The 56,431-nt window shown below is 65.8% G+C and carries 49 protein-coding genes (1 of these 49 cut by a window edge); 14 read left to right on the plus strand and 35 right to left on the minus strand.

Features of this window, described 5'->3' with window-relative positions:
- The first annotated feature begins 262 nt into the window (after positions 1-262).
- Positions 263-1,597 (plus strand): deoxyguanosinetriphosphate triphosphohydrolase, encoded by a 1,335-nt coding sequence (locus RS027_RS07670; RefSeq protein ID WP_311955696.1) that lies wholly within the window; start codon positions 263-265, stop codon positions 1,595-1,597.
- A gap of 1 nt (position 1,598) precedes the next feature.
- Here the strand turns inward: RS027_RS07670 and RS027_RS07675 are convergent, their stop codons facing one another.
- The 9 genes from RS027_RS07675 to tkt all read right to left on the minus strand — a co-directional run bounded on the left by RS027_RS07675 (position 1,599) and on the right by tkt (position 10,482).
- Complete coding sequence (locus RS027_RS07675; RefSeq protein ID WP_311945611.1) at positions 1,599-2,501, minus strand: nuclease-related domain-containing protein; 903 nt, start codon at positions 2,499-2,501, stop codon at positions 1,599-1,601.
- 48 nt (positions 2,502-2,549) lie between these two features.
- Positions 2,550-2,924 (minus strand): translation initiation factor Sui1, encoded by a 375-nt coding sequence (locus RS027_RS07680; protein ID WP_311955698.1) that lies wholly within the window; start codon positions 2,922-2,924, stop codon positions 2,550-2,552.
- The gene (locus tag RS027_RS07685; RefSeq protein WP_311955700.1) at positions 2,924-3,652 is read right to left on the minus strand and encodes an HAD family hydrolase; all 729 of its coding nucleotides are present in this window, start codon (positions 3,650-3,652) and stop codon (positions 2,924-2,926) included. The genes RS027_RS07680 and RS027_RS07685 overlap by 1 nt, the downstream gene beginning before the upstream one ends.
- A gap of 186 nt (positions 3,653-3,838) precedes the next feature.
- Positions 3,839-4,903 (minus strand): class II fructose-bisphosphate aldolase, encoded by a 1,065-nt coding sequence (fba, locus tag RS027_RS07690; protein ID WP_311955702.1) that lies wholly within the window; start codon positions 4,901-4,903, stop codon positions 3,839-3,841.
- A gap of 128 nt (positions 4,904-5,031) precedes the next feature.
- A complete protein-coding gene (locus RS027_RS07695) occupies positions 5,032-6,195 on the minus strand; it encodes a phosphoglycerate kinase (protein WP_311955704.1) in 1,164 nt (387 codons plus the stop codon).
- A 21-nt stretch (positions 6,196-6,216) separates the two neighbouring features.
- Positions 6,217-7,311, minus strand: coding sequence for a type I glyceraldehyde-3-phosphate dehydrogenase (locus RS027_RS07700; protein WP_311955706.1), 1,095 nt, complete (start codon positions 7,309-7,311; stop codon positions 6,217-6,219).
- A 72-nt stretch (positions 7,312-7,383) separates the two neighbouring features.
- Positions 7,384-8,097: an LrgB family protein gene (locus tag RS027_RS07705; protein WP_311955708.1), complete on the minus strand. Its 714-nt coding sequence runs from the start codon at positions 8,095-8,097 to the stop codon at positions 7,384-7,386.
- Positions 8,087-8,440 (minus strand): CidA/LrgA family protein, encoded by a 354-nt coding sequence (locus tag RS027_RS07710; RefSeq protein WP_311945621.1) that lies wholly within the window; start codon positions 8,438-8,440, stop codon positions 8,087-8,089. Before RS027_RS07710 ends, RS027_RS07705 begins: the two co-directional genes overlap by 11 nt.
- Positions 8,428-10,482 (minus strand): transketolase, encoded by a 2,055-nt coding sequence (tkt, locus tag RS027_RS07715; RefSeq protein WP_311955710.1) that lies wholly within the window; start codon positions 10,480-10,482, stop codon positions 8,428-8,430. The genes RS027_RS07710 and tkt overlap by 13 nt, the downstream gene beginning before the upstream one ends.
- Positions 10,483-10,639: 157 nt before the next feature.
- On the opposite strand from tkt, the gene metK reads away from it, so the two are divergent.
- From metK to ligB, 5 genes are all read left to right on the plus strand, one after another.
- Positions 10,640-11,863 (plus strand): methionine adenosyltransferase, encoded by a 1,224-nt coding sequence (gene metK, locus RS027_RS07720; RefSeq protein WP_311955712.1) that lies wholly within the window; start codon positions 10,640-10,642, stop codon positions 11,861-11,863.
- 187 nt (positions 11,864-12,050) lie between these two features.
- Positions 12,051-13,358 (plus strand): TAXI family TRAP transporter solute-binding subunit, encoded by a 1,308-nt coding sequence (locus RS027_RS07725; protein ID WP_311955714.1) that lies wholly within the window; start codon positions 12,051-12,053, stop codon positions 13,356-13,358.
- Positions 13,359-13,391: 33 nt separating this feature from the next.
- Complete coding sequence (locus tag RS027_RS07730; protein ID WP_311955715.1) at positions 13,392-13,952, plus strand: DUF1850 domain-containing protein; 561 nt, start codon at positions 13,392-13,394, stop codon at positions 13,950-13,952.
- A 39-nt stretch (positions 13,953-13,991) separates the two neighbouring features.
- Entirely contained in the window at positions 13,992-16,172 is a 2,181-nt protein-coding gene (locus RS027_RS07735) for a TRAP transporter permease (protein WP_311955716.1), read from the plus strand.
- On the plus strand, positions 16,172-17,890 hold the full coding sequence (gene ligB / locus RS027_RS07740; protein ID WP_311955718.1) for an NAD-dependent DNA ligase LigB: 1,719 nt from the start codon (positions 16,172-16,174) through the stop codon (positions 17,888-17,890). Before RS027_RS07735 ends, ligB begins: the two co-directional genes overlap by 1 nt.
- Positions 17,891-17,895: 5 nt before the next feature.
- Here the strand turns inward: ligB and RS027_RS07745 are convergent, their stop codons facing one another.
- From RS027_RS07745 to tmpA, 10 genes are all read right to left on the minus strand, one after another.
- Entirely contained in the window at positions 17,896-18,627 is a 732-nt protein-coding gene (locus RS027_RS07745) for an ABC transporter permease (RefSeq protein WP_311955719.1), read from the minus strand.
- A gap of 1 nt (position 18,628) precedes the next feature.
- Positions 18,629-19,342 carry an ABC transporter permease gene (locus RS027_RS07750; RefSeq protein WP_311955721.1) on the minus strand — a complete coding sequence of 238 codons (714 nt, stop codon included), beginning with the start codon at positions 19,340-19,342 and terminating at the stop codon, positions 18,629-18,631.
- Positions 19,343-19,419: 77 nt separating this feature from the next.
- Positions 19,420-20,187 (minus strand): transporter substrate-binding domain-containing protein, encoded by a 768-nt coding sequence (locus RS027_RS07755; protein ID WP_311955723.1) that lies wholly within the window; start codon positions 20,185-20,187, stop codon positions 19,420-19,422.
- Between the two features lie 43 nt (positions 20,188-20,230).
- Entirely contained in the window at positions 20,231-21,031 is an 801-nt protein-coding gene (locus RS027_RS07760) for an ATP-binding cassette domain-containing protein (protein ID WP_311955724.1), read from the minus strand.
- A gap of 7 nt (positions 21,032-21,038) precedes the next feature.
- Complete coding sequence (locus RS027_RS07765; RefSeq protein ID WP_311955726.1) at positions 21,039-22,238, minus strand: pyridoxal phosphate-dependent aminotransferase; 1,200 nt, start codon at positions 22,236-22,238, stop codon at positions 21,039-21,041.
- 8 nt (positions 22,239-22,246) lie between these two features.
- Entirely contained in the window at positions 22,247-22,990 is a 744-nt protein-coding gene (locus RS027_RS07770; RefSeq protein ID WP_311955728.1) for a class II aldolase/adducin family protein, read from the minus strand.
- Entirely contained in the window at positions 22,987-23,934 is a 948-nt protein-coding gene (locus tag RS027_RS07775) for a glycine betaine ABC transporter substrate-binding protein (RefSeq protein WP_311955730.1), read from the minus strand. Before RS027_RS07775 ends, RS027_RS07770 begins: the two co-directional genes overlap by 4 nt.
- A gap of 53 nt (positions 23,935-23,987) precedes the next feature.
- On the minus strand, positions 23,988-25,583 hold the full coding sequence (locus tag RS027_RS07780; RefSeq protein ID WP_311955733.1) for a 5-guanidino-2-oxopentanoate decarboxylase: 1,596 nt from the start codon (positions 25,581-25,583) through the stop codon (positions 23,988-23,990).
- Positions 25,580-26,185, minus strand: a complete 606-nt coding sequence (locus tag RS027_RS07785; RefSeq protein WP_311955734.1) for an HD domain-containing protein — start codon at positions 26,183-26,185, stop codon at positions 25,580-25,582. Before RS027_RS07785 ends, RS027_RS07780 begins: the two co-directional genes overlap by 4 nt.
- A complete protein-coding gene (gene tmpA, locus RS027_RS07790; protein WP_311955738.1) occupies positions 26,182-27,297 on the minus strand; it encodes a 2-trimethylaminoethylphosphonate dioxygenase in 1,116 nt (371 codons plus the stop codon). Before tmpA ends, RS027_RS07785 begins: the two co-directional genes overlap by 4 nt.
- A gap of 103 nt (positions 27,298-27,400) precedes the next feature.
- Between tmpA and RS027_RS07795 the strand changes: the two genes are divergently transcribed.
- The gene (locus tag RS027_RS07795) at positions 27,401-28,405 is read left to right on the plus strand and encodes a GlxA family transcriptional regulator (protein ID WP_311955741.1); all 1,005 of its coding nucleotides are present in this window, start codon (positions 27,401-27,403) and stop codon (positions 28,403-28,405) included.
- Positions 28,406-28,466: 61 nt separating this feature from the next.
- Here the strand turns inward: RS027_RS07795 and RS027_RS07800 are convergent, their stop codons facing one another.
- The 3 genes from RS027_RS07800 to RS027_RS07810 all read right to left on the minus strand — a co-directional run bounded on the left by RS027_RS07800 (position 28,467) and on the right by RS027_RS07810 (position 32,179).
- Entirely contained in the window at positions 28,467-31,319 is a 2,853-nt protein-coding gene (locus RS027_RS07800; protein ID WP_311955743.1) for an ankyrin repeat domain-containing protein, read from the minus strand.
- Positions 31,320-31,504: 185 nt separating this feature from the next.
- A complete protein-coding gene (locus RS027_RS07805; protein ID WP_311883527.1) occupies positions 31,505-31,819 on the minus strand; it encodes a DMT family transporter in 315 nt (104 codons plus the stop codon).
- Positions 31,820-32,179: a DMT family transporter gene (locus RS027_RS07810; RefSeq protein ID WP_311883525.1), complete on the minus strand. Its 360-nt coding sequence runs from the start codon at positions 32,177-32,179 to the stop codon at positions 31,820-31,822.
- 154 nt (positions 32,180-32,333) lie between these two features.
- Between RS027_RS07810 and RS027_RS07815 the strand changes: the two genes are divergently transcribed.
- The 3 genes from RS027_RS07815 to RS027_RS07825 all read left to right on the plus strand — a co-directional run bounded on the left by RS027_RS07815 (position 32,334) and on the right by RS027_RS07825 (position 36,213).
- Positions 32,334-34,748 carry a Lon protease family protein gene (locus RS027_RS07815; protein ID WP_311955746.1) on the plus strand — a complete coding sequence of 805 codons (2,415 nt, stop codon included), beginning with the start codon at positions 32,334-32,336 and terminating at the stop codon, positions 34,746-34,748.
- Positions 34,735-34,899 carry a putative universal stress family protein gene (locus tag RS027_RS07820; RefSeq protein WP_311883521.1) on the plus strand — a complete coding sequence of 55 codons (165 nt, stop codon included), beginning with the start codon at positions 34,735-34,737 and terminating at the stop codon, positions 34,897-34,899. The genes RS027_RS07815 and RS027_RS07820 overlap by 14 nt, the downstream gene beginning before the upstream one ends.
- A gap of 102 nt (positions 34,900-35,001) precedes the next feature.
- Positions 35,002-36,213, plus strand: a complete 1,212-nt coding sequence (locus RS027_RS07825; RefSeq protein WP_311955749.1) for a dihydrolipoyl dehydrogenase — start codon at positions 35,002-35,004, stop codon at positions 36,211-36,213.
- Positions 36,214-36,245: 32 nt separating this feature from the next.
- On the opposite strand, the gene RS027_RS07830 is transcribed toward RS027_RS07825, so the two are convergent.
- The 3 genes from RS027_RS07830 to RS027_RS07840 all read right to left on the minus strand — a co-directional run bounded on the left by RS027_RS07830 (position 36,246) and on the right by RS027_RS07840 (position 39,881).
- Complete coding sequence (locus RS027_RS07830; RefSeq protein WP_311955752.1) at positions 36,246-37,568, minus strand: MFS transporter; 1,323 nt, start codon at positions 37,566-37,568, stop codon at positions 36,246-36,248.
- 25 nt (positions 37,569-37,593) lie between these two features.
- The gene (locus RS027_RS07835) at positions 37,594-38,820 is read right to left on the minus strand and encodes a TauD/TfdA family dioxygenase (RefSeq protein WP_311955754.1); all 1,227 of its coding nucleotides are present in this window, start codon (positions 38,818-38,820) and stop codon (positions 37,594-37,596) included.
- A gap of 107 nt (positions 38,821-38,927) precedes the next feature.
- Positions 38,928-39,881, minus strand: a complete 954-nt coding sequence (locus RS027_RS07840) for a GlxA family transcriptional regulator (protein ID WP_311955757.1) — start codon at positions 39,879-39,881, stop codon at positions 38,928-38,930.
- Between the two features lie 132 nt (positions 39,882-40,013).
- On the opposite strand from RS027_RS07840, the gene RS027_RS07845 reads away from it, so the two are divergent.
- Positions 40,014-40,973, plus strand: a complete 960-nt coding sequence (locus RS027_RS07845) for a GlxA family transcriptional regulator (protein ID WP_311955759.1) — start codon at positions 40,014-40,016, stop codon at positions 40,971-40,973.
- Positions 40,974-41,003: 30 nt separating this feature from the next.
- Here the strand turns inward: RS027_RS07845 and RS027_RS07850 are convergent, their stop codons facing one another.
- The 4 genes from RS027_RS07850 to RS027_RS07865 all read right to left on the minus strand — a co-directional run bounded on the left by RS027_RS07850 (position 41,004) and on the right by RS027_RS07865 (position 45,113).
- Complete coding sequence (locus RS027_RS07850; RefSeq protein ID WP_376717588.1) at positions 41,004-42,659, minus strand: BCCT family transporter; 1,656 nt, start codon at positions 42,657-42,659, stop codon at positions 41,004-41,006.
- A 122-nt stretch (positions 42,660-42,781) separates the two neighbouring features.
- The gene (locus tag RS027_RS07855; RefSeq protein WP_311955761.1) at positions 42,782-43,240 is read right to left on the minus strand and encodes a thioesterase family protein; all 459 of its coding nucleotides are present in this window, start codon (positions 43,238-43,240) and stop codon (positions 42,782-42,784) included.
- Positions 43,240-44,196 carry an L-carnitine dehydrogenase gene (locus RS027_RS07860; RefSeq protein ID WP_311955763.1) on the minus strand — a complete coding sequence of 319 codons (957 nt, stop codon included), beginning with the start codon at positions 44,194-44,196 and terminating at the stop codon, positions 43,240-43,242. The genes RS027_RS07855 and RS027_RS07860 overlap by 1 nt, the downstream gene beginning before the upstream one ends.
- Positions 44,193-45,113, minus strand: coding sequence for a beta-keto acid cleavage family enzyme (locus tag RS027_RS07865; RefSeq protein WP_311955764.1), 921 nt, complete (start codon positions 45,111-45,113; stop codon positions 44,193-44,195). Before RS027_RS07865 ends, RS027_RS07860 begins: the two co-directional genes overlap by 4 nt.
- A gap of 200 nt (positions 45,114-45,313) precedes the next feature.
- On the opposite strand from RS027_RS07865, the gene RS027_RS07870 reads away from it, so the two are divergent.
- Positions 45,314-46,684, plus strand: a complete 1,371-nt coding sequence (locus RS027_RS07870) for an NAD-dependent succinate-semialdehyde dehydrogenase (RefSeq protein ID WP_311955766.1) — start codon at positions 45,314-45,316, stop codon at positions 46,682-46,684.
- A 10-nt stretch (positions 46,685-46,694) separates the two neighbouring features.
- Here the strand turns inward: RS027_RS07870 and RS027_RS07875 are convergent, their stop codons facing one another.
- Positions 46,695-47,633, minus strand: coding sequence for an AEC family transporter (locus tag RS027_RS07875; RefSeq protein ID WP_311955768.1), 939 nt, complete (start codon positions 47,631-47,633; stop codon positions 46,695-46,697).
- A 152-nt stretch (positions 47,634-47,785) separates the two neighbouring features.
- Here RS027_RS07875 and metF point away from each other — a divergent pair, with 152 nt between their 5' ends.
- On the plus strand, positions 47,786-48,628 hold the full coding sequence (metF, locus tag RS027_RS07880) for a methylenetetrahydrofolate reductase [NAD(P)H] (RefSeq protein ID WP_311955771.1): 843 nt from the start codon (positions 47,786-47,788) through the stop codon (positions 48,626-48,628).
- Between the two features lie 71 nt (positions 48,629-48,699).
- Here metF and RS027_RS07885 read toward each other — a convergent pair whose 3' ends face one another.
- The 5 genes from RS027_RS07885 to prlC all read right to left on the minus strand — a co-directional run bounded on the left by RS027_RS07885 (position 48,700) and on the right by prlC (position 56,072).
- Complete coding sequence (locus RS027_RS07885; protein ID WP_311955773.1) at positions 48,700-50,016, minus strand: IS4 family transposase; 1,317 nt, start codon at positions 50,014-50,016, stop codon at positions 48,700-48,702.
- A gap of 138 nt (positions 50,017-50,154) precedes the next feature.
- Positions 50,155-52,338, minus strand: a complete 2,184-nt coding sequence (locus RS027_RS07890) for a TRAP transporter permease (protein ID WP_311955775.1) — start codon at positions 52,336-52,338, stop codon at positions 50,155-50,157.
- Positions 52,339-52,430: 92 nt separating this feature from the next.
- Complete coding sequence (locus RS027_RS07895) at positions 52,431-53,411, minus strand: TAXI family TRAP transporter solute-binding subunit (RefSeq protein ID WP_311955777.1); 981 nt, start codon at positions 53,409-53,411, stop codon at positions 52,431-52,433.
- 298 nt (positions 53,412-53,709) lie between these two features.
- Positions 53,710-53,964: a YheV family putative zinc ribbon protein gene (locus tag RS027_RS07900; RefSeq protein ID WP_311955779.1), complete on the minus strand. Its 255-nt coding sequence runs from the start codon at positions 53,962-53,964 to the stop codon at positions 53,710-53,712.
- Between the two features lie 59 nt (positions 53,965-54,023).
- Positions 54,024-56,072: an oligopeptidase A gene (prlC, locus tag RS027_RS07905; protein ID WP_311955781.1), complete on the minus strand. Its 2,049-nt coding sequence runs from the start codon at positions 56,070-56,072 to the stop codon at positions 54,024-54,026.
- 266 nt (positions 56,073-56,338) lie between these two features.
- Here prlC and RS027_RS07910 point away from each other — a divergent pair, with 266 nt between their 5' ends.
- Positions 56,339-56,431, plus strand: partial view of a sodium-dependent transporter gene (locus tag RS027_RS07910; protein ID WP_311955783.1) — the beginning only. The gene runs 1,248 nt beyond the window's last position; 93 of the gene's 1,341 nt are visible here — the first part of the coding sequence; its start codon is at positions 56,339-56,341; the stop codon falls past the right edge of the window.

Genomic DNA, 56,431 nt, shown 5'->3' on the forward strand with positions numbered 1-56,431 from the left:
AACCGCTCAGCGCCGATGGTAGTGTGGGGCCTCCCCATGCGAGAGTAGGACATCGTCAGGCACCAATACGCAAAGAACCCGGCCAAGCGCCGGGTTTTTTGTGTGCGGCTGTGTCATGGCGAGGCGTTTTGACGTCGTGGCGATCTCAGGCTCGCGGTGATGCATAGGGCATACGGCGGCACGCCAAGGCGCCCGAGGTGTAATATGGGGAGCTTAGGGGCTTACCCCTGACTAACACGCGACGTTTACGGAGACGGGCTCAATGACGATGATGTGCTGGGAGAGGCTGCTGTCCCCCCGGCGTTTGCACGACAAGCGGCTTGATATTTCACACGAGATCGGGCGCACGCCGTTTCACAAGGACCACGATCGGATTGTCTTCTCCGGCTCTTTCCGCCGCCTGGGACGCAAGACTCAGGTGCATCCGCTCACCGAAAACGACCATATCCACACCCGGTTGACCCATTCGCTTGAAGTCGGCTGCGTTGGCCGTTCGCTGGGCATGATCGTGGGGGAGCTGCTGCATGATCGCCTGCCTGACGCCATCACCCCGGCGGACCTGGGGGTGATTGTACAAACCGCCTGCCTGGGCCATGACATCGGCAATCCGCCTTTTGGTCACGCCGGCGAGTACGCCATACGCGACTGGTTCAAGCGGGCGGCCAAGGCCGGCTTGCTCGAGGGCCTGACCCCCGCCGAGCGCGACGACCTCCTTACCTACGAAGGCAACGCCCAGGGCTTTCGGGTGATTACCCAGATTGAATACAACCAGTTTAACGGCGGCATGCGCATGACCGCCGCGACGCTGGGAACGCTGCTGAAATACCCCTGGGCGGTTACCCATAAAAGCACCGGCGGCAAGTTCGGCGCCTATCAGTCAGAGCTTTCCCTGCTGCGCGAGGTAGCGGAAAGCCTGGGACTGCTCGCCCACGGGCAGGATCGCTGGTGTCGGCATCCGCTGGCGTGGCTGGTGGAGGCCGCCGACGATATCTGCTATGCCCTGCTGGATCTGGAAGACGGCCTGGAAATGGGTATTCTGCGCTACGAAGAAGTGGCGGATATTTTGCAGCGCATTGCCGGTGAGACGCCGCCCGAATATGCCGAAATGCAGCAGCGCGGCGCCTCCCAGCGTCGCCGCATTGCCCTGTTGCGGGGGGCGGCCATGGAGCGCGCGGTCAACGAGGTTGGCGAGGTATTCGTGCGCCACGAGCCGTCGCTGCTGAAAGGCGCTCTGGACCGCGATCTGCTGTCCCTGTGCCATGCGGACCTGAGCGGTGGGGTGGGCGCGGCCAAGGCGCTTGCCCGGGAGCGCATTTTCCAGAACGAACGCAAGGCCAAGCTGGAGATCGGCGCCTATACGACGCTGGGTATCTTGCTGGAGGCGTTCATCGGGGCAGCCCATGAGCTGCATCACGACGGCGAGCTGTCCTTTAAGCACCAGCGTGTTCTGGCCCTGATCGGGGAAAATACGCCGCAACAGGAGTGGCCGCTGTATGCCAGCTACCGTCGTATGCTGGACTTTATCGGCGGCATGACCGACCACTATGCGGTGGATTTGGCCCAGGAAATGGGCGGCAGGCTCAAGGGTGACGGCTGAGTCAGGCGGAGGGCTGACGCAGGTGCCTGTCCGACTGCTGTGAGCGCTCGAGCAGCAGGTAGATCACTTTGTCGTGGACGGCCCTGTCAAGCTCGCCAAGCGTCATATCGGCAAGCCCGGTGGCCAGCCTTTCGCCGCTGACGACCGTGATGTCGCTGGCGGCCTCCCGGGTGTCGATCTCCCAGCCCGGGAGTACCAGAATGCCGCGCACGGGCACCGCTATACCGCACTGGCGCTCCAGCCAGTCGCTCAGCCAGCTGACGGCCTGACGAGTCTTGTACAGCGGCCGACGCTCCTGCCAGTGAGGAAAGCGCAGCCGCTCTTGCTCCACATACACCCAGTTCAGCGCGCGGCTGTCGACCCCCAGAGCCCGGGCGCGGGTTTCCACGACAAAAACCCCGCTGGGCGTGACGACCACGTGGTCAATGGTAAAGCGCCCGGCGGGCACGTCGTGAAACACCGCGTAGGGGTGCGCTTCGGGGTGAACCAGCCGCTCCAGCTCCTGGCCGACGGCAAGCTCGCAGGCAAGGCCCAGCTTGAGGCGGCGAATGCGCTGGTAGTCGCGTACCAGCAATAGGGAAAAAATCAGCACCAGCGCCGTGCTCAGCAGGCCGTAGAGCGCCCACTCGACCCAGAACTGCCGCTGGGTAAAGAGCATGCGACCCATGCCGTAGACCAGCGGCGCCAGGCTAACCAGCGGGCCCAGCGAGCCGTTGAGAAAGAGCGTGGAAAAGGCCTGGTCCAGCCGCGTGCGCAGCGCCTGGCCCGGCCCGCGCAGGAGGTCAGCATCAAACGGCGAGCGCACGCTGGCGTCGTGCAGGCTGCGCAGGGCCAGCACCACGGCGCCGAGGGCAGCCATGGGAAAGAGAAAGATGAGCGGTAACAGGTATTCCAGCCAGACCATGAGGGACCTTTGCCGTGGTGTTATAGGGCGCTGCGGCTTGCCCGTGGCTTAGCCGCCGGCGTGTTTGACCGTATAGTCCAGCTCGACCAGCGCCTGGTAAAGCGTATCGCGGTGATCGCCCTGTATTTCGATGACGCCGTTTTTCACCGCACCGCCGGTACCGCAGCGCTTTTTCAGCCGCTTGGCCAGCTGTTTCAGCTCGTCGGCGGGCAGCTTGATCCCGCTCAGAGTCGTGACCCCCTTGCCTTTGCGCCCGCTGGTTTCGCGGCGGATACGCACCGTGCCGTCCAGCGCCGCGAGGCGCTGCTCGTCGGCCACTGCTTCGCAGCGGCATTGGTCCAGGGCTTCGCGGCAGTGAGGGCAGGTGTCGCCCTGTTCGGTAGAGTAAACCAGCCCGCCGAGCTGGTCGCGCAGCGATGCCATTAGCGTCCTCCTGTGGCTGCCTTGGGTAGTGGCGTTGCGGGCGTGTCATCAGCCGCCGGGGCAGGGTGGCGCGCCCGGGTCAGCTGCTCCACCACGTCGGGGAGCTCTTTCATGTGGCGTATCATAATGGCATTTGCCGGCGTCGTCTCGATCCGTGGAAAGCGATTGAGGTGAATCACCGTCATGCCGGCGGCAAGCGCGGCCTGAACGCCGACCAGGGCATCGTCAATGGCGATGCAGTCGCCGGGGGCAAACCCCATGGCGCGTGCGGCATGAAGGTGCAGGCAGGGCTCGGGTTTCCAGCAGTTGACGCTATAGCCGCTGAACAGGGCGGTCTGAAAGTAGCCGTCAAGCCGGGTGGTGGCAAGGGCCGTGCGAATTTTTGCCGCCGCGCCGTTGGACACCACCGCTCGGGGGTAGGCGATGAGCTGCTCGAGCGCTTCCCGAGTACCGGCAATGGGCACAAGCTCGGTGGCAAGGCGTTGGGCCAGCTTGACCCGCATGGCTTTGTCTATGCGCTTGAGCTTACGGGCAGGTACGTGACCGTGCTGCTTCTGCAGCTGTTTGATGATATGGCGAAAGCGTACGCCGCGGTACTTGGTCAGATAATCGGCGGTGGTAAATGGCAATCCTGCCGCGTTGAGACCGGCGGCCATTTCTTCTGCCAGCAGCGGTTCGCTATCGACCAGGGTACCGTCGCAATCAAACAGTAAAAGAGGCAGAAACATGGTGAATCCTTGCAGCGGATGACGCCTCAGTGTGGCACAAAGCCCCTGACCCGGCTACTGGCTCATGGCTCGCTCGGGCGCGATGAGGTCGCGGCGCTGCACCATGAAAAAGGCGGCCCGGTGGCCGCCTCTTGTGCGCATGCTGCTTGCCCAGCCGGGTTTGTCGGCGGGCTGCGTTGGCTAGGGTTACTTGACCTTGGGCGCCATCTCGCCGCGTTCGTAGCGCTGGTACATGTCTTCCAGGCTGATCGGCTTGATTTTGCTGGCGTTGCCCGCGGCGCCAAAGGATTCGTAGCGGTTAATGCACACGTCGCGCATGGCGCCGATGGTTTCCTTGAGGAACTTGCGCGGATCGAATTCGGCCGGATTCTGCGCCAGGAAACGACGCACCGCGCCGGTGGACGCCAGGCGCAGGTCGGTGTCGACGTTGACCTTGCGCACGCCGTGCTTGATGCCTTCGACGATTTCCGCGACCGGCACGCCATAGGTTTCGGGGATGTCGCCGCCGTACTGGTTGATCACGTCGAGCCACTCCTGGGGCACCGAGGAGGAGCCGTGCATCACCAGGTGGGTATCGGGGATCCGCGCGTGGATCTCCTTGATGCGCTGGATGGAGAGCGTATCGCCGGTGGGCGGCTGGGTGAACTTGTAGGCGCCGTGGCTGGTGCCGATGGCAATGGCCAGGGCATCAACGTGGGTGGCCTTGACGAATTCGGCCGCTTCTTCGGGGTCGGTGAGAAGCTGCTCGCGGTCGAGCTTGCCCTCGGCGCCAATGCCGTCTTCCTCGCCGGCCATGCCGGTTTCCAGGCTGCCCAGGCAGCCAAGCTCGCCTTCCACGGAAACGCCGCAGGCGTGGGCCATTTCCACGGTGCGCCGGGTGACGTCGACGTTGTAGTCGTAGTCCATCGGCGTCTTGCCGTCTTCCCCCAGGGAGCCGTCCATCATTACCGAGGAAAAGCCCAGCTGGATGGAGCGCTGGCACACCGCAGGGCTAGTGCCGTGGTCCTGGTGCATGGCCACCGGAATATGCGGAAACTCTTCCACCGCCGCCAGGATCAGGTGGCGCAGAAAGGGCGCGCCGGCGTATTTGCGCGCGCCGGCGGACGCCTGGATGATCACCGGCGAGTCGGTCTGGTCGGCGGCTTCCATGATGGCGCGCATTTGCTCGAGGTTGTTGACGTTGAATGCGGGGATGCCGTAGCCGTGTTCGGCGGCGTGGTCCAGCATCTGGCGCATGCTGATTAGTGCCATGAAGTCACCTTAGTATCGGTAGCGGGGATGAAATGTACACCGGGCTTCGCCTGGAAGCGTAGAAAGCGGGTGTCGTATACACTGATTGAGATCATGTCTCCACAAGGCGCCTGTTACAAGCGCCGGGCCTATCTCGCCGCCGCTTCCAGCGCGCTGACGGCAGGCAGCGTTTTGCCTTCGACGTATTCCAGAAAGGCGCCGCCGCCGGTGGAGATATACGACACCTGATCGGCGATGGCGTACTTATCGATGGCGGCCAAGGTATCACCGCCGCCGGCAATCGAGAAAGCGCTGCTTTCGGCAATGGCCCGTGCCAGGCGCCGGGTGCCTTCGCCGAACTGGTCGATTTCGAACACGCCTACGGGCCCGTTCCACAGCACGGTACCGGCTTCCTTGAGCAGGCCGGCAAGGCTCTCGGCGCTGTCCGGGCCGATGTCGAGGATCAGCTCGTCGTCGGCGACTTGATCCACCGGCTTGACCGTGGCTGCGGCGGACTCGGACACTTCGGTAGCCACCACGACGTCGGTGGGCAGGGGAATATCGACCTTGTCCATCAGGGCTTTGGCCTGATCGACGAGGTCTGCCTCGTGGAGCGACTTGCCGACGTTATGGCCGGCGGCGGCGATAAAGGTGTTGGCGATGCCGCCGCCGACGATCAGCTGGTCGCACTTGTCGGCAAGGGCAGTGAGGACCTCGAGCTTGGTCGAGACCTTGGCGCCGCCGACGATCGCCGCCATGGGGCGCGCCGGCGCGGCAAGCGCGGTTTCCAGCGCGGCAAGCTCGGCGGCGAGCAGCGGGCCGGCGCAGGCCGCCTTGGCAAATCGCGCGACGCCGTGGGTCGAGGCCTGAGCGCGATGCGCGGTGCCGAAGGCGTCCATGACGAAGACGTCGCACAGCGCGGCGTAGCGGCGGGCAAGTGCTTCGTCGTCCTTTTTCTCGCCGGCGTTGAAGCGCACGTTTTCCAGCAGGGCCACTTCGCCGTTGGCAAGCTCGGGGGCGCTGTCCAGGTAGTCGGTGACCAGCGTAATCGGACGCTCAAGCAGCTCGCCCAGGCGCCTGGCCACCGGCGCCAGGGAGAATTCGTCCGCCGGCTCGCCCTCGACGGGGCGCCCCAAGTGGCTCATCAACAGCACCTGGGCGCCGGCCTCAACGGCTGCGCGGATGGTCGGCAGCGCCGCGCGCAGGCGGGCGTCGCTTGTTACCCGGCCCTGCTTGATAGGCACGTTCAGGTCTTCACGGATCAGTACGCGCCGGCCGCGAAGGGAAAGGTCGTTCATGGTCTGCACGTTCATGGCAAAACGTCCTCGTCGTCTCTAGTCAGTCGTTGGGGCATGGAAGGTCAAGTCGTCGTGACGCAGCCGCGCTAGCCGCTGGGTGATATCCAGCATGCGGTTGGCAAAGCCCCACTCGTTGTCGAACCAGCATAAAAGCTTGACCAGCCGCGCCCCGGCGACCCGGGTCTGGGTAGCGTCGATGACCCCCGAGCGCGGGTCGTGGTTGAAGTCGCTGGAGGCGGTGGGCTCTTCGGTATAGCCCAGCACGCCGTCGAGCCGGCTGGTCACGGCCGTTTGCAGCAGCGCGTTGACCGCGGCGGCATCGGTATCGCGGCGCATCGTCAGCGCCAGGTCCATGGCCGACACGTTGATGGTGGGCACCCGCACGTGCAGGCACTCAAAACGCCCGGCAAGGCTCGGCATCAGCCGGCTGATGCCCCGGGCCAGGCCGGTATCCACGGGGACAATGGACTGCATCGCCGAGCGCGTCAGGCGCAGGTCGGTCTGATGGTAGGCGTCGATCACCGGCTGATCGTTCATCGCCGAGTGAATGGTGGTGGTCACGCCGTGCTCCACGCCCAGCGCTTCGTCAAGCACCGTCAAAAGCGGCACCAGGCAGTTGGTGGTGCAGGAGGCGGCGGAGATCACCGGCTGGTCAAGCGTCAGCGAGTCCTGGTTGATTCCCCATACCACGGTTGCGTCGACGTCGCTTTCCGCCGGCTGGGAAAACAGCAGCTGTTTGGCCCCGGCGTCGATGTGCTGCATAGCGGTGGCGCGATCCTTGAAGCTGCCCGAACACTCCACCACCAGGTCCACGTCGAGCTTGCGCCAGGGAAGCCGGGTAGGGTCCGGCTCGCTAAGCAGGCGGATGCGCCGGCCGTTGACGATCAGGTCGCCGTTGTCGCTTTCCACCGTCCCCGGAAAGCGCCCGTGGGTGGTATCAAAGCGCGTCAGGTAGCTGATGGTAGCGGCGTCCGAGAGCTCGTTGATGGCGACGATATCGATGGGTATCGGGTCGATATGGGTCGGGTCGGTGCTGGCCGTCTCGCGCTCTACCAGCGCGCGCAGCACGCACTGGCCGATGCGGCCGTAGCCGTTGATGGCAATGCGGTACCGGTAAGCCTCGTCCGCCATGGTGTGATGTCCTCCGCAATGCTGAAGTGAGATGCGCGGCCGCCGGCAGCCGGGCTCAGGGGGCTATTGGCGTCAGCTTAACAGCTGCCAGGCCAGCGGCAGCAAAAGCGCGGTGAAGATCCCCGTCAGGCTCATCCCAAGCGAGGCAAAGGCGCCGGCGGTGGAGCCGATTTCAAAGGCGCGTACCGTGCCCAGCGCGTGGCCGTTGACGCCCAGGGCAAAGCCGATCAGGCGCTCGTCGGTAATGCCCATCAGCCTGGCAACCAGGCTGACAAAGGCAATGGCGGCCACGCCGGTGATCAGCAGCGCCCCCAGCAGCAGCGAGACGTTGCCGCCGATCTGCTCGGCAATGCCCATGGCGATGGGGGCGGTAACCGACTTGGCGGCAAGCGAGGCGATGATCTCGCCAGGCGCGCCCATGAGCCAGGCGATGCCCAGCGCGTAGACAATGGCCATGACGGCGGACACCGGCAGGCACACGGCCAACGGGCGCCACAGCTGGCGAATGCGGGGCAGCAGTTGGTATAGCGGCATGCCCAGCGCCACGGTCGCCGGGCCCAGCAGCACGGTAAGCCAGCGGGCGCCGTCCTGGTAGGCCGTGTAATCCATCCCGGTGAGCACCAGCGCTCCGGTCAGCAGAACGGTGGCGAGCAGAATGGCCGGTAGCCAGGGCGGCCGGCCAAGGCGCTTGAGCAGCGCCATGGCGACCAGGTAGGCAGCCAGCGTAAGCGCCACGGCGAACAGCGGCGTGGCGGTCAGTCGCTGCAGCAGTGCCTCACTCAGCATGGTCATCCTGCATCAGGCGCTTCAATAGCCAAAGCGTAGTAAACACGCTGAGCAGGGTGCCCACGACCAGGCTTAGCATGATCGCGGTCCACTGCCCGGCCAGCTCGTCGATCATGAAAAACACGCCGGTCACGCCGGGCATGATCAGCATCGCCAGCATGGCGATCAGCGGCTGGGCGGCGGCGGCCACGCTGTCCGGCACGCCGCCGTTTATCGCCAGGGCGCCGCACAGCAACAGCATGCCGATTACGCCGGAGGAAATGGGGATGCCGGTGTAGTAGACGATCAGCTCACCGGCAAGCCAGCACAGCAGCAGCCACAAAAAACCGTTCAGCGCAGGCATGAGGTCACCGACAAAGGCATTGACTCCAGCAGCTCTCGGGCCTGCTCGACCACGTGATCGACGGTAAAGCCGAAGTGCTTGAACAGATCCTCCGCCGGGGCGGATTCGCCGTAGGTGGTCATGCCGATCACCCGGCCCTCAAGGCCTACGTACTTGTACCAGTAGTCGGCGTGGGCGGCTTCCACGGCAATGCGCCGGGTAACCGCTGCCGGCAGCACGCTGTCGCGGTATTCGGCGCTCTGGTCATCGAAGCGCTGGGTGGACGGCATGGAGACCACGCGCACGGCGGTGCCGCCGGCTTCAAGCTCGGCGGCGGCGTCCATGGCCAGGCCGACCTCGGAGCCGGTGGCGATCAGAATCAGCTCCGGTGCGGCCTCGCTGCCTTTAAGCGAACTGTCTTTGAGGACACTATCCTTAAGAACGTAGCCGCCGCGCTGAATGTTGGCCAGCTGGGCCCGGGTGCGCGGCTGGTGGACGAGGTTCTGGCGCGAGAACACCAGCGCGGTGGGGCCGGAAGTGTGCTTGATCGCGGCGTCCCAGGCAGCGGCGGTTTCCACCGCGTCGCAGGGGCGCCAGGCACAAAGATTGGGAATGGTGCGCAAGCCGGTCAGCTGTTCGACGGGCTGGTGGGTGGGGCCGTCTTCGCCAAGGCCGATGGAGTCGTGGGTGAAGACGTAGATGGCCTGCTGGTTCATGATCGCCGACATGCGGATGGCGTTGCGCATGTAGTCCATAAAGGTCAAGAACGTCGCGCCGTAGGGCACAAAGCCGCCGTGCAGGGCGATGCCGTTCATGATCGCGGCCATGCCGAATTCGCGCACGCCGTAGTGCAGGTAGCTGCCGCCGGGCGCGTCGGGCGTGATGGTCCTGGCGCCGTCCCAGAATGTCAGGTTCGACGGCGCCAGATCGGCGCTGCCGCCGAGCAGTTCGGGCAGCTGGGGACCAAGCTCGTTGAGCACGGCAAGCGATGCCTTGCGCGACGCGGTGGTCTTGGCCTCCTGCTGGGCCTTTTCCACCAGCGCCAGGCTGGTGAGCGTGCGCGGCAGCTCGCCCTTCAGGCGGCGCTTAAGCTCGGCGGCGTCCTCGGGGAAGGCGTCGGCGTAGCGCGCAAAGCGTGCGTCCCACTCGGCCTGGCGCGCCTTGCCCGCCTCCCGAGCGTCCCAGCCGACGTAGATGTCTTCGGGAACGTGGAAGGGGGCGTGATGCCAGCCCAGCTGCTCCCGGGCGGCGGCGACTTCGTCGTCGCCGAGCGCGGCCCCGTGGGAGGACGCCTTGCCCTGCTTGTTGGGCGCGCCAAAGCCGATCACGGTCTTGCACACGATCAGGCTGGGCTTATCGTCCTGGGTCAGGGCAAGCTCAATGGCTGCCTTGATCTCGTCGGGCTTGTGGCCGTCGACGTTGGCCACTACGTGCCAGCCGTAGGCGTCAAAGCGCTTGGCGGTATCCTCGGTAAACCAGCCGTCGACCTCGCCGTCGATGGAAATGCCGTTATCGTCGTAAAACGCCACCAGCTTGCCCAGCTTCTGGGTGCCGGCAAGGGAGGCCACCTCGTGGGAGATGCCTTCCATCAGACAGCCGTCGCCGAGAAAGCACCAGGTGCGGTGATCGACGATCGCGTGGCCCGGGCGGTTGAACTGGCCGGCCAGCGTTTTCTCGGCAAGCGCCATGCCCACGGCGTTGGCCAGCCCCTGGCCCAGCGGGCCGGTGGTGGTTTCGATCCCCGGGGCGTAGCCGTGCTCCGGGTGGCCGGCGGTAGCGGCGTGGAGCTGGCGGAAGTTTTGCAGCTGCTCGAGGCCGAGGTCGTAGCCCGTAAGGTGCAAAAGCGAGTACAGCAGCATCGAGCCGTGGCCGTTGGAGAGCACAAAGCGATCGCGGTCGGCCCACTGGGGGGCCTCAGGGCTGTGCTTGAGGTAGTCATTCCACAGCACTTCGGCGATGTCAGCCATGCCCATGGGCGCGCCGGGGTGGCCGGAATTGGCCTTTTGTACGGCGTCCATGGAAAGCGCGCGAACGGCATTGGCCAGCTCAAATCGGGACGGCATGGGGTGCTCCTCGCCTGCAAACGGAAATCAAAGCCGTTATTATCGCTGACTTCGCCCATGGCGGCAAATCCTAGGAAGCCGTGCGGGCAGGGTGTAAACTCCAGCCCTTTGGCAACAATTTTCACTCCTGCCACCAGAACAGAGGGTCGAGAGCGCGATGAGCGAATATTCCCTGTTTACTTCCGAGTCGGTTTCCGAAGGTCACCCCGACAAGATCGCCGACCAGATTTCCGATGCGGTGCTGGATGCCATTATTGCCCGCGATAAACAGGCGCGCACAGCGTGTGAAACCCTGGTCAAGACCGGCGTGGCGATCATTGCCGGGGAAGTGACCACGTCTGCCTGGATTGATCTTGACGCGCTGGTGCGCGAGGTGATCAACGGCATCGGCTATACCTCCTCGGAAGTCGGTTTTGACGGCGATACCTGCGGCATCATCAACCTCATTGGCAAGCAAAGCGTGGACATTGCCCAGGGCGTGGACCGCGTCAAGCCCGAAGACCAGGGCGCCGGCGACCAGGGGCTGATGTTTGGTTACGCCACCAACGAAACCGACGATTACATGCCCGCGCCGGTGTACTACGCGCATCGGCTGGTGCAAAAGCAGTCCGAGCTTCGCCGCGAGGGGCTTTTGCCCTGGCTGCGCCCGGATGCCAAGAGCCAGCTGACGTTCCGCTACGACGCGCACGGCAAGCCCTGCGGCGTCGATGCCGTGGTGCTTTCGACCCAGCACGACCCCGATATCGATCAGGAAGAGCTGCGCAAGATCGTCAGGCGCGAAATCATCGAAGCGGTGATCCCCGCCGAATGGCTGGACGAGGCTACCCAGTATCACATCAACCCCACCGGCAAGTTTGTCATCGGCGGGCCGGTAGGCGACTGCGGGCTCACCGGGCGCAAGATCATCGTCGATACTTACGGCGGCATGGCGCGCCACGGGGGCGGCGCGTTTTCGGGCAAGGACCCGTCCAAGGTCGACCGCAGCGCCGCCTACGCCGGGCGCTACGTGGCCAAGAACATCGTTGCCGCGGGGCTTGCCGACAAGTGCGAAATCCAAATTTCCTACGCCATCGGCGTGGCCGAGCCGACGTCGGTGTCGGTCGATACCTTCGGCACCGGCAAGGTGAGCGAGGCCGCTATTGTGCGCCTGGTGCGCGAGCACTTCGATCTGCGCCCCTACGCCATTACCCGGATGCTCGACCTTGAGCACCCCATGTATCAGCTCACCGCCGCCTACGGCCACTTCGGCCGGAAACCGTTCGAGCACAGCTACCGCTGGACCGACGACCGGGGCCAGGAGCACGTGGAAACCTTCACCGCTTTCCCCTGGGAGAAAACCGACCGCGTTGATGCCCTGCGTCAGGCCGCCGGTATGGCGTAGCCTCGCCTCGCCGAATAATCGTGCGGTGTGACATTTCAATGTGTCAGCACCGTGCCAGGTAGCCCATCGTTTAAAGGCCCCGGTATACCGGGGCCTTTTTATGTTGCAGAGTGTCACGGTAACGTTAAAACGGCTGCCTTACCGGGCAGCGACGTGGGCAAATCGCCATAACAAGAGGAGAGGTACGATGACCAAGCGTATTTGGGTACAGGCGGCGGCGCTGGGACTATCCGGCGCCTTGCTGGCAGGCTGCGGTGACGATGCCGAAGAGACGGCCCAGGAGAGCGACACGAGCACGCAGCAGCCGGCCGGCGACGCCGGGACCAAGAAAGCCGAGGTGGAAACGCCGGAAGACGCTAGCGACCAGGCGGACGATGCCCAGGGCGGCGATGACCAGACCGATACCGACGATACCGACCAGGCCAAGGATACCGACCAGGCCAAGGATACCGACCAGGCCGACGATGCCGATCAAACCAGCGATGCGGCCGCCAACGGCGAGCCGGTGAGCCTGATCTTCGGCACCGGCGGCACCGGCGGCACCTACTACCCCATCGGCGGCGCGCTCAAGGGCGTGTTTGAGCAAAGCGACCTGGTGGAAAACGTTCAGGTGGTCTCCACCGGCGCCTCCGTGCAGAACATCAACAATATCAGCGACGGCCTGAACCATATCGCGATTGTGATGAGCGACGTGGCCTTTGATGCGGTCAACGGTGACAACCAGTTCGACGGCGAGCCGGCGGATATCAGCGCGCTGGCGGGGCTCTACCCCAACGTGGTGCAGATCGTTGCCACCGAGGACAGCGATATCGAGAGCATCGCCGACCTCGAAGGCAAGCGCGTTGGCGTAGGCAAGGTGGGCTCGGGCGTTGAGCAGAGCGCAACCAAGGTCATCGAGTCCGCGGGCATGAGCTACGACGACCTGGCCCAGATTAGCCATACCGGCTACGCCGACAGCGTGACCGGCATGAGCAACGGTAACCTGGACGCCGCCTTCTTCACCTCGGGCGTGCCCAACTCGAGCATTACCGGACTTCAGCAGAACACCGATATCACCTTCGTCCCGGTCGACGGCGAGGTGGCCGATAAGCTGCTGGAGCAGTACCCCTACTACGAGTCCTACACCGTGCCGGCCGGCGCCCCGGAGCGCTACGACCTCGATGAGGAAGTGGACACCGTGGCGATCCGCAACATGCTGATCGTGGGTAGCGACATGCGCGACGACGTCGCCGAAGAGCTGACCCAGCGCTTCTACGACTACCTCAACTCCGACAAGGTCTCGGTGAGCGCGCTCAAGCAGATTGATACCGATACCATGAATGAGGACCTGGTCGTACCGGTGCATCCCGGCGCCGAATCGGTGTACGAGTCCGTGTCCGGCGGCGCGACGGACGACGAGGATAGCCAGCCGGCAGATGCCGATAACAACAGCGACGATGCACAGCCCGACGACGCCGAGGCGGAAAAAGAGAGTGCCGACAGCCAGTCGTCCTGATGTAGCCTCTGACATCCGTTTTGGATGGCATCCATGGCGCCGCGCGTAGCGCCCGGCGCCATCGGGATCACCCTTGTCGCGGCGGCCATAATGGCCGCCGCGCTTGCGTGGCCGCTCCCCTGGCTAACGGTGCACGACGGGGGTGATCTGCGCTATGCCTTCCCCGGCGGTGAGGGCGCGCGCTTTACCCTGCGCTGGATGCACTCGGTGGAGAAGGAAGACTGGGAGGAGTGGTTCGAGGTAGGGAAGAGCGGCGCCATCATGCTCACCGGCACGCGCTTCAAAACCTTCGGCGCCGGCGTGCCGGCCGCGGCGGGCACGGCCACCAGGCTTGATAACGGCTGGGTGGTGATGACCGGCATTGATCGCGCGGTAGACCCTTTGGCCGTGCAGGCGGCCGCCGCCGAGCGCTACCGCATGCGCTATCATCTCGGCCCGTTCGAACCGACCTTTGCGCTGTCCCGGGCCGAGCCTCCCCCGGTACTGACGTTCAGCGTTAAGCGCGCGCCGCTGTGGCGGGTGCTGCCGGCGCTGGTGCGACCCTGGCGGCTGGCCTATTCTTTTGAGCGGGATACCGGGGCCAACAGCCAATAATCATCAATGCAAGAGATCAAGGCAAGAGAGAGGGGCGCTATGTCCGACGACAAGCACGCATCATCGGGGCAGGCCCCGGCCGGCGCAGCCGACGATCCGGCGGTGAAGGAAGCGCTGGAAAAATACGACCGCGAAAGCCTGGTGCGCGACAGGCTGCCAAGTGCCGTGATCAAGGGCGTCACGGTAGTGGCGGTGCTGCTGGCGCTGTTTCACCTCTACACTTCCTTTTCCGGTCCGCTGGTCGACGTCGCCCAGCGCAGCATCCACCTCTATACTCTGCTGGGGCTGACTTTCGTCCTCTACCCGCTGACCCGCACCGGCGCGCGGGATCGCGTGCCCTGGGGCGACGCCGCGCTGGCGATTTTGGCCTTCGGCGTGGGCGTTTACATGCTGGCGGTGGCCGACCGCGTTATCGCCTCGGCCGGGCGCATCAACGATACCGATATGCTGGTGGGCATACTGGCGGTGGCCCTGGTGCTGGACGCCACCCGGCGGGCCACCGGCTGGGGGCTGACGCTGCTGGCCACGCTGTTTCTGGCCTACGGCTTTTACGCCAAGCTGTCGTTCTACCCCGCGCTTGACGCCACTATCGTGCTGGCCACCTGCCGCCAGATCGTCTCGCACCTGGTGTTTATCACCGAGGGGCTTTTGGGTACCGCTACCGGCGTCTCGGCGAGCTACATCATCCTGTTTATCCTCTTCGGCGCCTTTCTCGGCAAGTCGGGGCTGGGGCAGCTGTTCAACGACCTGGCGCTGGCCGTGGCCGGGCATACCCGGGGCGGGCCGGCCAAGGTCGCGGTCATTGCCAGCGGCTTTCTCGGCTCGATCAACGGCTCGGCGATTGCCAACGTGGTGACCACCGGCGCCTTTACCATTCCGCTGATGAAGCGCACCGGCTACAAGCCCAACTTTGCCGGCGCCGTCGAGGCCTCGGCGAGCGTCGGCGGGCAGATACTCCCGCCGATCATGGGGGCGGCAGCCTTCATCATGGCCGAGGTGCTGTCGGTGCCGTATACCCAGGTGATTCTGGCCGGCATTATCCCCGCGCTGCTGTTCTATCTGGGCGTGCTGTTTCAGGTACACCTGCGCGCGCTGCGCGACGGCCTGGAAGGCATCGATCGCGCCAGGCTCACGCCGCTCAAGGCCGTACTGCTCAAGCGCGGGCACCTGCTGATTCCCATGGCGGTGCTGCTGTGGCTGCTGTTCGAGGGCCGCGCGCCGTTTTTCGCCGCCTTCTGGTCCATCGCCGCCACCGTGCTGATCTGCGGTACCTGGCGGGTCACCCTGGGCACCAGCGCCATTCTCGCGCTGCTGATTGTCGAGCCCCAGTGGCAGGCGCTGCTGGCGGGCAACGCGATGCCCGGGCTGCCCGCCAGCCGGCTGATGCTGTTTGGCATCGTTGCCCTGCCGGTGGCGATTAACGCGCTGCGGGCGAAGCTTGGCCTGGTAGCGGAAAAGATGGACGTCGCCGACTGCCGGGACGCCATGCACGACGGCGTGCGCAACGCCATTCCCGTGGCCATTGCCTGCGGCGCGGTGGGCATTATCGTCGGCGTGGCCACGCTCACCGGCATCGCCCTGGAGGTGGCCGATGCGGTGGTGACGCTTGGCCAGCAGATTCCCTACCCCACGGTGCAGCTGCTGGTGACGCTTGCGCTCACCATGCTCGCCTCGATTGTGCTGGGTATGGGGCTGCCGAGCATCCCTACCTACATCATCACCAGCACCATGGCGGCGCCGATCCTGCTCAACCTGCCGCTGTTTCGTGAGCTGGCCGGCAGCAGCGACACCGCGATCTTTGTGGCGCACATGTTCGTGTTCTACTTCGGCATCTTTGCCAACCTCACGCCGCCGGTGGCGCTTGCCGCCTATGCCGGCGCCGGTATCAGCGGCGGCTCGCCCAACGCCACCGGCTTTCAGGCCATGCGCCTGGCCGTTGCCGGGTTCGTGGTGCCCTACATGTTCGTGTTTGCCCACAGCATGCTGATGATCGACGCCACCGTCGGCGACATTCTGCTGGTGGTGGTCACCGGCGTGGTCGGCGTACTGCTGCTGGCCGTGGCGGTGGAAGGCTATCTGCGCCGGCCGCTCAACGTCTTCTGGCGCCTGCTGGCCGGGGTCGGGGCGCTGACGCTGATTTTCCCCGGATTGATCAGCGACCTTATCGGCGCGCTGATTGCCGCCGGGCTGTTGTTGCTGGCCAGAAAGGAAGCCGAGTAATGCCGCGGGGGCGGTGGGAGGCGCCGGCGATAGTAATAGCGGCGGCGCTGGCGCTGTGGGCCGGGCCGGCGGCGGCAAGCTGCCCGAGCTGGAGCGAGGCGCGGCTGGGTCAGGAAGTCCGGGCCCTGGAGGCGCGGCTGGCCGAGTGGGACCGCGCCTACTATCAAGGCGGACGCTCGCCCGTTGACGACGAGCTGTACGACCAGGCGGCCGCGCGGCTGGAAGCCTGGCGGACCTGCGCGGGAACGCCCCGGCGCCATGCCCCTGAACTCAGCGCGAGCGCCGGCCCACCGGCGGGTAAAAACAGCGTGCGCCGTCACCCGGTAGCCCAGACCGGGCTCGAGAAGCTTGATGAAGCCGGCGTCGAGCGCTGGGCCAGCCGCCGGGACGACCTCTGGGTGCAGCCCAAGGTGGACGGCGTGGCGGTCACGCTGCGCTACGCGGACGGCAGGCTTGTTGACGCCGTGAGCCGCGGCGACGGCGAGCGCGGCCAGGACTGGACGGCCCGGGCCCGCCAGCTGCCGGCCGTGCCCGATACCCTTCCCGAGCCGGCGTCGGCGGTGCTCCAGGGCGAGCTTTACTGGCGCCTTGCCGACCACGTTCAGGCTAAGCCCCGAAAGCCCCTCGCGCGCAACAAGGTGGCCGGCGTTATGCGCCAGGCCGCGCCTTCCCGGGCCGAGCTTGGACGCGTGGGCCTCTTTGTCTGGGGCTGGCCCGACGGCCCCGCGACCATGCCCGAGCGCCTTGAAGGACTTGGCGCGTTGGGGTTTGCCACCGCCGACTATACGCACAGGCTCGATGATCGCCGCGGCGCTGCCCATTGGCGGGAGCACTGGTATACCGCGCCGCTGCCTTTCGCCACCGACGGCGTGGTGCTCAAGCAGGGCAAGCGGCCCGGCGGGGCGCACTGGCGCCCACGCCCGCCGGACTGGACGGTGGCGTGGAAGTACCCCGAGCAGCGGGCGCTTGCCGGGGTGCGCGGGGTCGAGTTTCGCATCGGCCGCACCGGGCGGGTGACGCCGCTTTTGCACCTTGACCCGGTGCGCCTGGACGGCCGGCGCATCAGCCGGGTGTCGCTTGGCTCGCTCGAGCGCTGGCGGCGCTTTGACGTCCGCGCCGGCGACCAGATTGCCGTGGCACTGGGCGGGCTGACGATTCCGGCGTTCGAGCAGGTGGTCTGGCAGGCCGTCGAGCGCGAGCCGCTGACGGTGCCCGCGGCAGACGATTACCATCGCCTCAGCTGTTTTTCGCTGTCGGCGCCAAGTGAGCGACGTCCGCTGGGCTGCGAGGGCCAGCTCCTCGCCAGGCTCGACTGGCTGGGCGACGCGCTTCGCATGCGCGGCGTAGGCGAGGGCACCTGGCAGTCGCTGATGGACGCAGGCGCGGTGGCTGGGCTACTGGACTGGCTAACGCTTGACCGGGCCCGGCTGGAGCGGGTGCCGGGGATCGGCGCGGCCAGGGCGCAACTCCTCACGCAGCGCTTTACCGCGGCGCGAGCGCAGCCGTTTTCCGCCTGGCTCGAGGCGCTGGGGGCGCCGACGGGTAGCGAAAAGGCAAGCGGCGACTGGGCCGCGCTTGCCGGCTACAGCCGGCAGCAGTGGCGGGCGCTACCCGGCGTCGGCGCCACCCGCGCCGAAGCGCTGACGGCGTTTTTCCGCGCGCCCGGGGTGCAGGCGCTGGCCGACCGTTTGCGAGCGGCCGGCGTCGACGGGTTTTAGGCTGCTCAGGCGCGCCCCGGTATCAGCCGGCGGCCCCGGGTCGGGCGCATGCCGGGGAAGCGCTGTTCGAGCTGGCGCAGCACCAGCGTCAGCACCACCGTCATGGCCAGGTAGATGCCGGCGATGAGCATCAGCGGCTCGTAGACCAGAAACATCTCGTCGCGGATGATGTTGGCCGCCTGGAGCAGGTCCATCATGGCGATGGTTGACACCAGCGGTATCGATTTGAGCAGCAGGACCATCTCACCGGTGAGGGTGGGCAGGCAGGTCTGGATGGCCCGGGGCAGCCACAGGCGGAAGAAGACCTGAACCGGCGAGAGACCAAAGGCGCGGCCGGCCTCGCGCTCGCCGGCGGGCACGCTGAGCAGAGCGCCGCGGATTACCTCGCCGGAATAGGCGCCGACGCTGAGGATGAAGGTGAGCGCGCCGTAAAAGAAGGGGTCGCGCAGCACCGGCCAGATCAGGCTTTCCTGGATACCGGGGATGCCTTCGAGCAGGCGCCCTACGCCGTAGTAGAAAAAGAACAGCTGCACGAGCAGCGGCGTGCCTCGCATCACCGTGGTGAAACCGTGGATCACCCAGGCTAGCGGCCGCGGTCCCTTGAGCCGCGCCATGGCTAGGGCGACGGCCAGCGCCAGGCCGCCAACGGCGGACACGGCGATGAGCAGCAGGGTATTGATAAAGCCTTCCATGAGATAGGACTGATAGAAAGGGTCGTTCAGCCAGGAAAAATCCATGTCAGCCCTCCTCGTTGGCCGGCTGGCCGCGACGGACGTAGCGCTCCAGGCGCGCGAACAGCGCGGTGGAGGTGAGCGTCATGGCCAGGTAGATGACGCCAGCCACGGAGTAGAACAGAAATTGGGCGCGGGTGCTGGCGGCGGCCTGCTGGACGGTGAAGAACAGCTCGCTGAAGCCGATCACGCTGATCAGGGCGGTGTCCTTGATCAGGATCAGCCAGAGGTTCGACATGCCGGGAATGGCGTTGGGCAGCATGCCCGGGATGACAATGCGGTGAAAGCGCGTCCAGGCGGAGAAGCCGAAGGCATCGGCGGCTTCCAGCTGCCCCTTGGGGATGGCCAGAATGGCGCCGCGCAGCACCTCGGTCATGTAGGCGCCCTGGACAAAGGCCAGCACGCCCACGGCGGTGACAAAGCCGCTGATGGCGACCTGGCCGGGCAGGCCCAGCGCCTGGGTCAGGGCGGTCAGCGCCTGAGAGCCGGCATAATAAAGCAGGATGATCAGCAAAAGCTCGGGGATGGCGCGCACCGCGGTGGAGTAAGCGGTCGCCAGGCCGCGCAGCGGCGCCCAGGGGCTGAGCCGCGCGCTGGCGCCTATCAGGCCCAGCACCAGGCCAATGGCGTAGGACAGCACGGCGATTTCCAGCGTCGTCAGCGCACCCTCGGCGATGGGGCCGGCCCAGTCGAGCAGCCCCTCTTGGGAAACGTCGTTCATGGCAGTGTGAGGTCCCTGTTGAGGCAAAAGGGGAGGCGCCGCTGGCGCCTCCCGGGGAGCGTCGTTAAGGACGGGGGTCAGGTGCAGATATCGGTATCGAAATACTCGTTGGAAAGGCGGGTGCAGGTGCCGTTTTCCAGCACCTCGGCGATCGCTTCGTTGAGCTCGGCTTCCAGGGCGTCGTCGTCCTGGCGCAGGCCGATGCCAACGCCGTCGCCGTAGGCCGGGTGATGCGGCGCGGTGCCCTTGATCTCGAAGCCTTCGGCGGCGTCGCGCTCGACCAGCTCAAGCATGGCGATCTGGTCGGCGAGTATCACGTCCAGACGTCCGGAGAGCAGGTCGCGGTTGACCTGCTCGGCCTGGTCGTAAAGGCGCACTTGGGCGCCGCTGTCGCGCAGGGCGCGGCGGGTGTAGGTGGCGTTGGTCGTGGCGCTCTGTACGCCCAGCACCTGGCCGTCGAGGTCGTCCGGCGGGGTGAGCGTCATATCCTTGGCGGCCACGTAGGCGCCCGGCGTGAAGTAGTAGGGGTCGCTGAAGTCGATGACCCGCTGGCGGGCCTCGGTAATCGACATGGAGTTCATGATCATGTCAATGCGGCCGGCCTTGAGCGACGGGATAATCCCGCTCCAGCCGGTGGGCTTGATCTCGCATTCCCGTTCCATGGCCTCGCAGAAGGCCAGGCCCAGCTCGACTTCAAAGCCGGACCAGCCGCCGTCGGCGGAGGTGTAGGTAAAGGGCGGGTAGGGCTCGGCCGAAATGCCGATTTTCAGCGGCTCGTCTGCCGGGGTAATAGTGGAAAAGGTCAGCAGGGCAAGGGCGGCGGCGGTCAGTAGATTGTTTTTCATGGTGATCTCCGTAACGAGGGTAGAAGCAGGAGCGGTGACGGCGTCAGGCCGCCGGCGCGACGAAGCGGCGGCAGCGCTCGTTGTCATTGCTCTCGAAGACGACCCGGGGAGTGCCGGCAACGCCGACCACGCCGCGGTCGAGGAACACGATCTGGTCGGATACCTCCCGGGCAAAGGCCATCTCGTGGGTCACCAGCACCATGGTGCGCCCTTCATCGGCGAGGCTGCGGATGACGCTGAGCACCTCGCTGACCCGCTCGGGGTCGAGCGCCGAGGTGGGCTCGTCGAACAGCAGAACCTTGGGCTCCATGGCCAGTGCCCGGGCGATGGCCACGCGCTGCTGCTGGCCGCCGGAGAGAAAGGCGGGATAGCTATCGCGCTTATCGGCCATGCCGACCCGCTTCAGATAGTGGTCGGCGCGCTCGACGGCGCGCTTGCGCGACAGCTTCTGGACGCGCATGGGCGCTTCGATGATATTGCCCAGCACCGTGAGGTGCGGCCAGAGGTTGAACTGCTGAAACACCATGCTGACTCTGGCGCGCAGCCGCTGCAGCTGGCGCCGGTCCAGGCCGACAATGTCGCCCTGGCGATTGCGGTCGAAGCGAATCGTTTCATCCGCAATCGTCAGTTCGCCTTGCACGGGGCGTTCGAGCAGGTTCAGGCAGCGCAGCAGGGTGCTCTTGCCCGAGCCACTGGCGCCGATAATGGAGGTGACGCTGCCCTCGCTGACCTCAAGGGAGACGTCGCGGAGTACCTCAAGATCGCCGAAGCGCTTGACGAGGTGGCGGGCTTCCACCGCCAAAGCGGTGGAAGAAGACGAAGTAGCGTTAGACGATGTCGTCATAGGCAACTCATTGGACGGGGGAAAGAGAGGCAGCCTCGGCCCGGGCCGCCGTGGCGGTCTGTGCCAGGCGCCGGCTGGCCGCGCGCAGTTGCGCTTCGTCGACGGTCAGGCTGAGGCGCACAAAGCCCGCGGCGGAGGGGCCAAAGGCCTCGCCGGAGAGGACCGACACGCCCTGCTCGTCGAGCAGACGGTCGGCGAAGGCCTGGGACGAAAGCCCCGTGGCGCGCACGTCGACCATCATGAACATGCCGGCCGCGGGCTTGACAACCTCGACTGCCGGGCAGTCGCCGAGGGCGTCGCAGACGGCGTCGCGGCGGGCGCGGTAGGCCTCGCGCATGGCGTCGAGCTGGGGCGGCTGTTGCTCGAGGGCGCTGCAGGCGGCGTCCTGGACGAAATCCGGGCAGCCGTAGAGCATGCACAGCGCCAGGTGGCTCAGATGGCCGATCAGAGCTTCGGGGCCGAGGACCCAGCCCAGCCGCCAGCCGGTCATGGCGTGGGACTTGGAGAGGCTGTTGACGACCACGGTGCGCTCGGCCATGTCGGGCAGGCCTGCCGCGCAGAGGTGATCGCCTTCAAAGATCAGCTCGGCGTACACCTCGTCGGAGATCAGCCAGAGGTCGTGGCGGCGGCAGAGCGTCGCCACGGCCTCCCACTGCTCGGCGTCGATCAGCTGGCCGGTGGGGTTGTGGGGGCTGTTAAGCATGATCGCCCGGGTGCGCGGGGTGATGGCTGCTTCGATGTCGGCGGGTTCCAGGCGAAAGCCGCTATCGCCGGACAGGGGAATGCGCACCATGGTCGCGCCGGTGGACTCAAGCACCGCTTCGTAGGTGACATAGCTCGGCTCGGCGACGATGACTTCGTCGCCGGGGTCGAGCAGGCACTGGGCGGCGGCGTAAAGGCCGCACTGGGCGCCGGCCATGATGATCAGGTTGTCCGGCGAAATATCTACCCCGCCCGCCTGATAGCGGCGCGCAATTGCCTCGCGCAGGGCCAGTTTGCCCTGGACGTCGGGGTAGTGGGTGGCCCCGGCGCGCAGGCTTTCCACGGCGCTTTCGACGATCGGCGCCGGGGTATCGAAGTCCGGATCGCCGACGGAGAGCACGGTGATGTCTTCGCCGTCGGCCTGGCGGGCCAGCGCGCGGTTGTGAATGTCCCAGGCCGCCGCGCCTTCGCCGGCGATGCGCTCGGTGAGTCGGGAATATCGCATGTTAGCCCTCAGTGTTCAGGAGAGGTGTCGTTGTCGTCGGGCAGGCGGCGGCGTTCGGCCTGCCAGGCGCACGCGGTGCCGTGGGGGCTCTCGGCCCAGGCTTCGTACTGGCGGGCGACTTTTTCGGCAAGCTCGGGGGAAGCCAGCCGCAGCGGGCGCCCCGTGGCCTGGGCGGCCAGCTGGGTCTGGCAGCTGCGCTCCAGGTCGCGCATGCGCAAAAACGCCTCGCCGACGCTGCTCCCGCAGGTCAAAAGGCCGTGCTGGCGCAGGACCATTGCCGAGTGGTCGCCGAGATCGGCGGTCAGCCGCTGGCGTTCGTCGAGATCCAGGGAGATGGCTTCGTAGTCGTGGTAGGCCAGGCGGTGGTGAAACTGCAGCGACCACTGATTCAGCGGCAGCAGGCCTTCCTCAAGGCACGAAAGCGCCACGCCGGCAACGGTGTGGGTGTGCAGCACGCAGGCGACTTCGGGGCGCGCCGCGTGGACGGCGCTATGGATGGTGAAGCCGGCCGGATTGATGCCCAGCCCCGCAGGGTCGTCGAGCACCTTGCCCTCGGCGTCCACGGTCACCAGGCTGTCGGCGCGGATCTCTTCGAAGCGCAGGCCGAAGGGGTTGAGCAGGAAGCGCTCGCCGGGCAGGCGAGCGGAGATGTGGGTCGAAATGCCGTCGTCCATGCCGTCCAGGGCGATGAGGCGGTAGGCGGCGGCCAGGTCATGGCGGATCGCTGCTTCGGACTCGGGGGGTGCGTTCACAGGCTCTCCTTGACCGCTGCCAGGCCGTCTTCGCCGTCCCGGGTGGTGACGCCTTCGAGGAAGGTGGCAACGCGCTCGGGGTGGTCGGCCAGCCAGTCGTGGGCCACGGTTTCAAGGTCGCCTTTTTCCAGACCGAAGGCGCGGATGAACTCGCTCTGCTCGTCGGCGGAGAGAACGAACTGGTCGAGGAGCTTGAGCATGTTGGGGTTGGCGTCGGCGTAGCGTTGGGTGACGATGGTCTTGACGGCGCTGCTGCCGTTATCGTCGCCGTAGACGCCCTCGGGGTCCTCGAGAATCACGGTGTCGTACTCCGGCACCATCCAGTGCGGCGTCCAGCCGTAGAAGATGATCCAGCGCTCTTGCCTGGCCGCGCCCTCGACCTCGCTGAGCATGCCGGGCGTCGAGGAAGGCTTGCCCTCCCAGTCGCCGAGCCCGTAGACGTCGGCGTCGATGGCGTCGTTGAGCATGTCGGTGACCGTGGAGCCGTTTTCGATGCTGTAGACGCTGTGCTCAAAGCGTTCGGCAACGTCGGGGTCGGCCAGCTGCTCGGCGCTGGTGATGCCGGCATCGGCGACGTAGCCCGGCACCGCAAAGCCCATCCGCGCGCCGTTGACGTTGTTGCCCAGATCGACAACGGCGCCGCTTTCCATGGCGGCGTCGTAGCTTTCCTGCTGGGCGGGCACCCAGCCGGCGAGAAAGGCGTCGCTGTCGCCGTTTTCCAGGGTGGAGTAGCCCACCGTCGAGCTGAGCTGCTGCTTTTCGGTGGTGTAGCCAAGCGGCTCGATAAGCTGGGAGAGAATCTCGCTCTTGACGGTGACCCCTGGCCAGGGCGGAACCACCAGGCGCAGGCTGTCGTCTTCATCGGTGGCGAGGGCGGAGCCGGACAGGCTCAGCCCGGCGATCAGGGTCAGGGTCGTGGCGGTGCGTTGTAGTGTCGTATTCATGCGTCAGACGCCTCCTTATCAGGGGTGAAAATCGGACGATGTCGAGCGCGGTGTCAGAGCGACGCGGCCCAGGCGGCTGCATCGATCTCGATCAGCAGCGGTGAATCGGCCTCGCTGAGCCGGCCAAGCGCCGCGTGCAGGCTTGTCGGGCTGCCGGCATGAGTATGGCGGCAGCCGTAGGACAAGGCGAGAGCCGAGAAGTCCGGCGCGGTCAGGTCGACGCCGAGGTGCGGGACCTCGCTGAGCGACATGTAGCGGCGGATTTCCTCGTAGCCGTCGTTGTTCCAGATGAGCACGGCCACCGGCCGGCCGAGATCCCGGGCGGTGCCCAGCTCGCCGAGCACAAACTGCAGCCCGCCGTCGCCGACCAGTGCGACCACCGGCAGATCGGGCTGCGCCAGAGCGGCGCCCAGGGCAGCGGGCAGGCCGTAGCCGAGCGTGCCAAAGCCGGTGGCGGCGTTGAACCAGCGCCGCGGGGCGGGCATCGAGGCGAGGAAGTTGCCGGCGTAGACCGGGCCGGTGGAATCGCCCACCAGGATGGCCTCGGGCAGCGCGTCGTGAAGCGTGGTGAACAGCGGCGCGTAGGGCGCCAGCTGCGGATCATCCGCCAGCGCCAGGTGGCGACGCAGGGTGGCGGCGCGCCCGGCGCCGTCGCGCGCGGCGCTCGCCGGCAGATGCTCGGCGAGCCCGCGCATGGCCTCGCCGGCGTCGGCCTGGATGGCGAGATCGGCGGCCTGGTTGCGGCCCAGCTGCTCGGCGTCGATATCGACCCGGATCAGCCTGCCGTCGAGGTGAAAGTCGTCTTCGGCGTCCAGCTCGTAGTCGGTTTCGCCGATCTCGGTGCCCAGCGCCAGCACCACGTCGGCCCCGGCGGCGAGGCAGCGCGCGGCGGGCAGGCTCATGGTGGCGCCCAGGTCCAGCGGATGCTCCCGACCGAGTACGCCCTTGGCGTTAATGGTGGTAAAGGTCGGCGCGTCGAGCTGCTCGACCAGCGCCCGGGCCGCCTCGGGGTAGGCAGCGGTACCGCCGCCGAGCAGCACCAGCGGGCGCTCGGCGCCGCCGAGCCAGTCGCCGGCAAGCTCAAGCGCGGCGGGAGCCGGCGCGGGAGGAAAGACCTGCGCCGGCCGCGTGGGCTCCGCCGGCGCCGGGGCGTCGATGACGTCAAGGGGGATCTCGATGTGCACCGGCCCCGGGCGCGCGCTGCTGAAAATCGCAAAGGCGCGCGCCAGCACCTCGGGCAGCGCCGCCGGGTCGTTGAGGCTGTGGCTGAGCCGGCTGACCCCGGCGAGCGTCTCGCTCTGGTGGGGCATTTCGTGCAGCCGGCCCTGGCCGCGGCCCAGCGTCGGGCGGTGGTTGGCGCTGGAGATGACCAGCATGGGCACCGAGTCGGCCAGCGCCTGGCCCATGGCGGTGGCGATGTTGGTCATGCCCGGGCCGGTGACGATGAAGCAGGCAGCGGGCCTGCCGCTGGCGCGGGCGTAGCCGTCGGCCATGAAGCCCGCGCCCTGCTCGTGGCGCGGGGTATGGTGGTCAAGCTGACTCTGCCCCAGGGCGCGGTACAGCTCGATGGTGTGAACGCCGGGAATGCCGAACGCGGTGTCGACCCCGTAGGATTCGAGCTGCTGGATCAGTAGCCGGGCACAGTTCATGAGCTTGCCTTCGCGTCGGTCACCGCCGGCAGGCCGCCGAAGGGCTCGCGACTCAGCACGCGCTCGACCATGGGCACGAAGTGCTCCAGGGGCAGGGTGTCGTAGTTGGGGTCGAAGCTGGCCTGATCCCAGCGGTCGCAGAAGCGCACCGTGCGCGCGTAGGCCGGGTGATCGCGGAACTGCTCCCGGGCGTGGCGATCGAGGCCGAAAAAGTGGAGGTAGTGGTAGCCCTGGAAAAGCTCGTGGTGGCGGATCATCCAGGCGTTGAGCGGATCGATGAAGGGCTCGAGGATCCCCGCGGCGATCTCGGCGTGGTTGGCCGGCGAGAGGTCGTCGCCGATATCGTGCAGCAGCGCGCAGACGATCATCTCTTCGTCGGCGCCGTCGCGCAGCGCCCGAGTGGCGGTCTGCAGGCTGTGCTCAAAGCGGTCGACCGGGTAGCCGTGGTTATCGCCGGACAGGCGGTGCAGGTGCGCAAGCACCCGCTGCGGGGCGTCGGCGACGTAGTCGCGAAAATGATCGTCGATCAGCGCCCACTCGTCGCGGCTGGCTTCGCCGAAGTGGCGGAACTGGGCCTGGGAAGGATTCTGTTCCTGGCTCATGCAACCTCCTCGCTTGCGGAATGGGTTAGCTGGCGGCGCAGCACCAGGCGACGGCTGGCGGTGCTGTCGCGGTCTACGTAGCCCTGGCGCATGTGGCGGACGCCGCCGGCCAGCTCGTAGGCGCGCCGGCCGTGGAAGAGGCGGTAGTTGTCCATGACCAGCATCTGGCCGGGGTTGAGCTTGAGGTGCACGGTCAGCTCGTCGCCGGTGATCAGCTCATAAAACTCCCGCCGCGCGGCGTAGTAGGCCTCGAGCTCGTCGGCGGGCAGCGCCGGCACCCGCTCGGTGCGGTTGGAGTAGCGCACCCGGACGGTTTCGCCCCGGCTGTTGAGCTCGATCAGCGGCCCTTCGCTTTCCAGGTGGGTGGTGTCGTCCTGGTAGCGGAAGGTGGGCCAGACCCGGGTCAGGGCGTCAAAGGCGTCCGGGTTGCGCTCGCGGAGCACCTCGGCCGCGCGATAGCCGTCGACCAGGGTGTTGTCGCCGCCGTCGGCGGCGTTGGTCAGGCAGTGCAGCCAGATGTAGCCGGGAATCGGATCGCGGTAGGGGTTGTCGGTGTGGGGCTCCAGGCCGCGCTGGGTCATGGTCAGGTCGTAGGCGTTGGCCACCGACTTGACGTCGGCAATGCCGCCCCAGTTGGTGCGGCGCAGCGGGCCGACGCGCTCGATCAGCGCCTGCATGCCGTCCTCGGTGGTGGGGACGTTGGACACCAGCACGAAGCCGTAGCGGTGCAGCCCCTCGAGCATGTCGAGCAGCGCGCTGTCATCGTCCAGGGCGGCGTTGAAATCGGCCTGGGGTGCTTGCTCGAGGGTGGCGTCCCAGAGCGGCTTTTCCGCCTTCTCCGAGGATGTCTTGAGCAGCGCGTCCAGATCGAACTCGGCCTGATGGCCGTCGCTGAAGCGTACCGAAAGCTGCTTGCCGTCGACGTCGGCCTGCTCGATGCGCAGGTCCAGCGGCAGAGCGGCGGCCTCGATCAGGCGCTGGCCGGTGCGGGGATCCAGGGTGTCCTCGGCAGGGCTGCGCTCGCGCAGCCAGAGAGCTGTGAGCTCCCGGGGCTGGTCCTGGTAGTCAACGACCAGACGATGATTGTCGGCAACGGTTTTGACGTGAGTCATGGCGGCATCTCCACAAGCGTGCTACGGGTGACGGGCATCTACCCTAGTCCGGGGCGGCGGATATGACTTGATAAAAATAGACTTTTTGTTGATCATTTTAGCCATGAGCGACAACTTCGACCCCGTTTGGCCTTATCCGCGCCCCGACTCGCCGCCGCTTCTCGACCCCGAACAGGCCGAGTACACCCTGGATGTCTGGGTGGTGCCCAGCTTCTCGATGCTGACGCTGTTCTGTCTGTTGGAACCATTGCGGGTGGCCAATCGCTTCGGCAGCGATCTCTTTGCCTGGCGGCTGCGCTCGCTGGACGGCGAAGGCGTGGTGGCCAGCAACGGCGTGCGCATCGAGGTGGACGGCGAGCTGGACGGCGTGGCCGACGATGCCAGCCTGATGGTGGTGTCCTCCTATCAGCCGGAGGCCGCCGTCAGCGCCCCGGATCGTGCGGTGCTGCGCCGGGTCGCGGCCCACGGCGGCTGGCTCGGCGGGCTGGATACAGCACCTTTCATCCTCGCGCGCGCCGGGGTGCTGGAAGGCTATCAGGTAGCGCTGCACTGGGAGAGCGTGCCCGCCTTTCGCCGGGAGTTTCCCCAGCTTGAGGTCAGCTCGTCGTACTACGAGCTCAACGCCAGGCGACTGACCGGCGGCGGCGGCGTGGCAAGCATCGACATGATGCTCGCCTGGATCGGGCTTGCCTACGGGCCGGCTCTGGCCGACGCCGTCGGCCGCCAGCTGATCTATCAGCGCCACGAGCGCTCGCCGGTGGATCTTGACGTGCGCTATGCGCATCTGCCGCGCAGCGTGGTCAAGAGCCTGACGGTGATGGAGGCCAACATGGCCCGAACGCTGCCGATCCCCGAGATCTGCCGGCTGGTGGGCCAGTCCCAGCGCCAGCTGACGCGCCAGTTCCGGGCCCATTTCGGCGAGACGCCCAAGCAGTGCTACCTGGGGATGCGGCTGGACCGCGCCCAGCAGCTGCTCGCCGGCAGCGGCTGCCGGACAACAGAAGCCGCCGTAGCCACCGGTTTTCAGCACCTGGCGCACTTTTCGCGCGCCTACCGCGCCCGCTTTGCCGAATCCCCCCGGGAAACTGCGGCCCGGGCGGTGGAATAAGCGGCGTCAGTCCTCGCCGGCGGATCGCCGAGGCAGCAGCTGCCTTGAGGCGGCGCGCTGACTATGCCTCCCCGGGCCGATCCGCCTCCAGGGTACGGCGCAGGGTGTCCAGTCTGTCACGCTGCCACCGATCATGGTCGTGCAGCATGTCGGCGCCAAACCGGTGAGCCTGCTGCGAGGATAGGGTTTCCGCGAAGCGGCGGATATCCAGGTCCTCCAGCGGGAAGCGCTGGTGTAATGGGACCCACGCCGCGCCGTCGCGAAGCTTCAGGGCCGGGTTGAGCACGTAGTGGCCGCGTTTCACTCGCAGGAACAGCTTGCGATTGTAGCGGTCTTCGCGCCGGATCTCGTTCTTGGCGAGGATGCTGGAGAGATATTGTCGGCGCTTGCGGCGCGGCGGCAGGACCCGGTCGGGAAGCCGGGCCACCCAGGCCTCGATATCCTGGGCGGTGTAGCCTTGGTGCCATACCATGGCCGGGCCGAGATGGCGATAGAACATGGCCTGAAGCAGTTCGAGAAGGAAGGTCTCCATGAGCCGGCGATCGAGCTTCACCAGGCGCTCGTCGACCTGCACGCTGAGGCTCGTCGGCGCCAGCAGGGGATAGAGACCGGCCAGGCGCTGGCGGGCGAAGGCGTCGTCGAGCACCGCCTGTTCCAGGGCGAAGTGCAGGGCGGTGAAGCCGTTGTTGGCGGTCAGCGTGGGGTCGGCGCCGCGCTCGATCAGCTGCTCCACCAGGGCGGCGTTGCCCAGCCGCGCCGCGAGCATCAGGGGCGTGAGGCCGAAACGGGTGCGATGGTCCACGCCGTAGCGCTGGGTATCCCGGAACACCGCCGTGGGATGCTTCATCTCGTAGCTCATGAAATGGTTACGATGGAGCTGGCGCACCGCCTTGTTCTCGGTATCCAGGGCGGGCTTGAAGCCGGCCTCGGCGAGGGCGTTCAGAGTGGGACGGTGATGGTGGAGCAGGGCGTATTCGAAGACCTCGAGGCGCGCCTTCTTGCCGCCTTCGGCGAGCACCCGGTCGCGTAGCGCCTCGAAGCCGGCATGGTCCAGCACCGTCCAGGGCACCGGCTGTTCCTCCAGTATCCGCTCGCGAATTGCCTGGGCCTGCTCGTCCTTGCCCTGGAGCTCGAGGCGCCTGGCCTCGTGCTGCCAATCCTCGAGGGAGGAGTCGTCCTGCTCCAGCTGAAGTTCGCCCTCCAGGCTTTCTACCTGCAACAGCCGTAGCAGCGGATGGTCGAGCCGCGTCTCCACCAGGTAAACGTGGCGCACCGCCCGGGTCACCGCCACGTAGAGGGCATTAATGAAGAACTTGTAGATCTCCAGCGATTTGTCGCGCTTGTCCTTGGCGCGGCGGTAGCTGAGCTCCTCGCGTTCCAGCGCCTCGGGGTCCACGCCCCTGGCGATCTCCTGAAACATGTCCGCATCGTCGCTGACCACGTTGTAAAGGATGACGCTGTCGTATTCGAGTCCCTTGGCCTCCTGGATCGAGAAGACCAGCGGGGTGCGGAACCAGCGCCGGGCCTCCGCCTTCTGCGCCGGATGCAGCACCACCACCGCGAACCGCGTGGAGCGGGCGGTGCGGCTATCGAGCTCGCGCTTGAGCGCCTCCCGGTTCTCCAGCAGCTGTACCTGCCCCGACTGCTCGACGGCGCTGCGCACCAGGTAGTTGCTCTCGCGATCCACCGAGCCGAAGCGCGCATGCTTGAGCTTGAGGATGCGGTTGGCCAGCGCCGTGACCAGCGGCGCGTTGCGATAGTTGGCGTGCAGGATGCGCACCACCTCGCCGTGGCCGGTCAGATCGCGCTCGTGGAAGAACAGCGACTTGACGCTGGCCCAGGAGAAGAAATTGGGATGCACGATCTGGTTGGCGTCGCCGCTGAGCAGGAACTGACCGGGCTCGCGCAGGGTTTTCAGGATCAGGTAGAGCTGAACGTTGGTGATATCCTGCACCTCATCGACCACCACGAAGTCATAGCCGGGCTGCACCAGGGCGAGGTGATCGTGGGCGACCAGGTTGGGGTCATAGAGCCCTTGTTCCTCGAGAAAGGCGAGGTAGCGCTCGAAGAGGTCATAGACCCGGGGCCGCTCGGCCTCGGGGAAGATCGACTGCTTGACGCCGAGTTCCAGGTACTCCTCCCGCGATCGCCAGCCGCTCTCGGTCACCGGCCCGGTGATCACGCCGCGGATCTCCTCGTGGAGCTTGTGCGGGTCGCTCAGGCCGCTGCCCTGGCGGTGGCGCTGGAACCAGGCCTGGAAGTCGCGGTTCTCGACCTGCCGCCCCTGCGGCACCTGGATGCTTTCCAGCAGCTCCTGGAACGACAGGAAGTCCACCGACTGGTCGGGGTTGTCGTAGCCGTGGGCGTAGTAGAGATCCCGGGCGCTGGTCACCAGATAGGATGAAAGGCTGACATAGAGCACCTCACCGATGGCCTCCTTGAGCTTCTCGAGGATCAGCGCCGTCTTGCCGCTGCCGGCGGAGCCGACCACCACCAGCGGCGGCGACGAGGCGAAGATATCCTCCTGCTCGTCGTCGAAGGTCAGGATCTTGTCGAGCAGGTGGAAGCGCTCGCGGGTCGGGTGCAAGTAGCCCAGGGCCTCAACGTCCGCCTCGTCCGGGGCGTCAAGGCGCGGAATCTTGTCCTCGTCGATCACCGCGTCGCCGGCCAGGAAGCGCGATCGATCGTAGGCGTGATTGCGCAGGTATTCGAGTATCAGGCAGCAGGTCTCGCCCGCGTGCCGGTAAAGCGAGAACAGTATCCGGTCGCGCTTGTTGAGCCGTGCCCGATAGAGGTTGTCGCCGATCTTGCGGACATCGGCCTGCCGAAAGTTGTCCGCTTCCAGGGCGGTGCGCAGCTTCTTGAAGCCGGGGATCGATTCCGTGTCTAGATCGCTATACAGCAAGACTCGCATGGGGTAAGGGCCGTGTTCGTTTGGCGGTTACGCCAAGGTGCTGAGATGTCCTGCCGCGCAGGAGCGTTGACCGTTGCAGAGCACGATTATTGCAAAGGTCCGAACAGAGAGCAAAGAGGGGTAAGCAAAGCCCAGCTACCAGCGCAGCAGAAGGCGCTCAAGGTGCTTATACTACGCCACGATTACTACGCCACGATTTTCAGGCCAACGGCGCCACAGATGATAAAAGTCAGGAATACAAGACGCAGACGGCTCATGGGCTCCCGGAAGAACATTACTCCCATGATGACGGCGCCCGTGGCGCCAAGCCCGGTCCAGATGGCATAGGCGGTGCCCAGAGGGATCTCGCGCATCGCCAGGGCAAGAAAGTAAAAGCCCAATGAAAAGACGACGATAACCGTCAGCAGCCATTTCCATGAGTTTCTTTTCAGGTACATGTTGATGCTGGCAACGCCGAAGATCTCGCCGAAACTGGCAATAAACAGGTAGATCCAGGCCATTTATGCACGGTCTCCCTTTGGGCTCGGAGCCTTTTCAAGTGGCTTCCTGTCAGCTTCAGTGGTCAGCTGAACCCCGACAACCCCAACAATGATAGACAGGATAAACAGCCCCTTGAGGAAGGTAAACGGCTCGCCCAGCAGGGTAAAGTCGATGATGGCGATGGCGGCTGCGCCGGTTCCGGTGAAGGTCGCATAGACCGCCCCGGAGGGCAGCACGGCGCAGGCCTTGATGATGAAATAAAAGCTGAAAACGAGCGCAATGACCGTTCCCGACCACATCCAGAGATTGTCTGAATACTTCAAGCCCAGAACCCAGAAGATTTCGACAAATGCCGCCCAGAAAACATAGGCCCAACCCATTAATCGCACCCTGAAAAGTTAACTAACCTTTAAGCGTAGTGAGAATTCATACTACATGAACGAAGATGTTACCGTGTCATGAAGACATTTATTCAGTGTTTTCCTGACTTGTTATGCCACTATACTACTTGAACTCAGGGGGCATGAGGAAATCATGACGGCTCATCCTGCACCGCTTGCCGCTGATCGGCTCTACCGACATTGCGACCCCGATTCGCTGGATTTCGAGACCAGCGACGAACTCAGGGCGCTTGATCAGCTGATTGGTCAGGAGCGAGCGCTAGAGGCGCTGCGTTTCGGCACGGGCATCCAGGGGCAGGGCTACAACCTGTTCGTGCTGGGGCCTTCCGGGGCGGGCAAGCACGAGATCGTGCAGCGCTTTCTACACGAGCGTTCCCGCCAGGCGCTGACGCCTTCCGACTGGTGCTATCTGCACGATTTCATGCAGGGCAGGCATCCACGTCTTATCGAATTACCCGCGGGAAAGGGCGCGCGGTTTCGACGTGATCTCGAGCAGCTGGTCGAGGAGCTGCAGCACGCCATTCCTTCCACCTTCGAGAGCGACGAGTACCAGAGCCGCCTGCATGAAATCCAGCAGGAGCTGGGTCAGCGCCAAAGCGAGGCGTTTCGCGAGATCGGCAAGGAGGCCGAGCAGGATCACATTGCCCTGATCCAGTCGCCCCATGGCTTCAGCTTTGCGCCGCGCAACGACGAAGGCGAGGTGATGGACGTGGAGGCGTTCCAGGCGCTGCCCGAGGAGCGTCGCCAGGCCATTCAGCGCACCATCGCGGTGTTGCAGGAGAAACTGCAGAAGACGGTTCAGCAGATGCCGCGCTGGCGCAAGGAGGTGCAGCAGCGCATCCAGGAGCTTAACGAGGAGATGGCTGCGGCCTCGGTGGGGCCGCTGCTCGAGGAGCTGCGCGAGGCCTATCGTGACCACCCCCGAGCGGTCGAGCACATCAATGCCATCCAGAAGGACGTGACCGAGAACGTCAATGCGCTGATCAGTCAGGAGGCGCCCGGCAATAGTTCCATGGCCTCGGTCTTCAGTCGCTATCAGGCCAACCTGCTGGTGGACAGCGCCGAGCAGCAGGGGGCCGCGGTAGTTTACGAGGACATGCCGACTTATCAGCATCTGGTGGGGCGGGTAGAGCATCAGGTGCACCAGGGCGCGCTGCTGACCGACTTTCGCCTTATCCGGGCCGGCGCGCTGCACCGCGCCAACGGCGGCTATCTGATCCTCGACGCCGTCAAGGTGTTGACCCAACCCTTCGTCTGGGAGGGCCTCAAGCGTGCCCTCTACGGGGCGCGGGTCAAGATCGAGTCCCTGGAACAGCTCTACAGCCTGGCCAGCACGGTGTCTCTGGAGCCCGAGCCCATGCCGCTGGATCTAAAGGTCGTGCTGATCGGCAATCGCATGCTGTACTACCTGCTGTGCGCCTACGACCCGGACTTCCTGGAGTTGTTCAAGGTACAGGCGGACCTCGAGGAAGACGTGCAGCGCGACGCGGATACCCAGCGGCTCTATGCGCGCCTGTTCGCCACCCTGGCCCGGGAGGCGAATCTCAAGGCTTTGGGGCGCGACGCCGTGGCGCGGCTCATCGAGCATGCCAGCCGTCTCGCCGACGACAGCGAGCGCCTTTCCGTCCAGCGCCGCGCCTTTCGCGATCTGCTGCGCGAGGCGGACTACTGGGCCGCCGAGGCGGGAAGCGATCAGGTCACCGCCGAACATGTGCAAGAAGCCATCGACCAGCAGATCTATCGCGCCGCGCGGGTGCACGAGAGCCTGGAGCGCTCGATTCTGCGCGACATCATGCTCATCGACACCGCCGGGGAGGCGCTGGGCCAGGTCAACGGCCTGTCGGTGATCCAGCTCGGCGGCCATTCCTTCGGGCGTCCCACCCGCATCACCGCCACGGCGCGGCCCGGGCGCGGTGGCCTGGTGGATATCGAGCGCGAGGCCAAGCTGGGCGGCAACATCCACTCCAAGGGGGTGATGATCCTGTCGCGCCTGCTGGCCTCGCGCTACGCCGGTGAATCGGCGCTGTCGCTGTCGGCGAGCCTGGCCTTCGAGCAGTCCTACGGCATGGTCGACGGCGACAGCGCCTCCGTGGCCGAGTTCTGCGCCTTGCTTTCGGTGCTCGCCAGGGCGCCGCTGCGGCAATCCCTGGCGGTGACCGGTTCCGTCAACCAGCACGGGCAGGTGCAGGCGGTGGGCGGCGTCAACGAGAAGATCGAGGGGGTTTTCGACATCTGCCGGGCCCGGGGGCTGAATGGCAGTCACGGCGTCCTGCTGCCCAGGGCCAACGCGGTGCATCTCATGCTGCGCAGCGATGTAGTCGAGGCGGTACGGGCCGGGCAGTTCAGGGTGTATGCGCTTGATAGCGTCGATGAGGCCATCGGTCTGCTGACTGGCCTGGTTGCCGGTGAGCGCCAGACAGACGGCTCCTTCCCCGCTGGCACTGTCAACCGGCGCGTCGCGGATTGCCTGAACGAGTTCGCCGACATTGGCCGCCGGCAGAGCAGCGGCGACAACCGACAGGATGCGAAGCGCGATGACGATACATGACAGTGGTCGCCTGATTTCGCGGGTCGTGGTACTGCTCGACGGCAATCGTCGCGCCCAGCGGATGCTCGACGAGGCCACGCGGCTGGCCAAGCGCGAAGACGCGGAGCTCGTGGGACTGTTTGTCGAGGACACGGAGATGCTCGGAGAATGATACCGCGCTGATCGCTGTTCCTTGAGCCTGGATCGTCTCCAAGCGGCTGGCCATGACGTGGGATAGGTGGGTCAACGCAACACGGTGAAAGAGGGAGAAATCATGACACGACAAGTGAAGCTGGTGATTCTGGGCGCCGGCACAGCGGGGCTGACTGCCCTCAGCGAGGCGCGGCGCTACACGGACGACGTGCTGCTGATCAACGCCGGCCCTTACGGCACGACCTGCGCGCGGGTTGGCTGCATGCCCTCGAAAGCGCTGCTCGAGGTCGCCCATGCCTACGGGCGCCGGGACTGGCTGGGAGAGAGCGGAATACGAGGCACCGACACCCTTGAAGCGGATCTGGTCACGATCATGGCGCACGTGCGCACCCTGCGTGATCGCTTCACTGCCGGTCCGATCGACACCGCCGAATCCCTCGGCGAGCGCAGCATTCACGGACAGCCGCGCTTTCTCGACCCCACCACCCTCGAAGTCAACGGCGAGCGGATTGAAGCCGAGAGCGTAATCATCGCCACCGGTACTCGGCCCAACCTGCCCGAGGCTTGGCGCTCTCTCGGCGATCGCGTGGTGACCTCCGACGATGTCTTCGAGCTCGAGGCGCCGGGCAGGCGCCTGGGCGTGGTCGGCCTGGGGCCGATCGGCGTGGAGCTGGGCCAGGCGTTTGCCCAGCTCGGCTGCGAGGTGCACGGGTTCACTCGCGGGTCCAGCGTGGCGGGACTGAGCGACCCGCAGGTCAATGCCAGCCTGCTCGAGGTGCTCGAGCGCCAGATGACGGTCACCACTGAGGCGGATGTGTCGCTGCACCAAAGTGATACTGGCGTGATGGTTCAGGGCGGCGGGAAAGCAGTGGAGGTCGACTGGGTGCTCGCCTCCCTGGGGCGGCGGCCCAACGTCGAAGGGCTGGGTCTCGAGAAACTGGGGGTAGAACTCGACCAGCGGGGCGTGCCGTTGTTCGACGAATCGACGCTGCGTATCGGCGAGCTGCCGGTTTTTATCGCCGGCGACGTGGACGGGCTGCGCCCGCTGCTGCACGAGGCGGCGGACGCGGGAAGAATTGCCGCCTATCACGCCCTGCATCCGGATGCCCAATGTCTTGCTCGACGCACGCCCCAGGGGATCGTCTTCACTGAGCCGGGCGCGGGCCATGCGGGTCTGACGTCGCGGCAGCTGCCCGACACCGGCATCGTCACCGGCAGCGTCGATTTCAGCAAACAGGCGCGAGCGCTGATGGCTGGGCGCAATGCGGGCTGCCTCAAGCTCTACGCCGACGAGAGTGACGGGCGCCTGCTCGGCGCAGCGCTGGTCGCCTGATGCTTGATTCGATTTGCCGAATTAACAGGCCGTCAGTCCTGCGGCTCCGCCTCGGCCGCGGCATCCGGCGCCGGGTCGAAATCAAGCTCGAGCTGGGTCGGCTCGCTCGCCGCTTCTTCGACCCAGGTGGCGCCGAGGGTCGCGGTCCCGGCGGGAACCGCCACATAGCGGCCTTGATCGTCGGCGACCGTCGCCGGGTGGCGTACGAGGCAGTAGCCGCCGAAGGCGACGATAGCGGCGTGGATCAGCGCCAGATCCCAGAGAAACCCCGCGGGGCCGAGCCACTCCATGAGTAGCCCGGTGCTCAAGGGGCCAAGGATGGCACCGATCCCCAGCGCCAGTACCAGGCTGCTGCTGGCGGCCACGGTCTGCGACGGGCTGAGGACGTCGTTGGCGCAGGCGAGAAAGAGCGAATAGAGGGTCAGGGTGGTGCCGCCGAGCAGCACGCCGAGCAGGGTCAGCTGGCCGGCGCCGTCGACGAAGAGGCCGAGTAGGGCAAGCGCCGTTGCCAGGCCGGCGACGATCATGATGACAAGCTGGCGGTCGGTCTTGTCCGAGAGCTTGCCCAGGGGCCACTGCAGCAGGGCACCGCCGAGAATGAAGGCGCCCATGAAGGCCGCCACCTGGTCGAAGGCCAGGCCGCGGGCATTGGCGAAGACCGCTCCCATGCCGAAGACGCTGCCGTTGGCGATGCCGGTCAGCAGGCAGCCCATGGTGCCCAGCGGCGACAGCCGGTAGAGCCGCCTGAGGCTCATGGATTCCGGCTGGCCGGTATCCGGCTGGGGCGTGTAGCTGAGCAAAATCGGCACCAGCGCCAGCGACACCAGAATTGAGACCACCAGAAAGAGGATGATGCCGTTGGGGTCGGCCAGGTTCAGCATCAGCTGGCCGCCGCCCATGCCAAGGTAAGTGATCACCATGTAGAAGGCCAGCAGCCGGCCGCGCAGGTGGTTGCCGGCATGGCCGTTCAGCCAGCTTTCGGTGACCACGTAAAGGCCCGCATAGGTGAAGCCGGTGAGCGCGCGCATGGCGGCCCATACCCAGGGGTCGACGAACAGCGCGTGCACGAGAATGGCAACCGAGGTGACCGAGGCCAGGGCGGCGAAGACCCGTACGTGGCCGACGTCGCGCAGCTTGCGCGGCGCCAGGGTCGAGCCCGCCAGAAAGCCGACGAAATAGGCCGACATCACCACGCCGGTCACGGTATTGCCGAAGGCCTCTTCGGCGGCGCGCACGCCAAGCAGGCTGCCCTGCAGGCCGTTGCCCAGCATCAAAAGGCCCACCCCGAGCAGCAGCGCCCAGAGGCTCCAGGCCGCGGAAACGGCGGTAGCGGGTGGCTGGGCGGTGGCGGTCATGGTGAGCCTCCGGCGAGGGGCCTATTTAGGCAGCGTCGTCCAGGCGACGCTGGCGGCGGGCGCGCTCAATCATGCGATAGCGCGAACGCACCTCGTCACGCTCCATGTAGCAGCCCTGCAGCCAGCGGCGGCCGGTGCTGTTCTCGAAGGCGTCCCGGGCGTGCAGCAGGCGGCGGTTGTCGAAGATGACCACGTCGCCGGGATGATAGGTAAAGCGGATGGAAAACGCCGGGTCGCGCAGCAGCTGCTGCAGCGTCATCAGCGCTTCATAGGCCGGCTCGACGTCTTCAAAGGCGGTCTGCAGCGGGCCGCGCAGGAAGTCGGCAATGCGCACCTCGAGCAGCTCGCCGCGGGCATCGAGGCGAATCATCGGCTCGAACCAGACGTAGTCGGTGGTGCGCGCGGTATTGGCGTAGCGCCAGCGAACCCGGGTCAGCGTTTCCCAGGCGTCGGGGTGGCGGTCGCGCAGGGCTTCGGCGATGGCAAAGCCGTCCATCATCACCGCTTGACCGCCTTCCACGCTGTTTTCCAGGCAGTAGAGCATTTGCAGGCCCGGGTGATACTCGCGGGTGGGCAGGTCGACGTGGGGCGGCAGGGCGATGGAGGTATAGGCGTTGGAGTCCGGGTCGGGCTTGGCCTTGACGTCGAACAGCTGGCCGAAGTTGGTGGGTCGCACCGGGCCGATACGCCGGGCCAGCGACTCGATGGAGTCGGGTTCGGTGGGCAGGTTGCGCAGCCGCACCAGGCCCTTGCCGAGCACGCTTTCCAGCGCCGGGGCGAGAACGGCCTCTTCGGCTTCGCTTTCCGGCGTGGTATCCAGCAGCCCGCTGGCGTCCAGGGTGTCGGGGCTGGCATCGGCGCCGCCAAGCCAGGTGGTGACCGGCACCAGCGGCGCTTCGGGGTCGGTGGCGTTGTCGTAGTCGTTGGCCCGCAGCCAGCCGGGGTGGAAGCGCAGGCGGCGATCCTCGGGGCCGAAGGTGACGCAGAGGGCGCCGGCGTCGTCGATCTCGGCGACGGAGACTTCCGGCCAGGCCGACAGGGTGGAGAGATCCAGGATGCGCTCGCGGGTCGCCGGATTGACGGTGCTTTCGTCGGCGGCGTTTTCGCGCAGCCAGACGCTGTGATAGCGGCTGACGCGGCCGTCGCTCCAGTTCACCGTGACCAGGCGCGGGGTAAAGGCAACGTCGACCAGGTCGGCGTCCACCGGCCAGGCATCGTAATCGGGCGTTAGCGGTAGTTCGCTGTGTGTCATGAAAAACTCCTGAGCGTCGTCATGGGAACGGCCACAGGATGGCAGCGCCGCGGCGGTGATTCACCACAGAATTCGACGGCGGCTATGCACAATTCGACAGGTGCGGCTCAGGGCAGCCGCCGCCAGGCGCTGGGGGTCAGCCCGTGGCGCCGGCGGAAGGCGCGGGTAAAGCTCGACGCCGAGGCAAAGCCGCAGGCAAGGGCGATATCCATGACGCTGTGGCGGGTGTCGCGCAGCAGCCGCTGGGCGTGGCCGAGGCGCCTGTCGAGATAGACGCGCTGGGGGGAGCTTTCCAGATGGCGGGCGAACAGCCGCTCCAGGCTGCGCCAGGAGAGGTTGAGCCTGGCGGCCAGCTCGCCGATGGCCAGCGGCGTTTCCAGGTTGGCTTCCATCAGGTCGATGGCTTTTTGCAGGTTGGGATCGTCGGGCCGGCCGCGGTCGCGCTGGCGGCTGGCCGGCCGCCGCCCGGGGTCGTGGATCAGCTGCTCGCGAACGCGCTTGACCAGCCGGTCGCCGTGGCGGCGGCGGATCAGGTCAAGGCTCATGTCGATGGCGGCGCTGCCCCCGGCGCAGGAGAAGCTTTCGGGGGTGACTTCAAAGATCGACTCGACGGCGTCGACCCGCGGGAAGCGGGCGCGAAACTCGGGCAGTGACTCCCAGTGCAGCGTCACCGTCTGGTCGTCGAGCAGGCCGGCCGCGGCCAGGGCAAAGCAGCCGGTGTCCACGCCGCCGAGAACGCAACCCGCGGCGGCGCGCGCGCGCAGCCAGTCGAGCAGGGCCGCATCGATGCCGGCCTCCGGGGCAAAGCTTGCGCACACCGCCAGGCTTGGCACGGCAGGTGCCGCGGCCATGGCGTGGCCGGCGTCCAGGGTCATGCCGTTGGAGGCGGCCACCGGGCCGCCGTCCTGGCTGATGATGTCCCAGTCGAACAGGGTCTGTCCGCTGATGCGGTTGGCGATACGCAAGGGTTCCACGGCCGAGAAGAAGGCGACCATGGCAAAGCGCGGCAGCAGCAAAAAACCGATTCGCTCCGGGGCGGTATCGGGGGCGTGGAGTCTCATGGGCGTGGGGTCGGCGTCGTGGCGTAGTCGTGCCGATTGTAGAGACTGCGCGGGCGGTTGCAACGATGCCCTTGTTCGACCGGCGCCGGGCGGCCACTATAAACGGCCTCCCTTGCTGTTGCGGTTTGTGCCATGCGCCTTGACTACTTCGGCCCCACCCCCGAGCCGGTGGGGTTTCTGCTACTGCCGCGTTTCTCGATGATGGCGTTTTTTTCGGCGGTGGAGCCGCTACGCATCGCCAACCGTATCAGCGGGCGTCCGCTGTTTGACTGGACGCTGGTCAGCGAAGACGGAAGTCCGGTGACCGCCTCCAACGGCATGACGCTGCTCGCCGATCAGTCCATTAGCCAGGCGCATTCATTGTCGTCGCTTGCGGTATGCAGCGGCTTTGACCCCGAACGCTACCTGAGCCGGGCGCTGGTGCGCTGGCTTCACCGTATCGAGGCCGCCGGCGGCGCGCTGGGCGGGCTGGATACCGGGTGTTTTCTGCTGGCGGCGGCGGGGCTGCTGGAAGGCGAGCGGGTGACGCTGCACTGGGAAAGCCTGCCGGCCTTTCACGAACGCTTTCCGGCCATTGCCACCTCTGACGAGCTTTTTGAGCTTGGCGAGCGACGCTTTTCCTGCGCCGGCGGTACCGCGGCCATGGACATGGCGCTGCACGCCATCGCTCGCCGCCACGGCCAGCGGCTGGCGGTGGACGTCTCCGAACAGCTGGTCCACGCGCGCATTCGCACCCGCCACGATCAGCAGCGCATGACCCTGGCGCGCCGCCTGGGGACTCACAATCGGCGGCTGATCGACGCCGTTAATCTGATGGAAAATCACCTGGAAACGCCGCTGGCGCTCACCGAGGTCGCCCGTCGCAGCGGCGTTTCGCTGCGCCAGCTGCAGCGGCTCTTCAGAGACACCCTGGGGGTTTCTCCGCAGCGCCGGTATCTGGCGCTGCGCCTGGAGCGGGCGCGCTACCTGCTGGAGGAAACCGACCTGGATATCCTCGCGGTGGGGCTGGCCTGCGGCTTTGGCTCGAGCTCGAGCCTGTCCCGGGCCTTCCGCGACCGCTACGGGATATCGCCGCGCCAGGCGAGGCAGTGAGCGCCGGGTAGCGCCCGGCGCTCGAGGGGCTCAGGATTTCGCCGGCTGCGCCCGGTGGGATTCCTGGAACAGCGACACCAGCACGCCGAGGGTCATGACCAGGATGACCACGCTCAGCGGCAGGGCGGCGGCGAGCAGCGCGGTCTGCAGCGCCTTGAGTCCGCCGGCCAGCAGCAGTACGGCGGCCACCAGGCCGATGACCAGGCCCCAGAAGACGCGAAAGCGCTGGGGCGGCTCGCTGTTACCCAGCGAGAGGATAGTCGTAAGTACCAGGGTGCCGGAGTCCGAGGAAGTGACGAACCAGCTCATGAGCAGAAAGACCATCAGCGCAGAGAGGGTCCAGCCGACGGCGCCGGTACCGGCTACGCCGTCGGCGCTGGCGAACAGCGCGGCGGGCAGGTTCCAGTTGTTGACCAGATCAATGATCCCCGCCGTGCCGGGCCCGCCGGCGGCGTTCAGCTCCTGATGGAGCGCGGTGCCGCCGAAGGTGATCAGCCACACAAAGATGATCATCGTGGGAACCAGCAGCACGCCGAGCACAAATTCCCGCAGGGTGCGGCCCTTGGAGATGCGCGCGATGAACAGGCCGACGAAAGGCGCCCAGGCAAGCCACCAGCCCCAGTAGAAGATGGTCCAGGCCTGCTGCCACTGCGAGGGCCCCGGCTCATCGGCAAACCACAGGCCCATGGGCACGAAGTTGACGGCGTAGTCGGCCATGGTCTCGCCAAAGACGGCGATCAGCCACAGGGTCGGCCCGCCGATCAAAAAGGCGCCCACGACCAGCACCGACACCCAGATGTTGAGCTCGGAGATGACCTTGATGCCGCGGCGCACCCCGGAAACGGCGGAGAGGATGGACACCGTCGAGATCAGAGCGATGAGCGTAAGCTGGGTATCGAGGCCGGCGCTGACGCCGATCAGGCGTTCGAGCCCCACGGCCATCTGGCTGACGCCGAGGCCCAGCGAGGTAGCGACGCCGAACACGCAGCCCAGCACGCCGAGGATGTCGACGACGTGACCAATGGGGCCGTAGATGCGATCGCCGATGAAGGGGTAGAGCGAGGATCTGAGCGCCAGCGGCAGGCCGCGCCGATAGGCAAAGTAGGCTAGCGCCATGCCGACGATGACGTAAACCGCCCAGCCGTGCAGACCCCAGTGGAAGACCGCCACGCGCAGGGCATCCACGGCGCGCGCGTGGCCGATGGCCGCGGCGCCGGCCATGTCGGCGTGAGGGTTGTTGGGGTAGCCGAGGGCACCGCTGTCGTCCAGATAGAAGATCGGTTCGGCGACGCCGAAAAACAGGATGCCGATACCGATACCCGCGGAGAAAAGCATCGAAAACCAGGAGAAGTTGCTGAACTCGGGGCGGCTGTCGTCGGTGCCGAGGCGCACGCTGCCGTGGCGGCTCAGCACGATATAGAGGCAGACGGCAATCAGAAACACGATGGTGATCATGTAATAACCGCCAAAGGTGGTTTCGATCCACTCCCGGGCCGTGCCGAATAGGGCTCCGGAAAACTCCGGGTCGATGCCGGTGAAGAGCGCGAAGGCAAGCACCAGCAGCGCGGAGGTGATGGTCATACCCTTGTGCATATGGCGAAAGAACCCCCGGTGCGCCAGAACGGCATCCGGATAGATGGGGGGCGATGTCGACGCGTCAGCACTGGCTGAGTGTCGTGATGACATGGTCGCTTCCTTTGTTGGTGGGCGAGGATCAAGCGAATCTATAGAAGGGTTCCTTGGGTGAGCCGGTCGAGGGGCCGACGATCCCGGGGCCGCCCGGCACGCGGGACGTGCCGGGCAGGCGTCTAACGTTGGGGGGGAAGGCCAATGCGCCGGCCGGCGAGCTTGGGCCAGTCGTCGCCCGCGGCGGGCAGCGTGCCGACGGCGTCGGCAACGGCCTCAGGGAAGGGCGCGGGGCGACCGGCGTCGCTGTCGATGCCCATCAGCATCTGCTCGCTGCTGGCGAGCAGGGTGCCCTCGGCGTCGTGCATGGTGAAGAAGACGTGCAGCCGCTTGGCGTCGTGACCCAGCAGCGTCATCTCCACCGCCAGCGCCTGGCCTTCGTGGGCCTCGCGGCGGTAGCAAAGGTGCGTTTCCAGGGTATAGATCGTATAGCCGTGGCGCCGGCAGCCGTCTTCGTCAAGGCCGATGGCGGTCATCAGCGCCTCGACGCCCAGGGAGAACACCCGGGCGTATTCGGCGTCGTTCATGTGGCCGTTGTAGTCCACCCACTCCGGCGCGACCTGGGTATTAAGCAGTGCCATCAGATACGCCCTTCGAGGCCTTCGGCCTCGGGCCAGTACTTCTGCACCAGGCCGAGAAGCTCGACCAAAAAGTCGTCGCGGCGGCGGTCGAGCTCGGCGACCGAGCGGCCGGCGGCCTGGTGTTCGCAGCCGTCGACGACCTTGTCGATGAGCTCGTCGGTGAGCTCGGGGGCTTCGAGCTTGGTCCAGGGCAGCTTCAGCGCCGGGCCGAACTGCTCGAGCATATGGCGCATGCCCGCATCGCCGCCGGCCAGATGGAAGGTCAGGAAGGTGCCCATCAGCGACCAGCGCAGACCGCAGCCGTACACCACGGCGGCGTCGATTTCCTCGGTGGTAGCCACGCCGTCGTTGACCAGGTGAAGCGCCTCGCGCCACAGCGCCTCCATCAGGCGGTCGGCGATGTGCCCTTCGATCTCGCGCTTCACCACCAGCGGGCGCATGGCCAGCGCCTGGTAGAGCGCCTGGGCGCGCTCGGTCTGCGCCGCGACGGTGGCCTCGCCGCCCACCAGCTCGACCAGCGGCAGCAGGTAAACCGGGTTGAAGGGATGCGCCACGATCACGCGTCCGGGAGCATTGGCGCAGTCCCGCTGCAGGTCGCTTGGCTTGAAGCCCGAGGTGGACGAGCCGATGATCGCCTCCGGCGCCGCAGCGGCGTCGATGGCGGCGAGGATCTCGCGCTTGAGCTCGAGACGCTCGGGCACGTTTTCCTGGATCAGGTCGGCGCCTTCGACGGCCGTTTCGAGGCTGTCGACGAAGGTCAGCCGCTCGGGGTCGGCGCCCTCAGCGAGCCCGGCGCGGGTCAGCGAGTGCCAGGCACTGGCGACGAACTCCCGGGTGCGCGCCTCGGCCCCAGGGGCCGGATCGAAGGCGACCACGTCCCAGCCCTGGGCCAGCGCCCGGGCGATCCAGCCGTTGCCGATGACGCCGGTGCCGATAACGGAGAGCTGCTGGCTCATGCCTCACCTCCCGCGGCCGTCTCGACGGTCAGGCCGGTGCTGGGGTCGCGCAGCTTGAGCTGTGCGCGGGTTTCGGCCGGGGTCATGACGCGCCCGCCGAGGTTTTCGATGATGCCGCCGGCCTTCTCGACCAGGCCGCCGTTGGTGGCCATCACACCTTTTTTGAGCATGAGGTTGTCTTCCAGGCCGACCCGGGCATGGCCGCCGAGCAGCATTGCCTGGGCGACCATGGGCATCTGGTGGCGGCCGATGCCGAAGGCGGCCCAGTCGGCGTTTTCCGGCAGCTTGCTGCGCATGGCGAGCATGGTTTCGGTGTCGGCTTCGGCGCCCCAGGGGATGCCCAGGCACAGCTGGTAGAGCGGGTCGCCGTCGATCAGGCCTTCCTGCTGCAGCTGGCGGGCGAACCAGACGTGGCCCAGGTCGAAGCACTCCAGCTCCGGCTTGACCCCGGCCTGCTGCACCAGACGGGCGTGCTCGCGCAGCCAGTCGGCGGTGTTGATGTAGACCATGTCGCTGAAGTTGAGGCTGCCGCAGTCCAGCGTGCAGAGTTCGGGGAGCAGCTCGCCCACCGGCTCGTGGCGCTGGGCCGGGGTCTGGATGTCGGTGCCGGGACCGCCGCGAGTGGGGTCGCTGGGGTCCGGGGTCCAGTCGCCGCCGCCGCCGGCGGTGATGTTCATGACAATGTCGGTATCCGCCTCGCGAACCCGCTCCATGACTTCTCGGAAATGGTCGGTGGAGTGGCTGATGCCGCCGGTTTCCGGGTCGCGAACGTGGATGTGCGCGACGCTGGCGCCGGCGCGGGCGGCTTCGATGCAGCTGTCGGCGATCTGCTGGGGCGTCACCGGTACGTTGGGGTTCTTGCCGGTGGTGTCGCCGGCGCCGGTAACGGCGCAGGTCAGGATAACGTTGCGGTTCATGGGGACCTCCTTGAAAAACGTAGGAGGAGTGTCACCGATATGCGTGGCACTTAGTATGCATAAAGCGACACAAACTTGACGCAAATCGCCAAAGCGGCGCCGCGACGCGGGAGAAAGGCTCTCGACGCCGAGCCGGCGCGCTATGATAGTGTCAGCCCCGAACCCGCATTATCGTTACAAGACCGCCACAAGGAGACCTCATGGTTGACTACGCTGTCACCAATCCGGCAACCAACGAAAAGGTTGCCGACTACCCCACGGCCACCGACGCCGATATCCAGCAGGCGCTGGCCAGCGCCGCGAAGGCGTTTCGCGCCTGGTCACGCGATTTCGATGTCGCCGAGCGCGCGGCGCGCCTCGAGCGGGTGGCAGAGCTTCACGCCGAGCGCCGGGAGGAGCTTGCCGGCATCATCGTGCGCGAAATGGGCAAACCCGTTGACCAGGCCCGCGAAGAAATCGACGTCTGCGTGGATATCTATCGCTACTACGCCGATAACGCCGCCGTTTTCCTTGCGGATGAGCCGATCGACTCCCCCGCCGGTGGCTCCGCCTTTATCCGCCGCCAGCCCCTTGGGGTGCTGACCGGCATCATGCCGTGGAATTTCCCTTTCTATCAGGTGGCGCGCTTTGTCGCCCCCAACCTGGCGCTGGGCAATACGATCCTGCTCAAGCACGCGCCCCAGTGCCCCGAGTCGGCGCTGGCGCTGGCGCGTTTGTTTATTGATGCCGGCCTGCCCGAGGGCGCCTACGTCAACGTTTTTGCCACCAACGAGCAGGTGGCCGAGGTGATTGCCGACTCTCGCGTTCAGGGCGTGTCGCTGACCGGCTCCGAGCGCGCCGGCGCCGCCGTGGCCGAACAGGCGGGGCGCCACCTGAAAAAGGTGGTGCTCGAACTCGGCGGTTCGGACGTGTTTCTGGTGCTCGATACCGACGATATCGACGGCGCCGTGGACATGGCGGTTGCCGGGCGGCTGGGCAACAACGGCCAGGCCTGCAACGGCTCCAAGCGCATGGTGGTCATGGACCATCTTTATGACGAGTTCGTCGACCGCTTTGCCGCCGCCATGGCGGCGCACGAGCCCTCTGACCCCACCGTTGACGGTGCCACCCTGGGGCCGCTGTCGTCGGTAAGCGCCACCCGCAACCTTCAGCACCAGGTGCAGAAGGCGGTGGATCAGGGTGCCGTACTTCGCGCCGGCGGGGCCGACCCCGAGGAGAATTTCTTCGCGCCAACGGTGCTCACCGACGTCACCTCGGAGATGGACGTTTACCACGAAGAGCTGTTCGGCCCCGTCGCCGTGGTCTATCGGGTGGCAAGCGAGGACGAGGCGGTGGAGCTTGTTAACGACTCGCCTTACGGCCTCGGCGCCATCGTGATTTCCCGGGACGAGCAGAAGGCGCTGGGCGTTGCCGACCGCCTCGAGGTGGGCATGGTCTTTATCAACGAAGTCGGCGGGGAAGCCGCCGAGCTGCCCTTCGGCGGCGTCAAGCGCAGCGGCTTTGGCCGCGAGCTAGGCCGGCTGGGCATCGATGAGTTCGTCAACAAGAAGCTTATCCGCGTGAAAGCCTGATCGGAGGCGTTCAGGCAAGCCCGGTCAGGGTGAGCATGCCGGCCAGGTAAAGCGGAATGATCAGGGGCGCAAGCAGTGTGGTGACCAGCACCGCAAGCGCGCCTTTCTGCGGCTGAATGCCAAGCTCCATGGCCACCACCACGACGTTGGCGGCCATGGGCACCACGCCGAGCAGCAAAATAGCCATGGCCAGATCCGGCGACAGCGCGAAGAAGGTTTGCAGTACAAGCACCGTGCCAAGCGTCGCCAGGGGCCAGACGCCGTAGCGCAGCGCCGTGCAGGCAAGGATCAGGCGGGTATCCCAGGCGGCAAGCGTCACCCGGCTCAGGGTCATGCCGATAATCATCATGCCCAGCAGCGTGTAGGTGGCGGGGAAGACGTCGAGTGAGGTCATCAGCGCCTCGGGCAGGGCAAGATCGAACTGGGCCAGCAGCAGCGCGGCGAGAAAGGCGTAGATCAGCGGCAGCCGGACGATCTTGACGAGGCTCTGGCGGATGGAAAACTGGCCCCGGGCGCTTAAATAAAAGCCCACGGTAAATTCGTACAGGGTGATGCCCAGAATGCAGAACAGGTACTGGGTGACGCCCTCCGGCGGCAGTACGATCAGCGCGACCGGCAGGCCGAAGTAGCCGGTGTTGCCGGTACCCGAGGAAAACGCCAGCAGCGCGCCTTCCTGGGCGCCGAAGCGGTGGCGGGTAAGCCCCCGGACGGCCAGCGCAATGGCGCTGGACAGGCAGAATAAAATCAGCGTCAGCAGCACGTAGCTCGGCGTGGGGCCGCCGTTCATCAGCGCGCGGAAAAACGTGAACGGAGCGATCAGGTAGATCAGCAGCGTGGCAATGGGGCGCGGGTCGATCGCCAGGCGGCGGGCGGCGATAAAGCCGAGGCCGACAAAGCCCAGCAGCATGGTGAGCGGACCGGCAAGCGCACCGGGGGCAATATGTTCCATCGAGGTTCCTGATCTGGGGCGCCAGTATGAGCGGGATTGAAGGTCCGGCGCCGAATCTTTCATTGGCCGGCTCGGCGGCAAGCGAACACAATAGCGCAAGATATCCGATGTTTGGGCGCCTGTTAATAGCGCTTTTTGTATGAGGACGATGCATGAGTCGCCAGCACTACCCGCTAGGGTTCAGCTTCGAGTTTTTCCCCCCCGGCACCGCGGTCGGCCGGGAAAAGCTTTTGCAGGTGCGAGACGCCCTGGCCAGCCGCCAGCCGCGCTTTTTCTCGGTGACCTACGGCGCCGGCGGCTCGACCCAGGCGCGCACCCGGGAAGCGGTGCGCGCCGTGGGCGAAAGCGGCATTACCACGGCACCCCATCTGTCGTGTATCGGCAGCGAAAAGGCCCAGCTGCGCGATCTGCTCGCCGAATACCGCGAGGAAGGCATCGACAGCCTGGTGGCCCTGCGCGGCGATATGCCCTCGGGCATGGCCAGCGTCGGCGAGCTGCGCTACGCCAACGAGCTGGTCGAGTTCATTCGCGAGGAAACCGGCGACCACTTCGAGATCGCCGTGGCCGCCTATCCGGAATCCCATCCACAGGCGCCCAACCTGGCTCGGGATGTGGAAAACTTCGCGCGCAAGATGCACGCCGGCGCCGACATGGCGATCACCCAGTATTTCTTCACCGCCGAGGCGTACTTTCACTTCGTCGACAAGGCCCGGGCGCTGGGCGTGGAAAAGCCGATCATTCCCGGCATCATGCCGATTGTGAACTATACCAAGCTGGCGCGATTCTCGGACGCCTGCGGCGCGGAAATTCCGCGCTGGATTCGCAAACAGCTGGAAAGCTACGGGGATGACACGGATGCCATTGCGCAGTTTGGTACCGAGGTGGTGACCAACCTTTGCCAGCAGCTGCTCGACGGCGGCGCGCCGGGGCTGCACTTCTACACGCTGAACCAGTCGACGCCGGTGCTGAAGGTCGTCGATAACCTCAGGGCGTGATTCCGGCCGTTTGTCGTTCCCATAAAACGCCAATCCCCGCTTTACGCGCCGTAAAGCGTAATGCCAGTCAGTTAACGCTGACTGGCATTTTTCTTGGTAGGGTACTTCTGCGGCCGGCGCCTGACTGATCGAGGATAAGATCGCTCGCGTCGCTCTGGTAGAACGAAGGACGGTGCCATTTCCAGCATCGACTGAATCACGCCGGGCACACGTCCCGGCGAGACCCAGGGTAAGATCGTCAACTCCTTGATGAGCCAGTGGGCGGCCTGATGAAAGCTGAGTTGGTTCGGGTGCACGGCGTCCAAGCTATAGGCCATGCGGGCCATCTGGAAGCGGATCAGGTTGTAGGCCAGCAAGGTGCCCCAGAGCTCCTGAAAGACCATTTCCGGGGTGCGGCTGCGCAGTGTCAGGCGGTTACCCAACAGGGATTGCTTCATTTCCCGGTAGCCCAGTTCGATTTCCCAGCGGTGGCTGTAAAGATCGACAATATCCGCCGCCGGAAAGCGCAGCGGATCGGTCATCGAGGTCAGGATCTGAACTTCCTTGCCGTTCACCTTTCGGCGTAACAGACGTGCCGTCATCGTCGGCGGCAAGTCCGGCCATTTCTTGCGCGCCTGAGGTGAGGCCGTCAGGGTTACCAGGCGGTCTTGGCGGCCCAGCGAGCGCTCTTCCTGATACTGCGTTCCCTTCTTCAGGGGGATGAGCCAGTGACGCTGCTCGCCTGCACTCTGCCAGGCATGCAACAGACCCAGTGAGTAAAACCCACGATCGAACAGCGTCAGTGAGTGATCCGGGGTGCTGCCGATGAGCTCAGGGGTCAGCTCCATTTCGCTGCTCGCGATGCTATCGAAGGCCGATCCCGTCAGTAGATGGCTGGTCAGCTCCATCTGGCACACCATGCGAATCTGTGGATAGCTCGCTTCCCCCTGAGCATTGCGTGTGCGCGCGAAGGCAGCCTGATTCTCGGGAGAATCGGGAGTGCGCCAGACCACACCATCGACACCCAGTAACGTCAGGCCGCACCAGTGAGGGTGAGGGGTCTGCTGATGCCACACAGCTTGGGTCTGCTCGAAGACGCGTTTGACGGGCTCCACCCCAAGTCGTTGACGTGCCTGCACCACGGCACTTGGCGCGACGAAGGGACGCTTGCCGGGCAACATGATGTCGAGATGATTAACGACCTGCCCCATCGGGATATGCCGAAACAAGGCCATTCCGACAACGGCCCAGACCACCATGTCCAACGGCAGGCGACGCTTGCGCAGTGTGGCCACACCGGCTTCATCAAGACAGGTGTCGATCAGTTCAGGAGAGAGCACCTCGGAGAGGCTGGAGAAATCGTCGGGTACCGCCTTGGCGATAGCATCAATGGCGTCGCTGAAGTGCATGGATCTTCCCGTGTCGGTGTACCTGACACGGGAAGGTCTCATGATCAGCTTATTCAGAACAGGCTTAACTGACTGGCATTACGCCGTAAAGCGGGGATTTTACTTTTACGCCGCCGATTGGCGGCCAGGATGAGCGCGCTAGCCGGCGGCAACGGCGCCGTCGTTGGCGTAGCGCCTGCGCTGGAGCACGAAGAGGACGGCGCCCAGCGCGAGCCCGGCCACATCGGTGTAGATCCCGCCGTAGATCATGAACACGGCGCCGACCAGCATGGCCAGGCGCTGCCAGACGCTGACCGGGCCGAAGAACCACGCCTGCACCATGCCCGACAGCAGCACGATGCCAAGCGTTGCGGTAATGCCCACGCGCAGCACCTGAAACGCCGAGCCTTCCATCAGCATGGCCGGGCTGTAGAAGAACATGAACGGCACGATAAAGGCGGCCAGACCGATCTTGAACGAGGCCACCGAAGTGCCCATGGCGTTATCCCCGGAGATGCCCGCCGCGGCGTAGGAGGCCAGCGCCACCGGCGGCGTAATCGCCGAGACCACGGCAAAGTAGAAGACGAAGAAGTGCGCAATCAAAGGCTCGATGCCAAGGTCTACCAGGCCAGGCGCCACCACCGAGGCGGCGACGGCGTAGGCGGCGGTGGTGGGCATGCCCATGCCCAGCAGGATGGAAATACACATGGCAAACAAAAGCGCCAGCAGCTGACTGAAGCCGGCCAGGCCCAGCAGCAGCGAGGAGAAGCGCGCGCCTACCCCGGTCAGCGAGATGACGCCGACGATAATCCCCGCGCAGGCGCACACGGCGATGATCTGGATGGCCATGGTGCCGGCCAGCTGCAGCGCCCGGAGGATGGCGGCAATGCCCATCTTGTTGGGTGAAATCCAGCTCACCACGGCGGCCGAAGCGGTGGCAAGCGTCCCCGCGCGGATCACCGAGTAGCCCATGAACAGCGCGACAATCAGGATGATGATCGGGGCGAACAGGTAGACCTGTTTGGCCAGGCGGCGAAACTGCGGGATCTCTTCCTTGCGCATGCCGCGCATGCCCTTGCGCGCCGCCTCGAAGTCGACCATGCAGTAGACCGAGAGGAAGTAAAGCACCGCAGGAATAATCGCCGCCACGGCAATCTCGGTGTAGGGGATGCCGGTAATCTCGGCCATGATGAACGCGCCGGCACCCATGATGGGCGGCATGATCTGCCCGCCGGTAGAGGCGGCGGCTTCGATAGCGCCGGCGCTTCTGGCCGGGTAGCCGACCTTTTTCATCAGCGGAATGGTCAGCGAGCCGGTGGAGACCACGTTGCCTGCAGAAGTGCCGTTGATCATGCCCATCAGCCCCGAGGCAAAAATGGACACCTTGGCCGGGCCGCCCCGGGCGCGGCCGGCGGCGGCAAAAGCAAAGTTGACGAAGTAGTCGCCCACCTTGGAGGCCTGGAGGAAGGCGGCAAAAATGATAAACAGGATGATGTAGGTCGACGAGACCGCCGTGGTCGGCCCGAGGATGCCGATGTCGGTGTAGACCTGGCTGAAAAAGCGCTGCAGCGATAGCCCCGGGTAGCCCAGAAAGCCCGGGAGATACGGACCGATAAACACGTAGCCCAGAAAAACGGCGGCAATGACCACCAGCGCCAGGCCGGCGACCCGGCGGGTAAGCTCAAGGATCAGCAGCGAGCCGGCAATGGCCGCCCAGGAGATCCCCGGCGGGGCAAAGGAGGTGCCGGTGGCCATGCGGATGTTGGTGCCGTAGACCAGAATCAGGTAGCCGGCGCTTGCCAGGGCGCAAACCACCAGCGCCAGGTCGGGCGGGCTCAGGCGGCCGCGCGTCTGCCGGTAAAACCAGCTCAGCGCAATGCCCGCGGCGCTGGCGGCCATCAGCGGCAGGCCGAAGTGAAAGGTTTCAATGCTCGGGTCGATGCGCATGGCCTCGCCGGCGAGCGTTTGGTACATGAAAAAGACCTGCACCAGGGCATAGCCGGCGGGCAGCAGCAGGGCAAGGCTGATCGCTTTCAGCCAGCCCGGGGAGGCGTCGCTTTCGCTATCGGCAAAGGCCGTGCCGGCGTAAAGGCCGTAGCCCAGCACCAGCGCCCCGGCGATGTGGATGATGCGGTACGTCCAGGTTTCCAGCGGGTAGATATTCAGCGAGATCAGGTGAAACAGCGAATAGGCGATCGCCAGGACGGCGAACACCCACAGCGGCCAGCCGGTAAACAGTCGGCGGTTGTTTTCTACCGGATCTTCATCGACGCCGTCGGCAATGGCGTCGGGCGACGCGGTGGCGATACGGTCGTCGCTTTGGTGGTTGGCGTTGTGACTCATGCGTCACCCTCACAGCAGGACAAACGGAAGAGGGAAAGCGTACGCTGCCCCGCCCGGCGATGCCGGGCGGGGCAGAAATCGCCGAGTGTAGATCAGCGGATCAGCTCGGGGTCGATGTCGTAGCCGTTTTCTTCATACCAGCGCGCCGCGCCCGGGTGGAAGGGCAGGACGGTGTTGTGCTTGATGTTTTCCGGCACCGTGGTTTCCGCGCTGCGGTGGATCGAGCGCATCTTGTCGTTGTTTTCCATGGTCCGCTTGGTGACTTCGTAGACGAAGTCGTCGGGCATGTCGCAGCCGGTAATGGCGAAGTTCCACATGGACACTACGCGGGAATCTTCCTTGAGCGTCGAGTAGGTGCTGGCCGGGATCATGAATTCGGCCACCGGGAAGTTTTCCAGCACGGTTTCCACTTCTTCTTCGGTAAACTCGATGATGTTGACGTCGGTCTGCACTTCAAGCTGGCTGACCGCGGGAATCGGGATGCCGGCGGCAAAGGCGATCACGTCCAGCAGGCCGTCCTGAAGCTGGCCGCCAAGATCGGTCCAGCCGCCGTTGCGGCGATCGAACTCGACGCCCAGGGTCTTGAGAATCTCGGGGAAATAGGTGTCCGAGGTGGAGGCCGCCGGGCCAAAGCCGATGCGCGCGCCGTCGGGGATGTCCGAGATGGATTCAATCCCGGAACCTTCCAGCGCGGTAATCGAGAACGGCGTTTCGTACATGGGGAACATGGCGCAGACGTTGTCCATTTCGACCCCGGGCGCCAGCGGGCTTTTGCCGTTAACGGCGTCGGCGGCGGGGCCCATGGTGGTCAGGCCAAAGGCGGCATCGCCGTTGTTGACCAGCGCCAGGTTTTGCGTCGGGCCGCCGGTGACTTCGCCGCCGCCGGAGATATCCAGCCCGTCGGCGATGAAGTTGGCCCAGCCCGAGCCGTACACGTAGTAGGTGCCGCCCTGGCTTGCGGTACCCACGGTAAAGCTTTCCGGCCAGTCGGCCTTATCGGCCTGGGCGCCGGCGGCGGTCAGCAGGGCGCTACCGGCGAAAAGCAGTGCAGTTGTCTTGGCTATGGTGCGCATAATAATCCCCATGTGCGGATGTGCATCGCTGTATTGTTGTAGCGGCATTGGCGTGGCCGGCGCCGAGCGCGTCGGTCAGCCGGCCAGCACTTTGTATGGTGCAATTAACGTGCCGTTATTATATTATTAAATTAAATCAGTTATTTAACAACAAGCGGGGATGAAGAGCAGCAGTTTAAGCCAGGGACAGAGAGGAGGGGTGTCGGGAAAAGCGCACATAGGAAACCGGAACCTGTGTGGTTTTTCACACACGGGTGCCGGTTTAACGCGGAAAGTTGAAGGCCGCCGGGTAAAGGCCTCAGGAGGAGGGCTTGCCGGGGTCGAGAATGCGCACCGGGACCACGTCGTCCTGCTGTTTCTGTTCGTCGCGCACCCCGTTGACTCGGGTGGTCAACTCCTCAGCGGATTCCTCATCGACGGGCAGCTGTTCGAAGAAATCGCAGCTCACGCAATCGCGGTAACGAATGCCGTTTTGTTCCCAAGCGCGGATGCGATCCATGGCCGCGCAGCGCGGGCATACCACGCCGGCAATAAAGCGTTTGACCGATGACATGATCATCTCCTGCGTGAATCGGGCGGCGCGGCCTCGGCCGCGCCGGAAGGGACCGGGCGTCAGGCGGCCTGAATGCCGCTGTGGCGCAAAAGCGGCTTGACGCTGGGCTCACGACCGCGAAACGCCTTGAACAGTTCGGCGGCGTCCCGGGCGCCCCCCTGCTCGAGGATTTCCCGGCGGAAGCGCTGGCCGGTGGCGGCGTCAAAGGTGCCGGCTTCTTCAAAGGCGCTCCAGGCGTCGGCGGAGAGCACCTCCGCCCACTTGTAGCTGTAGTAGCCCGCCGCGTAGCCGCCGGCAAAGATATGACCGAAGCTGTTCTGAAAGCGGTTGAACGAGGCCTGGGGCACGACCGCAACGCGCATGCGCACGTCGTCCAGCAGCGCCTGGATATCCTCGGCGCTGGGGGCGCTGTGCTCGACGTGCAGGCGCAGGTCGAACAGCGAGAATTCCAGCTGGCGGACCATCCCCATGGCCGACTGGAAGTTTCTGGCGCCCTGCAGGCGTTCGAACAGCTCGTCGGGAAGCCCCTCGCCGGTTTCCACGTGGCCGGCAATCAGGTCCAGCCCTTCGCGCTCCCAGCAGAAGTTTTCCATGAACTGGCTGGGTAGCTCCACCGCGTCCCAGGCGACCCCGTTGATGCCGGAAATCTCGGCGATTTCCTGCTTGGTCAGCATGTGGTGCAGGCCGTGGCCGAACTCGTGGAACAGCGTAATGACCTCGTCGTGAGTCAGAAGCGCAGGCGCCTCGCCCACCGGCGGGGTGAAGTTGCAGGTGAGAAAGGCCACCGGCAGCTGAAGGCCGTTCGCGGTTTGGCGCCGCACCCGGCAGCCGCCCATCCAGGCCCCACCCTGCTTGCCTTCCCGAGCGTAGAGGTCGAGGTAGAAGCCGGCAATGGGGGCGTCGTTTTCGACAATATCGAAGTAGCGCACGTCGTCGTGGTAGCGCGGTACGTCGGTGTTTTCGACAAAGCGCAGGCCGTAGAGCCGCTCGACCACCTTGAACAGGCCGTCGATGACCCGGGGCGCGGGGAAGTAGGGCCGCAGCTGCTCTTCGGAAATCGCGTGGCGGGCTTCGCGGAGCTTTTCGCTGGCGTAGGCGATGTCCCAGGGGTTGAGCTTGTCGAACCCCAGCTCGCTTTGGGCAAAGCTTTCCAGCTCGGAAAACTCCGTCTGCGCCTGGGGCACGGCGCGGCTCGCCAGGTCGTCGAGAAACGCCAGCACCTGATCCGGGGAGTCGGCCATTTTGGTGGCAAGCGACAGGTCGGCGTAGGTATCAAAGCCCAGTAGCCCGGCCAGCTCGTGGCGCAGGGCGAGGATTTCTTCCATGGCCGGGGCGTTGTCGAACTCGCCGGCGTTAGGCCCCTGGTCGGACGCCCGGGTCACGAGAGCGGTATACACCTCGTGGCGCAGCTCGCGGCTGTCGGCGTAGCTCATCACCGGGAAAAAGCAGGGGAAGTCCAGGGTAATGCGGTAGCCCTCGACGCCCTTGGCTTCGGCCGTGGCTTTGAGCGTCTCCAGCGCGCTTTGGGGAACGCCGGCAAGTTTCTCTACGTCGTGGATGTCTTTATACCAGGCCTGGGTCGCGTCCAGCACGTTGTTGGAGTAGCGGTTGGAAAGCTCGGAGAGCCGTGCCTGGATCTCGCCGTAGCGCGTTTTTTGCGCTTCGGGAAGCGCGACGCCGGCCAGGCGAAAATCGCGCAGGTTGTTTTCCACGGTGCGGCGCTGCTCGGCGTTGAGCGAGTCCCAGGCGGGGCCGTCCCTGAGCGCCTGCCAGGCGTGATAGAGCCCGGCGTGCTGGCATACCCAGGTGCTGAATGCCGAAAGCTTGGGGAGGCAGGCCTGGTAGGCGTGGCGCAGCTCGGGCGTATTCATGGTGCTGTTGAGATGCGATACCGGCGCCCAGGCCTGGGCCAGGCGATCGCTCACGGCTTCCAGCGGCGCGGCAAAGGTCTCCCAGGTGGGGTCCGTTTCCTGAGCCTGGCGGGCCAGCTCCTCAATGGCGTCGCGGCTTTCATCGATCAGCTGGCTGATGGCCGGCTCGACGTGTTCGGCGCGAATGTCGCCAAACGGCGGCAGCGTATGCGTTTCAAGCAGGGGATTTGTGGGCATATCAACCTCGGTTGGCCGCGGTAGCGGTGGGTGCCTGGGCCGCTGCCGCGGGTAAAAAATGCGATACCCGCTAAATGCGGGCGGAAAGGGCCTGTTTCAATCCCCTGGTTTGGCCTGGGGCAAGGCGCCTGCTAGGCTTGCGGGTCCTCCGGGGCGGCGCTGTCTGCCGGCCGGAGAGAATGTCCCACCGGCGATGGCGAGGCGTCAGCCGCTTTATTATTCACCGATCCTACTATTTAGGATCACTGACGAAACGGGGTCGTGCGATGAGCGAAACGCTTGAGCGCTGGGGATCAAAGCGTGCCTTTATTCTAGCCGTCACCGGCGCGGCCGTGGGGCTTGGCAATATCTGGCGCTTT

The sequence above is a fragment of the Halomonas garicola genome, from assembly GCF_031935715.1.
Taxonomy (GTDB): domain Bacteria; phylum Pseudomonadota; class Gammaproteobacteria; order Pseudomonadales; family Halomonadaceae; genus Vreelandella; species Vreelandella garicola.

What these genes read in the sequence shown, in the direction of transcription:
- RS027_RS07670 (WP_311955696.1), top strand. Translation starts at nt 263, where the DNA reads ATGACGATGATGTGCTGGGAGAGGCTGCTGTCCCCCCGGCGTTTGCAC.
- RS027_RS07675 (WP_311945611.1), bottom strand. Translation starts at nt 2,501, where the DNA reads ATGGTCTGGCTGGAATACCTGTTACCGCTCATCTTTCTCTTTCCCATG.
- RS027_RS07680 (WP_311955698.1), bottom strand. Translation starts at nt 2,924, where the DNA reads ATGGCATCGCTGCGCGACCAGCTCGGCGGGCTGGTTTACTCTACCGAA.
- RS027_RS07685 (WP_311955700.1), bottom strand. Translation starts at nt 3,652, where the DNA reads ATGTTTCTGCCTCTTTTACTGTTTGATTGCGACGGTACCCTGGTCGAT.
- fba (WP_311955702.1), bottom strand. Translation starts at nt 4,903, where the DNA reads ATGGCACTAATCAGCATGCGCCAGATGCTGGACCACGCCGCCGAACAC.
- RS027_RS07695 (WP_311955704.1), bottom strand. Translation starts at nt 6,195, where the DNA reads ATGAACGTGCAGACCATGAACGACCTTTCCCTTCGCGGCCGGCGCGTA.
- RS027_RS07700 (WP_311955706.1), bottom strand. Translation starts at nt 7,311, where the DNA reads ATGGCGGACGAGGCTTACCGGTACCGCATTGCCATCAACGGCTACGGC.
- RS027_RS07705 (WP_311955708.1), bottom strand. Translation starts at nt 8,097, where the DNA reads ATGCTGAGTGAGGCACTGCTGCAGCGACTGACCGCCACGCCGCTGTTC.
- RS027_RS07710 (WP_311945621.1), bottom strand. Translation starts at nt 8,440, where the DNA reads ATGCCTGCGCTGAACGGTTTTTTGTGGCTGCTGCTGTGCTGGCTTGCC.
- tkt (WP_311955710.1), bottom strand. Translation starts at nt 10,482, where the DNA reads ATGCCGTCCCGATTTGAGCTGGCCAATGCCGTTCGCGCGCTTTCCATG.
- metK (WP_311955712.1), top strand. Translation starts at nt 10,640, where the DNA reads ATGAGCGAATATTCCCTGTTTACTTCCGAGTCGGTTTCCGAAGGTCAC.
- RS027_RS07725 (WP_311955714.1), top strand. Translation starts at nt 12,051, where the DNA reads ATGACCAAGCGTATTTGGGTACAGGCGGCGGCGCTGGGACTATCCGGC.
- RS027_RS07730 (WP_311955715.1), top strand. Translation starts at nt 13,392, where the DNA reads ATGGCGCCGCGCGTAGCGCCCGGCGCCATCGGGATCACCCTTGTCGCG.
- RS027_RS07735 (WP_311955716.1), top strand. Translation starts at nt 13,992, where the DNA reads ATGTCCGACGACAAGCACGCATCATCGGGGCAGGCCCCGGCCGGCGCA.
- ligB (WP_311955718.1), top strand. Translation starts at nt 16,172, where the DNA reads ATGCCGCGGGGGCGGTGGGAGGCGCCGGCGATAGTAATAGCGGCGGCG.
- RS027_RS07745 (WP_311955719.1), bottom strand. Translation starts at nt 18,627, where the DNA reads ATGGATTTTTCCTGGCTGAACGACCCTTTCTATCAGTCCTATCTCATG.
- RS027_RS07750 (WP_311955721.1), bottom strand. Translation starts at nt 19,342, where the DNA reads ATGAACGACGTTTCCCAAGAGGGGCTGCTCGACTGGGCCGGCCCCATC.
- RS027_RS07755 (WP_311955723.1), bottom strand. Translation starts at nt 20,187, where the DNA reads ATGAAAAACAATCTACTGACCGCCGCCGCCCTTGCCCTGCTGACCTTT.
- RS027_RS07760 (WP_311955724.1), bottom strand. Translation starts at nt 21,031, where the DNA reads ATGACGACATCGTCTAACGCTACTTCGTCTTCTTCCACCGCTTTGGCG.
- RS027_RS07765 (WP_311955726.1), bottom strand. Translation starts at nt 22,238, where the DNA reads ATGCGATATTCCCGACTCACCGAGCGCATCGCCGGCGAAGGCGCGGCG.
- RS027_RS07775 (WP_311955730.1), bottom strand. Translation starts at nt 23,934, where the DNA reads ATGAATACGACACTACAACGCACCGCCACGACCCTGACCCTGATCGCC.
- RS027_RS07780 (WP_311955733.1), bottom strand. Translation starts at nt 25,583, where the DNA reads ATGAACTGTGCCCGGCTACTGATCCAGCAGCTCGAATCCTACGGGGTC.
- RS027_RS07785 (WP_311955734.1), bottom strand. Translation starts at nt 26,185, where the DNA reads ATGAGCCAGGAACAGAATCCTTCCCAGGCCCAGTTCCGCCACTTCGGC.
- tmpA (WP_311955738.1), bottom strand. Translation starts at nt 27,297, where the DNA reads ATGACTCACGTCAAAACCGTTGCCGACAATCATCGTCTGGTCGTTGAC.
- RS027_RS07795 (WP_311955741.1), top strand. Translation starts at nt 27,401, where the DNA reads ATGAGCGACAACTTCGACCCCGTTTGGCCTTATCCGCGCCCCGACTCG.
- RS027_RS07800 (WP_311955743.1), bottom strand. Translation starts at nt 31,319, where the DNA reads ATGCGAGTCTTGCTGTATAGCGATCTAGACACGGAATCGATCCCCGGC.
- RS027_RS07805 (WP_311883527.1), bottom strand. Translation starts at nt 31,819, where the DNA reads ATGGCCTGGATCTACCTGTTTATTGCCAGTTTCGGCGAGATCTTCGGC.
- RS027_RS07810 (WP_311883525.1), bottom strand. Translation starts at nt 32,179, where the DNA reads ATGGGTTGGGCCTATGTTTTCTGGGCGGCATTTGTCGAAATCTTCTGG.
- RS027_RS07815 (WP_311955746.1), top strand. Translation starts at nt 32,334, where the DNA reads ATGACGGCTCATCCTGCACCGCTTGCCGCTGATCGGCTCTACCGACAT.
- RS027_RS07820 (WP_311883521.1), top strand. Translation starts at nt 34,735, where the DNA reads ATGACGATACATGACAGTGGTCGCCTGATTTCGCGGGTCGTGGTACTG.
- RS027_RS07825 (WP_311955749.1), top strand. Translation starts at nt 35,002, where the DNA reads ATGACACGACAAGTGAAGCTGGTGATTCTGGGCGCCGGCACAGCGGGG.
- RS027_RS07830 (WP_311955752.1), bottom strand. Translation starts at nt 37,568, where the DNA reads ATGACCGCCACCGCCCAGCCACCCGCTACCGCCGTTTCCGCGGCCTGG.
- RS027_RS07835 (WP_311955754.1), bottom strand. Translation starts at nt 38,820, where the DNA reads ATGACACACAGCGAACTACCGCTAACGCCCGATTACGATGCCTGGCCG.
- RS027_RS07840 (WP_311955757.1), bottom strand. Translation starts at nt 39,881, where the DNA reads ATGAGACTCCACGCCCCCGATACCGCCCCGGAGCGAATCGGTTTTTTG.
- RS027_RS07845 (WP_311955759.1), top strand. Translation starts at nt 40,014, where the DNA reads ATGCGCCTTGACTACTTCGGCCCCACCCCCGAGCCGGTGGGGTTTCTG.
- RS027_RS07850 (WP_376717588.1), bottom strand. Translation starts at nt 42,659, where the DNA reads ATGTCATCACGACACTCAGCCAGTGCTGACGCGTCGACATCGCCCCCC.
- RS027_RS07855 (WP_311955761.1), bottom strand. Translation starts at nt 43,240, where the DNA reads ATGGCACTGCTTAATACCCAGGTCGCGCCGGAGTGGGTGGACTACAAC.
- RS027_RS07860 (WP_311955763.1), bottom strand. Translation starts at nt 44,196, where the DNA reads ATGAGCCAGCAGCTCTCCGTTATCGGCACCGGCGTCATCGGCAACGGC.
- RS027_RS07865 (WP_311955764.1), bottom strand. Translation starts at nt 45,113, where the DNA reads ATGAACCGCAACGTTATCCTGACCTGCGCCGTTACCGGCGCCGGCGAC.
- RS027_RS07870 (WP_311955766.1), top strand. Translation starts at nt 45,314, where the DNA reads ATGGTTGACTACGCTGTCACCAATCCGGCAACCAACGAAAAGGTTGCC.
- RS027_RS07875 (WP_311955768.1), bottom strand. Translation starts at nt 47,633, where the DNA reads ATGGAACATATTGCCCCCGGTGCGCTTGCCGGTCCGCTCACCATGCTG.
- metF (WP_311955771.1), top strand. Translation starts at nt 47,786, where the DNA reads ATGAGTCGCCAGCACTACCCGCTAGGGTTCAGCTTCGAGTTTTTCCCC.
- RS027_RS07885 (WP_311955773.1), bottom strand. Translation starts at nt 50,016, where the DNA reads ATGCACTTCAGCGACGCCATTGATGCTATCGCCAAGGCGGTACCCGAC.
- RS027_RS07890 (WP_311955775.1), bottom strand. Translation starts at nt 52,338, where the DNA reads ATGAGTCACAACGCCAACCACCAAAGCGACGACCGTATCGCCACCGCG.
- RS027_RS07895 (WP_311955777.1), bottom strand. Translation starts at nt 53,411, where the DNA reads ATGCGCACCATAGCCAAGACAACTGCACTGCTTTTCGCCGGTAGCGCC.
- RS027_RS07900 (WP_311955779.1), bottom strand. Translation starts at nt 53,964, where the DNA reads ATGTCATCGGTCAAACGCTTTATTGCCGGCGTGGTATGCCCGCGCTGC.
- prlC (WP_311955781.1), bottom strand. Translation starts at nt 56,072, where the DNA reads ATGCCCACAAATCCCCTGCTTGAAACGCATACGCTGCCGCCGTTTGGC.